We start from the raw sequence: 57671 nt of genomic DNA, 5'->3' as shown, positions 1-57671 counted from the left end.
CAGCCTCTCCTTTATCCGCCAAAAAGAAAACGCCGTTTTCGTGGGTACCCCAGGAACTGGTAAGACGCATTTAGCTTGTGCTCTTGGCCAAATGGCCACGCATGCTGGTGTTGAAACACGCTTCTGGCGAGTCTCTGAATTGGTGGGAGAATTGGAACGTCAATGGAAGAACAACACGTTGGAGACCTTCAAGCACCGCTTTGACAAGGTGAAGTTGGTTATCCTAGATGAGATGGGCTATGTGCCGTTCACTAAGGAAGGTGCCGAGTTGCTCTTCCAGCTGATCAGTGATTGGTATGAAACGAAAAGTATCATCATCACCAGTAATTTGGAGTTCAGCCAATGGAATAAGGTGTTTATCGATACACGTTTGACGGCGGCATTGGTGGACCGCTTAATTCATCACGCACACATTTTAAGCTTCACCGGAGAGAGCTTCCGGCTCAAAAACGCTCTATCAAGACCAAAATAATCAGAGAAAAATTTCAGGCGCAAAGGTGTGTACTTTTTCTTTGCAATATTGTGTAGGAAGGTCTTGCAAAACACAATAGGAATGTTATACCCATCCATTGGCAACGTAATGGATGAAATAATTAAATCAACATCATCCAATTTTTGATTAGACAACTCATAATACCCAATAACAGAAGTAATCATAATTTTCGAACTGAATTCATGTTCTAAGCGAATTTTCAACATTTGCGAACTTCCTAATCCCGTCGCACAAATGACTAACACTCGCACTTTTTGATTATTGAAAAAACGTTCAACTGCAGCAGTCAAATGAATTGTCACATACGCCCATTCTTCTTCAGTAACTTGGTATTTTTTAAATACCGGCATCTCTGAAAAATACTGAATTGTTCTATCAAATAACTGCGAATATTTTTGTTTAATCTCACCTAACAATGGATTTTTAATACTCGTATCATTTTGTAGTCGTAACAATAACGGTGTAAAGTGCATCATTAAACCATTAATTAACGTCGCATCCTGTTGAAATTGAAAGCCTGTTTTTTTATCTAATTTTGCTAACGTGTCAATTAATTGATGTTTAATTTCAGATTCGCTGTAATCTGTTTTTTTCAAAACTTTGCTTGTGGATAAACGATTGCGTAAGTGCATTGAAATATAGGTAGCTTCTTCTTTAGGAAATTCAATACCCATGCTTTGCTTGATTCGTTGAATGATATTCAGTGCTGTTTGATATTCCTTAGAGTTTTCTGAAATCAAAAGATGGCTTTGTTCAATCTGAAAACCCGTTTGTAGTCGTTTGATAGCTAAGCCGATATGCAATACAATGTTATAAATAATAAAATCCGATAGTTTCAACTGTGACTCTCGACATTCATCGAGCACGATAATTACGATTTCTTCAATGCTAATTCCCTCAAGTAAATCTGTATACATCGAAAATGTATATAAATTATCGTGCAGGTGATTCATGAAAAAATAACTCATAATAAAATGTCGTTTGTTTTGCTCATCGCCCACAATATAAATGCCTACACCTGCTTTACTTTTGACTTCAAGTTTATAAGGTTTTAACATTTTTTTCATTTCCACAATATCATTAGAAATTGTGGAACGAGAGACAAACAACTCACTCGCTAGGTCATCTACACGTGCTTCATTTTGCTCAAAAAATAACCGCTGTAAGATGAAATATTGTCGATCTTCCGATTCATGGATAGTAGTGGCATCGCGTACCAATGATACATCTTGAACTTCTTGATGATAGAATTGTTGAAACTGTTGATCGTCAGTTACCAACAACCGATACCCTTGTCCTTGTTTCGCCTCTAGATGAGCGCCATTTTTTTCTAATATATCCCCAACTAAATGTAAATATTTCCTAGCAGTTCGATCAGATATATAAAGTTCGGAAGCAACTTCCTGACTGGTGGTGTACACGTGACGATTGGCAAAAAGTAATTTGATTATTGATAGTTCCTTTTGATTCAACATTTTCTCGCGACCTTTAACTGTTAAATATTTTCTTCAACCACAGCAGCAAGTTTTTGAATCCCCATTGGAATTGGAACATATGCTTGTGGTGGAATATTTACAATCGGTTTATTGGTTTTATCAGCAGCCTTTTTCAAATTATCAAAATACATTTTGGTTTGTGGGCTAACTAAATATAAATCATATTCATCTTTCGCAATTGTGCTTGCACCTTGTGAAGCCGAAGTTGCATTCAATTCAATTTCTGTTCCTTTACTTGCAAAAAACTCTGTTGTTTTTTTAGCAATTACTGAAGAAGACATGCCTCCAGCACAGATGATTAACGCTTTTTTCATACTCTTTTCCTCCTAAAAGTTCATTTGTTTTTTACTTTTATACAGCCATCGTCTCCACATATCATACCATTTATAAAAAATGATTTAACTAATGGTTGTGATTAGACACCTTTGACTACTTTTGTATCATAACATAAAACGCTTTCATTTTAGAATAGAGGTTATTTCCGTATCGATACGGAAATAAGATACAAAAAAACTCTCCAAACTATAAATAGTTTGGAGAGTTTGGAAAGTATTTATCAAATTAAGCTTTGATTTCGCTAACAACGCCTGAACCAACAGTACGTCCGCCTTCACGAATAGAGAAACGAGTTCCGTCTTCGATAGCGATTGGGTGGATTAATTCAACGTCGATAGTTACGTTGTCACCAGGCATTACCATTTCAGTACCTTCACGTAATTCTACAACACCAGTTACGTCAGTTGTACGGAAGTAGAATTGAGGACGGTAGTTAGTGAAGAATGGAGTATGACGTCCACCTTCTTCTTTAGTTAAAACGTAAACTTCAGCTACGAATTTTGTATGAGGAGTGATTGTTCCTGGTTTAGCTAATACTTGTCCACGTTGGATGTCTTCACGAGCAACCCCACGTAATAAAGCACCGATGTTATCGCCTGCTTCAGCGTAGTCTAATAATTTACGGAACATTTCAACACCTGTTACAGTAGTTTGAGCTGTTTCTTCGTCGATACCAACGATTTCTACAACGTCACCAACGCGAACTTGTCCACGTTCAACACGACCTGTAGCAACAGTACCACGACCAGTGATTGAGAATACGTCCTCAACTGGCATCATGAATGGTTTTTCAGTATCACGTTCTGGAGTTGGGATATATTCGTCAACTGCAGCCATTAATTCGAAGATTTTTTCTTCGTAAACTGGATCGCCTTCTAAAGCTTTCAAAGCAGAACCTGCAATAACTGGAGTGTCATCGCCTGGGAAATCGTATTCTGATAATAAGTCACGAACTTCCATTTCTACTAATTCTAATAATTCTTCATCATCAACCATATCCATTTTGTTTAAGAATACAACGATGTAAGGAACACCTACGTTACGAGATAATAAGATGTGTTCACGAGTTTGAGGCATAGGACCATCAGCAGCAGATACTACTAAGATCGCGCCGTCCATTTGAGCAGCACCAGTGATCATGTTTTTAACATAGTCCGCGTGTCCTGGGCAGTCCACGTGAGCATAGTGACGAGTTTCAGTTTCATACTCAACGTGTGCAGTTGAGATAGTGATTCCGCGTTCGCGCTCTTCTGGAGCACCATCGATTTGGTCGTAAGCAGAAGCTTGTGCCAAACCTTTTTTAGCTAAAACAGTTGTAATTGCAGCTGTTAATGTAGTTTTACCATGGTCAACGTGTCCGATAGTACCAATGTTTACATGGGCTTTAGAACGGTCAAATTTTTCTTTTGCCATTTTAAATGTTCCTCCTAAAAATGCGTTTTTATTTTATATTTGATAGGTAAGGAATCCATAAGATTCCTTGCCCATATCATCGTAATACATTGTACACGAAATGCTCCAAAAAATATAGTTATTTGGATAAATTCATCGAATCAATTAAGATTATCCAGCGTTTCCGCCATTTTTCTTAATAATTTCTTCTTGAATTGATTTCGGTACATCTTCATAGTGGTCAAATACCATCATGAATGTTCCACGTCCTTGAGTTGAAGAACGTAGAGTTGTTGCGTAACCAAACATTTCAGATAACGGCACCATTGCGTTAACGATCTGTGAGTTACCATGTGCTTCCATACCTTCTACACGTCCACGACGAGCAGTAACGTGACCCATCACATCTCCTAAATAATCTTCAGGAACTGTGATTGTTACTTTCATCATAGGTTCTAGAATTGCAGGTTGTGCTTTTTTAGCAGCAGCGCGCAATGCCATAGAAGCAGCAACACGGAAGGCAGTTTCATTTGAATCGACATCATGGTAAGAACCATCATAAAGTTTAGCTTTGATATCAACTAATGGATAACCAGCTAATACACCGTTTTCCATTGATTCTTCTAAACCTTTTTCAACTGCAGGAATGTATTCACGAGGAACCACACCACCGACAATTGCGTTTTCGAATTCAAAACCTGCTCCTTCTTCGTTAGGTGTAAATTCAATCCATACGTGACCGTATTGACCTTTACCACCTGATTGACGTACAAATTTACCTTCAGCTTGAGTGCCTGCGCGGAATGTTTCGCGGTATGATACTTGTGGTGCACCCACGTTCGCATCAACTTTGAATTCACGACGCATACGGTCAACTAGGACGTCTAAGTGAAGTTCACCCATACCTGCGATAACTGTTTCACCAGTTTCAACGTTAGTTGTTACGCGGAATGATGGATCTTCTTCAGCAAGTTTTTGTAAAGCAACACCCATTTTATCTTGGTCAGCTTTTGATTTAGGCTCAACAGCAACTTCGATAACTGGTTCTGGGAATTCAATTGATTCTAAGATAACTGGATCTTTTTCATCACATAATGTATCCCCTGTAGTTGTATCTTTCAAACCAACAGCTGCAGCGATATCTCCAGAATAAACTGTTTGAATTTCTTCACGAGTATTCGCATGCATTTGTAGGATACGTCCGATACGTTCACGTTTGCCTTTTGATGCATTCAATACGTATGATCCAGAGTTAAGTACGCCAGAGTATACACGGAAGAATGTCAAACGACCTACGAATGGGTCAGTCATAACTTTAAATGCTAATGAAGCAAATGGTGCCTCATCAGATGATGGGCGTTCAGTTTCTTCATCAGTTTTAGGGTTAATCCCTTTGATTGCAGGTACATCAGTTGGTGCTGGCAAGTAGTCAATAACTGCATCCAACATCAATTGTACACCTTTATTTTTGAAGGCTGATCCACACATTACTGGGAAGAAATCAACCGTTAATGTCGCTTTACGAATACCAGCTTTTAATTCTTCTTCAGTGATTTCTTCACCGTCTAAGAATTTCATCATTAAATCTTCGTCTGTATCTGCTACAGCTTCGATTAATTTTTCGCGCCATTCTTCAGCTTGTTCAACGTACTCAGCAGGAATCTCAGTTTCTTCGATTTCTGTACCTAAGTCATTTGTATAGATTTCAGCTTTCATTTTCACAAGGTCAATAATTCCTGTGAAGTCGTCTTCTGCACCAATTGGTAATTGGATTGGATGTGCATTTGCTTGCAAGCGGTCATGCAATGTAGATACTGAATACAAGAAGTCAGCACCGATTTTATCCATTTTATTACAGAAAACAACACGTGGTACACGGTAATCAGTCGCTTGACGCCAAACTGTTTCTGTTTGTGGTTCTACACCTGATTGTGAGTCCAATACAGTTACAGCACCGTCAAGTACACGTAGAGAACGTTGTACTTCAATTGTGAAGTCCACGTGTCCTGGTGTATCGATGATATTTACACGGTTACCTTTCCATTGCGCAGTTGTCGCAGCAGAAGTAATCGTAATTCCACGTTCTTGCTCTTGTTCCATCCAGTCCATTTGTGAAGCTCCTTCATGAGTTTCACCAATTTTATGGATACGACCAGTGTAATACAAGATACGTTCAGTTGTCGTTGTTTTACCAGCATCAACGTGGGCCATGATACCAATATTACGAGTGTTTTCTAAAGAAAATTCTCTTGCCATTGTGGGATTGTTCTCCTCTCTAATTGTTGTCACAATACATACTACCTAAAAAAGTAGCTTGTATCTTACCAACGATAGTGTGCAAATGCACGGTTAGCTTCTGCCATTTTATGAGTGTCTTCACGTTTTTTAACTGAAGCACCAGTATTGTTAGCAGCATCCATGATTTCTTTAGCTAGACGTTCTTCCATTGTGTGTTCTCCACGCAAACGAGCGTAGTTAACAACCCAACGTAGACCTAAAGTTGTACGACGTTCAGGACGAACTTCAACTGGTACTTGATAGTTAGAACCCCCAACACGACGAGCTTTTACTTCTAATACAGGCATAATGTTTTTCATTGCTTGTTCGAAAACTTCCAATGGATCATTGCCTGTAGATTCTTTAATAATATCAAATGAGTTGTAGATGATATTCGCAGCAACTCCACGTTTACCGTCAACCATTACGCGGTTGATTAAACGAGTTACTAATTTTGAGTTATAAATAGGATCTGGTAATACATCACGTTTTGCAACAGGACCTTTACGAGGCATCCGTAACTCCTCCTTCCGAAATTGGTTTTATTTAAATAGTCGTTTTAGTTTGTAGAATAAAATTAAGCTTTTGGTCGTTTAGTACCGTATTTAGAACGAGATTGTTTACGGTCGTTTACACCAGCCGTATCCAAAGCACCACGAACGATATGATAACGTACCCCTGGTAAGTCTTTTACACGTCCACCGCGTAATAATACAACACTGTGTTCTTGTAAGTTATGTCCAATACCTGGGATATAAGCTGTAACTTCAATCAAGTTAGACAAACGAACACGCGCATATTTACGTAAAGCCGAGTTCGGTTTTTTAGGTGTCATTGTTCCGACACGAGTAGCTACCCCACGTTTTTGAGGTGAGCTCACGTTTGTTTGAGCTTTTTTGAAACTATTATATCCTTTGTTCAATGCAGGTGAATTTGATTTTTCAACCTTGGATTTACGAGGTTTACGTACTAATTGGTTAATTGTAGGCATTCCTTGTTTTCCTCCTTCCTTGATTCGCTGTTTAGTTCCACACATCCAGGTGGTTCTTTTTTGGCGATAAAAAATAATGCAATAACATGCATCTTTATCAGATTGTACTTTTACTACAGTCAGCACGTCTCTATCCAGAGACCTGTTCATAAAGCACCTTCGATAGAATATCATGGATTTTCTATAGTGTCAACGATATTCATTTAATTTTTTTCAATTAATTTTATTTTGTGTTACCTATCATTTTATGACTAAGAATTATATAATATATAGAAGAAATAATAATTTAAAGGTGGCGAATAGTTTGAATTTAAAACAAATGGTAGGCGTCGAAGCAGCAAATTATGTCAAAGACGGAATGGTCGTGGGACTGGGAACTGGTTCAACTGCTTATTACATGATTGAAGAATTAGGTCGACGCGTCAATGAAGAGCAATTATCAATTGTTGGGGTCCCTACTTCCTCTGCTTCTCGTAAACAAGCCTTAGAATTGGGTATTCCGGTAAAAACAATTGATGAAGTCACTTGCGTAGATGTAACAATTGATGGTGCGGATGAAATTAGTGCTGATTTTCAAGGAATTAAAGGTGGCGGTGCGGCACTTTTATTTGAAAAAGTGGTAGCTTCTTATTCTGATCAAGTCATTTGGATTGTTGACGAATCTAAAATGGTGGATAAATTAGGTAAATTTCCTTTACCTGTGGAAGTTGTCCCATATGGTGAAGAACAACTTTTTCGAATTTTTAAAGAAAAGGGCTATCGTCCAACATTTCGAATGGAAAACGAAACAGAGAAGAAAGTCACAGATTGCGGGCATTCAATTATCGATTTGCATTTAGATGTCATTGAAGATCCCTTTACTTTAAATGAAGAATTAAATCAATTGGTTGGCGTTGTGGAACATGGGTTATTTTTAAATATGGTTGATACAATAATTATTGGTGAAGAAAATGGTCCTAAGAAGGTAACAGTTGTTCGTTAGGCAAGAACGCTTTTTTGTGAAATTAGGGGTATCTATTTAACCTAGTTTATGATATTCTTCTTATTATTTATTTTCTAAAAAAAATGGGATGGGATGAAAAAATGAAAATATTTGGGTATATCCGTACAACAATTACGGATGAAGATCCTCAACCGCAAATGACGAGTTTACAAGAATTCGGCTGTTCAGAAATTTTCCATGAAGATTATTTGAACTCGGAATCTATTTCACTTGATGAAATACTCGATCAAATGGAACCTGGCGATGCCTTGGTTGTTGATCAGCTTTATCGTCTAGGAAAGTCTACAAGGCAATTAGCAGATTTAATGCTACGCTTCCAAACGAACCATTTTGATTTGGTCTGTTTAACAGATACGATCGATACTCGTGATTCTTCTGGGAAATTATATTTCCAATGGATGAATCAAATGGCCTCAATGGAACGCGCTTTGCTAAAAGAACGTACGCTACTCGGCTTAAGTCGCGCACGAGAAAAAGGAAAAATTGGTGGTCGACCAAAAATCGACGCTGAAACAGTTCACAAAATTCGATTCTTATTTTTCGAAAAGAAAGAATCAATCCAAACAATCGCTACAACCTGTCAAGTATCGATTGGAACCTGTTACAAATACATTCATTTATCTGAGAGTGAAATTGCAACTTTACTACAAAAATAAGCCAATTCAATTAAAATTCTATACAAAATTACGGGAAAACTTTGAAAAAGAATTTATTTCAAGGTTTTCCCGTAATTTTTTGTCTAGAAAAAACTAGACTCAAAAAAGAATCTTTTCAAGTCTAGTCCAACTAGGTTTATTTAACTAAGCTTCTACCAGTCATTTCAGCAGGCAAATCAATAGCTAACAAATCTAACATTGTTGGCGCTAAGTCTGCTAAACGACCATCTGTTCTTAATTCAGCGTTTTCTTTGGTTACGATAACTGGAACTGGTACCGTTGTATGAGCTGTATGCGGGTTACCATTTTCATCCATTAAAGTTTCAGAGTTTCCGTGGTCTGCTGTGATAATGGCGAAACCTTCTTTTCCTAAAATAGTTTCAACTACGCGACCTAAACATTCATCTACAGCTTCAATAGCTTTCACTGTTGGTTCAACCATTCCTGAATGTCCAACCATATCTGGATTAGCAAAGTTTAAGATGATTGCTTCAAATTTATCGTCGTTAATCGCATTTACCAACGCATCGGTTACTTCATAGATACTCATTTCTGGTTGCAAGTCATAGGTTGCAACTTTTGGTGAGTCAATCAAAATACGTTCTTCTGTGCCAAATACAGTATTTGATCCACCATTAAAGAAGAAAGTAACGTGTGGATATTTTTCTGTTTCTGCAATACGTAATTGGTTGATATTGTTTTTATCCAACACTTCGCCTAAGACGTTATCTAATGAAATTGGAGCAAAAACAACTTCTGTATCCAGTTTATCTGAATATTGAGTCATAGTCACTAATTTCACGTTTTGTGGTGTTTCTCCACGGTCAAAGAATTCCCATTCTTTTTCAGTTAATGCTTGTGACATTTGTAATGCACGGTCTGGACGGAAGTTAAAGAATAATACACCGTCATTATCGTTAATTGCTGCGACTGGTTGGTCATTTTCAACAATCACTGTTGGTAATAAGAATTCATCCGTTACGCCAGCTGCATAGCTTTTTTCAACAACATCCACTGCATCTGTTGATTTTTCACCTTCACCATGAATCACAACATCATAGTATTTTTGTACTCGTTCCCAGCGTTTATCGCGGTCCATTGCATAATATCTTCCTGAGATTGAAGCAATTTTTCCATGACCTAATTCGTCAAGTTTAGCTTGCAATTGTTTTACATAATTGATACCTGATGTTGGTGATACATCACGACCATCCAAGATTACGTCAACAAAAGCCGGGATGTCATGTTTTTTAGCTTCTTCTAATAAGGCAAATAGATGGTTAATATGACTGTGAACGCCGCCATCAGAAACTAAGCCCATCAAATGTAAGTTAGAGTTATTTTTTTTCACGAAATCAAATAAGTCTAACAAAGCTTTTTCTTGTGCAAACTCGCCATCAAGGATTGACTTATCAATACGAGTTAGACTTTGATAAACAATTCGTCCAGCACCAATGTTGGTATGTCCTACTTCAGAGTTTCCCATTTGTCCTTCTGGAAGACCTACATCTAAACCAGAAGCTTTTAATGTGCTATGAGGATATTTACTCCAATACTTATCGAAATTCGGTGTATCAGCCAATGCCACAGCGTTACCGACTGTTTCATCTCTTAGGCCAAATCCATCTAAAATCATTAAAATTACAGGTTTCTTGTCCATTCTGTTATTCCTACTTTCCATTACTAATTCAAAAACTTTACTAATAGACACGCGTCAATCTATCATAACGATGATGCCGTTACCAAATAGATAGTTACTGAGAGCAAACAATGTTTTATCTTACACAAAGTTCATTCAGCCCTATCATAATAACATTAAATAGTTTTTTAGTAAAACCCAATATGAATATCTTTAGACCAATGATTTACAGTATTATTGGAAATTTAACTCACAACGGGTGTATAATAAATATGGAATGGAAATTTCAGAAATCATATGAATAAAGGAGAGGGTTTTATGCCAAAATTAGTTTTTTCACGTCATGGATTAAGTGAATGGAACAAGTTAGACCAGTTCACTGGTTGGGAAGATGTTGATTTGGCTCCTGAGGGTGTCGAAGAAGCAATAGAAGGTGGCCGTAAAATCAAGGAAGCTGGAATCGAATTTGATATTGCCTATACTTCTGTTTTAACACGTGCCATCAAAACTTGTAACTACATCCTAGAATACTCAGATCAATTATGGGTACCGACAATCAAATCATGGCGCTTAAACGAACGTCACTATGGTGCACTACAAGGTTTAAATAAACAAGCCACTCGTGATAAGTACGGAGACGAGCAAGTTCTTATTTGGCGTCGTTCTTACGATACTTTGCCTCCATTATCAGATGCAAAACCAGACCGTCGCTATGCACATTTAGATCCTCGCACCGTTCCTGGTGGCGAAAATCTAAAAGTCACTTTAGAACGTGCCTTACCATTTTGGGAAGATGAGATTGCTCCTGCATTATTAGATGGTAAAACCGTTTTAGTTGCTGCCCACGGGAACTCATTACGCGCATTAGCAAAACACATTGAAGGTATTTCTGATGACGATATTATGGGACTTGAAATTCCAACAGGTAAACCACTTGTTTATGAACTAAATGATGATTTATCTGTAATCGAAAAATATTATCTATAAGAAAAAACAATCCGAGCTAGAAACGATTCTCTTGCAGTTCAGCAAGTTTTCGTCCTAGCTCGGATCGTTTTTTTAGATGAACGTTGAAGGTTTACGTGCTGCTTGATAGATTTGGACAACGTCTGCTTGTTGTAACGGAACAAAGGCTGCTTTGCTGATGGTGCTATGAGCCACTGCTTGTTGTGCCATCTGTTCAAAGTCCTTTTCTGTTTCAATACCCACTTCTGGCAACGTCATCGGCACCCCATTTGCTAAGAAAAAGTCATACAAAGCCTGCATCCCTTTTTTCGCTGCTACTTCTTGATTCGTTTCTTGAATTCCCCAAACCTCTTTTGCAAAACGTGCAAATTTAGGAAGTGTGGTTTCATTCAAAATATGTGCCATCCAGCGCGGTGTTAAAATTGCTAAGCCAATTCCATGCGTAATATCATAAAATGCACTTAGTTCATGTTCCATCGCATGACAAGACCACGTCCCAGTTTTGCCACTTCCCGTTAAACCATTTAATGCTAACGTACTTGCCCACATTAAATTCGCTCGAGCATCGTAATTATCAGGTTCTTTCAATGCAATTGGCAAATTATGAATAACTGTTTTCATCAAACCTTCTGCAACACCGTCTTGCACATCTGTTCCAGGAGTTGCATTAAAATAATTTTCCATTAAATGACTAAAAATATCCGCTGAACCGGCAGCTGTTTGATACGCATTCACTGTAAATGTATTGGTTGGATCTAAGAAAGAAACTTTCGGTAAAAGATTTTTGCCGCCCATTCCTAACTTTTGTTGCGTTTGCATATTGGAAATGACACCACCACGATTCATCTCACTACCTGTTGCTGCTAAAGTTAAAATGGTGATAATCGGAATGGCTGGTCCATTATATTGACGTTGCAATACAAGATTTTCCCACAAATCACCTTCAACAAACGCTCCAGCTGCGATTGCTTTACTACAGTCAATCACCGAACCACCACCAACAGCTAAAATAACATCAATTTGGTGCTCTCTACATAATTGCGCACCTTTTGTAACAGTTTCGATGCGTGGGTTCGGTTCCACCCCTGCTAATTCAATCACTGTATAACCATCTAGTGTATTCATCACTTTTTCATACAAGCCATTTTTCTTAATACTTCCTCCACCATAGACCAACAGAACATTTTTACCAAAAGAATGTAACACTTCTGGTAGTTCTCCTAAACGTTCTTTGCCAAAGCGAATATCTGTCTCTACATGAAAATTAAAATTTTCCATTACGATTCCTCCAATAGTTTAAATAACAATTAACCAAAAAAGATTGAAGTGAATCACCTCAATCTTTTTTTATTTAATGAATAGCCGTTTCTAAACCAACTTTAATCATATCATCAAATGTGGTTTGACGCTCTTCTGGTGTTGTTTCTTCACCTGTAATAATATGATCGCTAACTGTACAGATAGCTAAGGTTTGGACATGGAATTTCGCTCCAAGATAATACAAAGCTGCAGCTTCCATTTCAACACCCATCACACCTAGTTCTGCTAATTTCAATGTTTCAGTCATATCATCTTTATAAAAACTATCTTCAGATAAGATATTACCGACATGCGTAGTAAAGCCATTTTCTTGTGCAATTTCATATGCCGTTTTTAATAATTGAAAATCAGCAATCGGTGCAAAATGGAATTGATTAAAGTTTTTTTGAATAATTGAGGAACTGGTTACTGCTCCTTGCGCAATCACTAAATCACGTACATGAACATCTGTGGAAATCGCTCCACAAGTTCCGACACGAATCAATTTTTTAACATCGTAGGAATTAATTAGCTCATGTGCATAAATAGTTGCGGAAGGCATTCCCATTCCTGTTCCTTGTACAGAAACACGTTCGCCTTTATAAATACCTGTATAACCTAACATCCCACGTACATTGTTATAACAAATCGGATCTTCTAAAAATGTTTCTGCAATATATTTGGCACGTAAGGGATCACCAGGAAGTAAAATTTTATCAGCAATTTCACCTGGTTTTGCTTCGATATGAACGCTCATTTTTTTCGCTCCTTTTTATAAAACTGCTAATGTTTCTTTGATTAATTCTTTAAATTCAGCTTTGACACGTTCTGTTGTTTCCACTACTTCTGCATGATTTAAAGTCGCTTGCATGCCGGCTGCTAAGTTCGTAATACATGAAATACCTAAAACTTTTAAGCCACTGTGTGTCGCAACAATCACTTCTGGTACTGTTGACATTCCTACAGCATCGGCACCGATGACACGAGACATCCGAATTTCAGCTGGTGTTTCATAAGTTGGACCTGACCATCCCATGTAAACACCTTCTTTTAGATGTAGACCTTTTTTCGTACCAACTTCTTTGGCAAGCTCACGGTATGCTGGTGTATACGCATTACTCATATCAGGGAAACGTGGACCCATTTCGTCCGCATTTTCACCGATTAATGGATTGTCACCTGTGTAATTGATGTGATCTGTAATTAACATCAAATCACCTGGTTCAAAGGTTTCATTCACACCGCCGCATGCATTCGTTACAATCATTGAATGAGCTTTTAAGGCTGCCATCACACGTACAGGATAAGTCACTGTTTGCATTGAATGACCTTCATAGTAATGGAAACGTCCTTGCATCGCTAAGACTTTTTTACCAGCTAGCGTACCATAAACTAATTGTCCCGCATGACCCACAACTGTTGATACTGGGAAATATGGAATTTCAGCATACGGAATGACAACTGCTTCTTCAATTTCATCCGCTAGTTCGCCTAAACCTGACCCTAAAATTAACCCAAATTCTACATCTTTTACCCCTTTTTCTTGAAGAAAAGCTGTTGTCTCTGTTAATTGTTCTTGTAATTTTGTCATATTGTCACTCCTATTTTAAGTTGTTTAAGAAACTTTCACCATTTTCAGTGGCTGGTACGCCAAAATTCTCAGCAATTGTAGCTGAAATATCTGCATAAAATCCTTGTGGTAATTTTCCTTGTCCAGCAAATTTTTTACTAAATACAAGCAATGGCACATATTCTCTTGTATGGTCAGTTCCCGCAAAAGTTGGATCATTGCCATGGTCAGCAGTAATCATTAACAAATCATCTTCTGCCATTGCATCTAAAATTTCTGGAATACGTCCATCGAAATCTTCAATAGCACGTGCGTAGCCTTCCACATCACGACGATGGCCATACAATGCGTCAAAGTCTACAAGGTTGGTAAAGCTTAAACCTGTAAAGTCTTTTTGCATCACTTCCAATAATTTATCCACACCATCCATGTTGTCTTTTGTCCGAACAAATTCCGTAATTCCTTGACCATTGAAAATGTCATTAATTTTACCAACAGCAATGACATCTTTGTCATTATCTTTCAATGAATCTAAAACAGTCTTACCAAATGGATCTAACGCATAATCATGACGATTACTGGTGCGTTGGAAGTTACCTGGTTCTCCTAGGTAAGGACGTGCAATAATTCGGCCGATCATGTAGGGTTCATCTTTGGTAATTTCACGGGTGTATTCACAAATACGATACAACTCTTCTAATGGAATAATCTCTTCATGCGCTGCAATTTGCAAGACTGGATCGGCAGATGTATAGACAATTAAATCGCCAGTTTCCATTTGATGTTTTCCGTAGTCATCGATAACAGCAGTACCCGAATAAGGTAAATTACACACAATTTTGCGACCAGAAAAATCTTCAATTTGTTTTAATAATTCTTCTGGAAATCCTTCTGGAAATACACGGAATGGTTTTTGAATATTTAAGCCCATAATTTCCCAATGACCGGTCATGGTATCTTTACCGACTGAAATTTCTTCTAGTTTTGTTGCATAGCCTTGATGGTCTTCAACATTTTTGACACCTTCTAAAGGGCGAATGGTTCCTAGACCTAATTGCTCTAAGTGCGGAATTGTTAGTCCAGCTTCTTTGGCAATATGACCTAAAGTATCGGCTCCTTTGTCATTGAATTTGTCTGCATCGGGCGCTTCGCCAATTCCAACAGAATCCATCACGATTAAATGTACTCGTTTAAACATTTTTTCAACCTGCTTTCCTCAAACTAATTTCATTTCTATCATATACTACTTTTCTATTTATTTTAACCAAGAAGGGCAGAACGAAGCCATTTACGCCCTTCGCCCCACCCTTCTTGATGAAAAGTTATTTTGATTTGATATAATTCTTTCCGCCTGCTTTTGGTCCAGATGCTTTTCCTAAGAAAAGTACTAAAACAATTACAGTTAATAAATATGGCGCAATTTGTAATAAGACTGGAGGAATAGATGAAATCACCGGTAATTGAGCACCAATAATACTTAAACTTTGGGCAAAACCAAAGAATAACGCTGCTCCCATTGCACCAAGTGGATTCCATTTACCAAAAATCATGGCCGCCATTGAGATAAACCCTTGCCCTACAATTGTTCCTGCTGAGAAGTTTCCTGAGATTGATTGGGCAAAGATTGCGCCACCCATACCACCTAACAAACCAGAAATTAATACGCCAGCATAACGGAACTTGTACACGTTAATTCCTAAGGTATCAGCTGCTTGAGGATTTTCCCCAACTGAACGCAAACGCAAACCAAAACGTGTTTTATAAATAATGTACCAAGCTAATACAGCAACTAAAATAGCTAGATAAGCGGGTAAAAAGGTGTTTTTAAAGAAAATCGTCCCAATGATTGGGATATCTTTTAAAATCGGGAATGAGAAATATCCTAAATTGTAACTGATATTGTCTGTTTGTCCTTTTTGATAAAGCACTTTAATCAAGAAGACGCCTAACGCTGGAGCCATCAAGTTAACTACCGTACCACTAATAATATGGTCTGCACGAAAACTAATCGTTGCGACTGCATGTAATAGTGAAAAAAGAACGCCGACACCACCACCGACTAAAATAGCGACCCATGGTGTCCATGCACCTAACTGATCTGCCATTGAAAGGTTAAAGACGACGGCACTAAACGCACCCATAACCATAATTCCTTCTAAACCTACATTGACAATCCCACTACGCTCTGAAAAAGTACCACCTAATGCAGTCAAAATCAAAGGCGTTGAATAAACCAAGGTAGATGTTAAGATTAATGCAATTAAACCTACTGTTGACATTATAATTCGCCCCCTTCTTGACTTTGATCATTTGGTGCCGTTTCAATTGTTTTTACGATTTCTTCTTGTTTTTTATCTGGTAAAATTTTCGCCATCGCTAAACGAATAACAAAGTTAATACCTACAAAGAAAATAATCAAGGCAATCGATACATTTACAATTTCAAATGGAATTTCAGCAATTGTTTGCATTCCTAAACCACCAATTTTCAAAATACTGAATAAAATTGCTGATAAGAAAATACCTATCGCAGAGCCAGCACCTAATAAGGAAACCGCCATTCCATCAAATCCGATTGCTAATGAAGTTGTTTGTACGAAGAAGTTTTGATAAGTTCCTAAACCTTCCACAACCCCACCTAAACCAGCTAATCCACCAGAAATAATCATTGATAAAATGATTGTTCGTTTACTACTCATTCCAGCATATTCTGAAGCAAATGGATTTAAACCTACAGAACGAATTTCAAAACCAAGCGTTGTTTTCTTCATTAGGAACCATACAAGAACTAACATAATCAACGCAAGGAACAACCCACCACTAACACGCGAACCTCCAAAGAACTGGGTTAACCAAGGAATACGTAAACTTGCATTTTGTGTAATTGCATTTGTTGAATCCAAGCTTGAACGGAAACTTTCTGGCATGACATCTTGTAATAAGAAGGTACTTGTATACAACAAAATATAGTTCATCATGATCGTTACGATAACTTCACTTGTGCCAAAGAATGCACGTAAGATACCAGGAATAGCTGCTGCAACTGCTCCTGCTGCTGCTCCTAAGATCACGCATAATGGTAATAAAACCATTTTTGGTAGGTCTGGGAATGCTAAAGCTGTCCAAACGCTGACAATCCAACCACATAATGCTTGTCCAGATAACCCGATGTTGAAAAAGCCGGCTGAGTTTGCCACAGAAAACCCTAAGGCTGTAAAAATTAATGGTGTTGCTTGACGTAATGTTTCACCAATTCCACGCTGTGTACCTAATGCAGCATTTAACATTGAACGGTAACCGACAATTGGATTATATCCAAAGGCAGCCATAATAATCGCGCCTAAAACTAAGCCCATTACAACTGATAAAATTGGCACTAATAAATTACGAATTTTTTCATTGCGATCATTCATTTGTTGCCACCTCCTGTTGCGCTAATTCTGCTCTTGCTTTTTCAAGTGAATAGCCAGCCATCAGTAGCCCTAATTCTTGCTCACTTGTTTCTTCTGGTTTCACCACACCCACGATTTGACCATCGTGAATCACGGCAATTTTATCTGAAACATTCATGATTTCTTCTAATTCAAAACTAATTAGCAAGACTGCTTTAAAGCGATCGCGTTGTTCAATCAAACGTTTATGAATAAATTCAATCGCACCAACGTCTAATCCACGTGTCGGGTTTGCTACAATTAATAAATCAGGATCACGTGTAATTTCGCGTGCAATAATTGCTTTTTGTTGATTCCCACCAGATAATGCTTTGGCTGGTACGACTTCGTTTACCGTACGGACGTCAAATTCTTTAATCAAATCTTCTGCATGATAATTAATTTCAGAATAATTCAAAACACCCATTTTGCTAAATGGTTCTTGATAATACGTTTGTAAAGCGATATTTTCAGCTAAAGTCATATCTAAAACCAAGCCATATTTGTGACGGTCTTCTGGTACGTGACCTAAACCCGATTCAGTAATTTTACGTGGACGTAAATTGGTAATATCTTTATCTGATAAAATGACTTTACCACTTTCCACTTTACGTAATCCGGTGATGGCTTGAATTAGCTCTGACTGACCATTTCCATCAATCCCAGCGATCCCAACGACTTCACCTGCGCGAACTTCTAGATTTAAGTTTTTAACTGCTTCCACGCCACGATTTTCTTTAACGACTAAACCTTGGACTGATAATACTAATTCTTGTGGATCAGCAGGTTTTTTCTCTGTTTTAAAGGATACAGAACGCCCAACCATCATGTCAGCTAATTGTTGTGAAGACACATCTTTCACATCGACCGTGCCAATTCCTTGTCCTCGACGAATAACTGTACAGCGATCAGCAACTGATTTAATTTCATCTAGTTTATGTGTAATTAAGATGATTGATTTTCCTTCACGAACTAACCCACGCATAATTTCAATTAACTCATCAATTTCTTGCGGAGTTAATACCGCAGTAGGTTCGTCAAAGATTAAAATATCTGCCCCGCGGTACAACGTTTTTAGAATTTCTACACGTTGCTGCATTCCAACTGAAATATCTCGAATATACGCATCTGGATCAACGGATAAACCATATTGTTCAGAAACTTTTTTAATTTCTTCACGGGCTTTTTTACGATCCAATTTCCCTAAACGGCTAGGCTCATTTCCTAGAATAATATTTTCTGTCACCGTAAAGGCATCGACTAACATAAAGTGCTGATGAACCATTCCGATTCCTAATTGATTGGCTTTTGTCGGACTAGAAATACTCACGACATTCCCGTTCATTAAGATTTCGCCAGAAGTTGGCTCTAATAAACCTGATAAGACATTCATTAACGTGGACTTTCCAGCCCCATTTTCGCCAAGTAATGCATGAATTTCACCTTTTCGAATCTGCAAATTGATTTGATCATTTGCTTTAAACGTTCCAAAACTTTTGGTGATATTGCGCATTTCTATGGCAAATTTTTCTTCTGTCACAATTCTCACATCCCTTTTCAAGTAACCTGGTACAATAACAATCAATAATCGCTAATAAAATTAGAGAGTTTGTTCTCTCAAAAGAACTTTTTACTAAAAAAAGCTCTTTTGAAAGAAAAAACAGAAGACAATCACCCCCTACGTTTAAAGGCGATGATCGATTCTTCATGATTTTTAAGGTTTTTCTGGTACGTCAATTTCGCCAGAAACAATTTTTTCCTTCGCTTGTTCAACCGCAGTTTTTGCTTCATCCGATAAGTTGCCTTCTGTTAAGTCAACACCATCTTCTTTCAAGCCATACGCTTGATGTTCGCCACCAGGAAATTCACCGTCTAATGCTTTTTGAGCTAAATCATGAGCAACTGTGCCCACACCTTTTAAGGTAGAAGTTAGAGTGAAATTTTCTGTTTGCCCATCTTTTTGGTAGTCACCTTCACTTGACTGGTCACTATCTACTCCAATGACCCAAACCTTATCACTACCTGCTTCGTTACGTGCTTTAGCTTCTTGGAAAATCCCACTTCCAGTACCACCTGAGGCATGATAGATAACATCCGCGCCTTGACCATACATCCCTTGTGCAATTGAGCGTCCACGATCGGGTGCATCAAAATCACCAGCATATTGATTTTCAACAGTAATTTCTTTTCCTAAATCTTTTGCAGCTGCTTTTACGCCAGCATTGTAACCAGCCTCAAAACGACCGATTACTTCGCCTTTAATTCCACCAACAAAACCAACTTTATCTGTTTTTGTTGTATAGGCTGCTGCAACTCCTGCTAGATAGGCAGCTTCGTGATCTTTAAAGGTAACCGATGCTACATTAGGTAAGTCAATCACTTCATCAACCATGACAAAATTCGTCTCTGGATTCGCTGTTGCTTGCTCTTCAATCGCTGGTGCTAGACGGTAGCCAATTCCAAAAATAGTATTGAAACCAGCATTTAAGGCTTGATCAATATTTGGTACATAGTCTGCTTCATTGTTTGATTGGAAATATTGATAGCCATTATTTCCACGAGAAAAACCATTATCTTCTCCCCATGCTTCAAATCCTTCCCAAGCGGCTTGGTTAAATGAACGATCATCCACACCACCAGCATTCGTAATTAATGCGATTGTTGCTGCTGGTTTGTCTTTGTCCGCAGATGCTTCTGTTTTGTTATCACCACAAGCTCCTAATAACAAGCCACCGACTATTGCTAAAGCACTTAAACTAAATAATTTTGTTTTTCTCATTGTTTTGTATATCCCCCTGTAGACTTGAACATCAGTCATTCTTTGTTTTATAAAACAAAGAATGACTGAATGAATTTAAAATTAAGGTTTTTCTGGCACTTCAATTTCACCAGCAATAATTTGTTCTTTCGCTTTCTCAACAGCAGCTTTTGCTTCGTCAGATAATTGACCTTCTGTTAAGCCCACGCCATCTTCTTTCAAGCCATACACTTCATGTTCTCCACCAGGGAAGTTACCTTCAAGTGCTTTTTGCGCCAAGTCTTTTGATACTGATCCCACACCTTTTAATGTAGAAGTTAATGTAAAGTTCTCATCTTTTCCATCTTTTTTGTAATCACCATCAGCTGTTTGGTCACGGTCTACTCCGATTACCCAAACTTTTTCATCACCAGATTCGTTACGAGCTTTTGCTTCTTGGAAGACACCGTTTCCTGTACCACCTGACGCATGGAAGATAATATCTGCACCTTGTGCATACATCCCTTGTGCAATTGAACGACCTTTATCTGGCGCAGCAAAATCACCAGCATATTGGTTTTTCACTTCGACTTCTTTATTTAATTCTTTAGCAGCAGCTTCCACACCAGCATTAAAACCAGCTTCAAAACGGTCGATAACTTCCCCTTCAACACCACCAATAAAACCAACTGTTCCAGTTTCTGTTGTGTATGCAGCAGCGATTCCGGCTAAGTAAGAAGCTTCATGATCTTTAAATGTTGCTGAAGCAACGTTTGGTAAATCAATAACTTCATCGACAATAACAAAGTTTGTATCTGGGTTTAATTCTGCTTGTTCTTTAATCGCAGGTTGTAGTTTATAACCAATACCAAAAATTGTATTGAAACCAGCATTTAAGGCTTGGTCAATATTTGGTACATAATCAGATTCATTTGCAGATTGGAAATATTGGTAGCCATTCGCACCACGAGAGAAACCATTTTCATCGCCCCACTCTTTGAAACCTTCCCAAGCTGATTGGTTAAATGAACGGTCATCTACCCCACCTGTATCGGTAATTAACGCAATTGTAGCTGCGGGTTTGTCTCCTGAATTCCCTCCGTCAGACCCATCTGTACCTGCACTATTTCCTCCGTTACCACATGCACCTAACAACAAAGCGCTCGCCATTGCTACAGCACCAAAACTAAATAATTTTGCTTTTTTCATCTGTATAAAGCCCCCTACTAAAATAGTTTTATTTTCAACAGTCACTGACTGTTAATTCTTATAAATCTTTGTTCGTGAAAGAATACGGTAATAACTCTCCCACAGTTGTTTCTTTGGTTACACCATCATCACCGACCAACGTTACGGGCATATCCGATTGGCAAAACTCAGCAATTACTTGACGACAAGCGCCACATGGTGCAATTGGTTCTGGTGTATGTCCGGCTACCACTAAATGTTGAAATTCTCGTTCACCTTCAGAAATAGCTTTAAAAATTGCTGTCCGTTCCGCACAGTTGCTTAATCCATACGACGCATTTTCAATGTTTAGCCCTTGATAAACTTTCCCATCTTTTGTGACTAAGCAGGCACCCACTGGAAAGTGTGAATACGGTACATACGCTTTATCTAACGCATCGATGGCCGTTTGAATCCAATCTTCTTTTGCTTTCATTTGCCACCTCTTAATAGCCTGTGCCATTTGCTCCTGAAATAATTGCCACACTAGCACTTGTTCCCAGACGGCTTGCGCCCGCTTCTACCATTGCTAAGGCTTGCGCTTCGTTGTGGATACCGCCTGAAGCTTTGACACCCATTTCTGGTCCCACTGTTTCACGCATTAAACGAACATCATTCACATCCGCTCCACCAGTCGAAAAGCCGGTAGATGTTTTAACAAAATCTGCTCCTGCTGCTTTAGCTAATTCACAAGCTCTGACAATCTCTTCATCTGTTAAAAGACATGTTTCAAGAATAACTTTCACTAACGCACGATCTTTTGCAGCAGTAACTACGCCAGCAATATCATTTTGTACCGCTTCGTAATCTCCTGATTTTAATTGACCGACAGAGATAACCATATCGACTTCATCAGCGCCATTTTTAATCGCATCTTCTGTTTCAAAAACTTTGGTTGCGGTAGTCGATGCTCCTAATGGAAAGCCAATAACTGTGCAAACAGAAACAGGTTCGCCTTTTAATTCCTCTGCTGCTAATGAAACCCATACTGGATTCACACAAACAGAATAAAAATGATATTTTTTCGCTTCTTCAATAATGCGTAATACTTCTGATTTTGGAGTATCTGCTTTTAAGATAGTGTGGTCCATCATTCGGTTTAATTCCATCTTTTTACACGTCCTATTCTGTAATAATTTCATGAATTAACGGAGGTTCTTCTCCGGTTTCACCAATTTCAATATATTGCTCTAATAATGCTGTTACTTCTTCAATATCTTCGGTGTTACTATAAATTGTTAACAATGCTTCGCCTTCTTGAATTTCTTCGCCAACTTTTTTATGCAGTTTTAAACCAACCGCATAATCAATTGCATCTTCTTTTGTCCGACGACCAGCACCTAACATCATTGCTGCAATCCCTAACTCATTAGCAACTAATTTAGTGACTACCCCGGTTTTCTTCGCTGGGAAAGCAATTTCATATTTTGCTGTTAATAAACGTTCTGGTTTATCAATAACTGATACATCGCCACCTTGATTGTGAATCATCTCTTTGAATTTTTCTAACGCAGCACCAGAATCCAAAGCTTTTTCTAATAATTGACGAGCTTCTGCCAACGTTTCAGCTTTTTTCGCTAAAACAACCATTTGGCTTCCTAAGGCATAACACATTTCCACTAAATCTTCTGGACCTTTTCCTTGCAGCGTTTCGATTGCCTCAACTACTTCTAAACTATTACCAATGGCTTCTCCCAAAGGTTGTGACATATCAGAAATCACAGCCATCGTCTGACGATTGGCTAATTTTCCAATGCGAACCATTGTGTGTGCTAAGCGACGTGCGTCATCTAAGTTTTTCATAAAGGCACCATCACCAGTTGTTACATCTAAAACAATTGCGTCAGCACCTGCCGCAATCTTTTTACTCATAATCGAACTTGCAATTAACGGAATCGAATTTACTGTAGCAGTCACATCACGTAACGCATATAACTTCTTATCTGCAGGTGCTAAATTACCAGATTGTCCGATGACCGCCACTTGGCTTTCGTTGACGAGTTCAATAAATCGTTCTTCTGATAATTCAATTTGGAAACCTGGAATTGCTTCCAATTTATCCAAGGTGCCTCCTGTATAACCTAATCCACGTCCAGACATTTTTGCTACTGGCACGCCTACACTTGCAACAAGCGGTGCTAAGATTAACGTCGTAGTGTCTCCAACGCCACCTGTTGAATGTTTGTCCACTTTAATACCATCAATTGATGACAAGTCAATTACTTCACCGGAATTAGCCATGGCTAACGTCAATGCCGTAATCTCTTCATCCGTCATGTCCTCATAAAAAATCGCCATGAGCAAGGCACTCACTTGGTAGTCAGGTATTCGATTCTCGGTATATTCAGTCACAATATATTGAATCTCTTCTTCTGACAATGTGCCCCCATCGCGTTTTTTTTCTATCAAATCCACCATTCGCATAGACTTGAACCTCACTTCCTGCATCTCATCTATTATACAATACTTTTTCATCAGGTAAAACACTTTAGTAAACTGTTTTACTTGATACTAACATTTTTTGAAACCCTTTTCAAAAACAAGAATACATGACTACAAATGAATTGTCAAACGTAAACTTAAGCCTTTTCTTTTTCCTTTAGTTTACGCTTGAAATATCCTTCACGCTCTCACGAATTATTAATTTTGTATCAAAAATTTTATTAGGAATTCGTCTTTCTGGAAACTCAATTGCATCCACCAAGAATTTCGCTGCTGTAAACCCAATCTCAAAGGTTGGTTGCATCACAGTAGTTAACGGTGGTGTCGTGTATGCCGATAGCTTCAAACCATCGAAACCGACTACCGAAATATCGTCAGGCACCTTTTTTCCTTGTTCATAAATTGCTTGATAACAGCCAATCGCCATTGCATCATTGCCACAGAAAATGGCCGTGATATCTTTTGAACGTAGTAATTCCTTCGCGGCTAAGTAACCACCTGCAACCGTTAATTCGCCATCCACAACCCATTGACGTTTAAACATGATCTCAGCATCCTTCAACGCATGGCGATAACCATTATAACGTTCTTCTAACTGATAATAGCCCGTCTTTTCTTTCAATAAACCGATATTACGATGGCCTTGCGAAATCAAATAATTAACAGCTTGATACGCACCTTCGTATTCTTTTACAATCAAACGGCCAGCTTCACGTTGGTTAATTCCACGATCAATCAAAATCATGGGCATCTTATTATAAAAAGAATGTTGCACGCCAACTTCTTCTGGTAATTGATTTGGTGTTGCTAAGAGAATACCATCTACTGCGCGATGTGCTAATTGTTTTAACAGTTGTTGTTCCTTTTCCAAACTGTGATGCGAATTGCACAAAATTAGCATGTAGCCTAAGGGATTCATATAGCTTTCAGCGCCTTCTACAACTTTTGAAAAGAAAAAATCCGTGACATCAGGAACAATCATGCCTATCGTTTTGGAGTGACGTGTGATTAAATTCGAAGCAAAAAAATCTGGTTTGTATTGATGTTCATTCACAATATCTAAGACTTTTTTTCGCGTAGCGTCACTAAAGCGACTTCCTTTGTTATTCAAGATTTGTGAGACAGTGGTAACCGAAACACCCGCCATTTCTGCAATTTGTCGAATCGTTAGCTTCATGTTCTACTCCTTTCATTCATATTCTCAAGCTCAGTTTAGCAAAATTTTCAAAAAAAAACGACAATCAATTGCGATTGCCGTTATATTTTTTACTCTTCTTTCACACTTTGAATAATGTAATAACCTTTATCTTTTTTGATAATCGTAGCATTGCCAAAGGTATCTTCCATTTTCTTTTGTGCACTTGGCGCGCCTTGTTTCTTCTGAATCACAATTGTTAACGTTCCGCCCATATGCAAACGAGGATGGGCTTCGGTTAGAATTTCATGAACGACTTGTTTGCCCGCACGAATTGGTGGATTGCTTAAAATGGCAGCATATTTTTCATGATGTAATGTTTCATAGATATATGACGTATGAATGTCAACAGTCTCAATATGATTACGCGTTGCATTGCGTTGTGCTAACTCAACTGCCCGTTCATTTACGTCAACCATTTCAACTAGGCGTCCACTGGCATACGCCAAAGACAAGCCAATGGGTCCATAGCCACAGCCTAAATCTAAAATAGATCCCTCTGGCAATTCATCCCATTCAAATGCATCAATTAATACACGTGAACCATAGTCAACGGTATCTCTGGAAAAAACACCACTGTCCGTTACAAAATGAAATTTTTTTCCTTTTAATTCAAAATACCATTCTTCAAAATCATGTGCCGTATCTGGTTTTTGACTATAATAATGATTACTCATGTTTTCCCTCTTTTATCGTCTGTTTTCTTCCATCATACCGAAAAAATCTTTCTTGTAAACTATCTTTTCTTTTCTGCAAGAGAATTTTTTCTTTTTCATGACTTCTTCTGTAAGACCTTCTCTTTTTATGTTACACTATTTTCGAGTGATTGAAGGAGGTTTCTGATGAAGGAACAGATGAATTACTATCAAATTCCTCGTGAAGAATGGCAAGGTTTTTATACTAGAGAACATATGCCCTTAACGCAAGAAGAATTAGATAATATCAAAAGTTTAAATGACCGCATCTCCATGCAAGATGTAGAAGATGTTTATATTCCTTTATGCCACATGATTCATCTATATATGAAAGAATTTGAGTCGTTGACGTTAAGTAAGGGACTTTTTTTACATCGCTATGTCAAAGTTCCGCCATTTATTATTGGTATTGCTGGGAGCGTTGCGGTAGGAAAAAGCACGACCGCACGTTTGGTGCAAACATTATTAGCCCGTTTATTTCCACGACACAGCGTTCAATTAATCACAACAGATGGTTTCTTGTATCCTAATCGTATCTTGTCTGAACGTGGCTTGATGGAGCGCAAAGGGTTCCCTGAAAGTTATGATATGGAGCGTTTGATTCAATTTTTAAATAGTGTAAAATCGGGAGAAAATAATTTACAAATTCCCACTTACTCTCATCAAGTATATGATATTGTAGAGGGTGAATTTGAAACGATTTCGCAACCAGATATTCTGATTGTTGAAGGAATTAATGTCTTGCAGTTACCCGCAAATCAACAGATTTATGTCAGTGACTTCTTTGACTTTTCAATTTTTGTGGACGCTGCGCCAAAATTAATCGAAACGTGGTACTTAGAACGTTTCGAATCACTCTTAGACACTGCTTTTCAAGAACCAAATAATTATTATTACAAGTTCGCGATTGGTGACCGACAGGATGCTTTGAAAATGGCACAGTCGGTTTGGAAAAATGTCAATCTCAAAAACTTAACAGAATATATTTTACCGACGCGTAGTCGTGCCGATATCATTCTTCATAAAACCGCAAACCATCAGATTGACCAAGTCTTTTTAAGAAAATATTGAAAATCAATCCGTTGTTTTTGCAAATTTCATACGCCTCATTTATCATAAAGGCAGTTCATTTTAGTTTGAAAATTTATTTTTCATAAATCAAATAGAATAGAGGTAATTTATAGTGACAAACGTTGACAACTTGCCAAACGTTGAAAAGATTATCGTCTTGGATTACGGCAGTCAGTATAACCAACTGATTACACGTCGTATCCGCGAATTCGGTGTCTTTTCTGAATTATTGAGCCATCGTATCACTGCTGAAGAAGTGAAAGCAATCAATCCAAAAGGAATCATCTTATCAGGTGGACCAAATAGTGTCTACGACGAAGGTTCTTTTGGTATTGATGAAGAAATTTTTGAGTTAGGGATTCCAGTATTAGGTATTTGCTATGGAATGCAACTAATCACCTACAAATTAGGCGGTAAAGTTGAACCAGCAAAAAATAAAGAATACGGAAAAGCAGAATTAGAAATTATTGATGATGCTGCTCATTTATTCGCTAGCACTCCTGAAAAACAAACCGTTTGGATGAGTCATGGTGACTTAGTAACACAAGCACCTGCAGGCTTTGAAACAGTGGCAACAAGTAAAGATTGCCCAATCGCTTCAATCCAAAATAGCGAACGCCAAATGTACGGCGTGCAATTTCATCCAGAAGTCCGTCATTCTGAATACGGCAATGATTTACTAAAACACTTTGCATTAGATGTTTGTCAATGTACAGGCGACTGGAGCATGGAAAACTTCATCGATATGAAAATTGAAGAAATCCGTCAAACTGTTGGCGATAAAAAAGTATTGCTAGGTTTATCTGGCGGTGTTGATTCTTCTGTTGTGGGTGTATTACTTCAAAAAGCTATCGGCGACCAATTAACTTGTATCTTTGTTGACCACGGGTTATTGCGTAAAGGCGAAGCAGAACAAGTCATGGAAATGTTAGGTGGCAAATTTGGCTTAAACATCGTAAAAGTCGATGCACATGATCGTTTCTTATCAAAATTAGCTGGCGTTTCTGATCCAGAAGAAAAACGTAAAATCATTGGTAACGAATTTGTGTACGTCTTTGACGACGAAGCAACAAAAATTGCCAGCGACGGCAGTGTTGCTTTCTTAGCACAAGGTACGTTGTATACAGACATCATTGAATCTGGTACTGAAACAGCACAAACAATTAAATCTCACCATAATGTAGGTGGATTACCAGAAGACATGCAATTTGCTTTAATTGAACCTCTTGATACATTATTTAAAGACGAAGTTCGTGCATTAGGTACTGAATTAGGTATGCCAGACTCTATCGTATGGCGCCAACCATTCCCGGGTCCTGGTTTAGGTATCCGTGTATTGGGCGAAATCACGGAAGAAAAATTAGAAATCGTACGTGACTCGGACGCTATCTTGCGTGAAGAAATTGCCGCAGCCGGCTTAGACCGTGACATCTGGCAATACTTCACAGTCTTACCAGGTATCCGTTCAGTTGGTGTAATGGGCGATGGCCGTACCTACGACTACACAGTTGGTATCCGTGCCGTAACGTCAATCGATGGGATGACCGCTGACTTTGCTCGTGTCCCTTGGGATGTCTTGCAAAAAATCTCTGTCCGTATCGTAAACGAAGTCGCACACGTAAACCGCATCGTGTATGATATTACGAGCAAACCACCTTCAACAGTGGAGTGGGAATAATTCATAAACATAAATTGAACGATATATCTTACTTTAACAGCTTTTCAGTTAGTGTAAAAAGATAACTATCAATCAAAAATAAAATAGATTCCCGCAAAGAAAATTGTACCGACCCCCAAAAGTTAGACCAAAAATCTAACTTTTGGAGGTCGGTGTTTTTATGGCAAAATATCGTTTTGAATTTAAGTTGAAGGTTGTTCAAGAATATCTTGACAAGGAAGGTAGCTATTTATTTCTAACGAAGAAATATGGGCTAAAGGACACAAAGCAACTACGAACCTGGGTCAATTCTTACCAAGAATTTGGTGAAGAAGGGCTGCTTCGAAAAAGGCAAAATAATTCTTATCCTGTTCAATTAAAGCTAGATGCGATAAAGTTATATCAAACAAGTGAGTTGTCCTATCGAGAAATTGCCAATCAATTTGGGATAAACAATCCTGCGCTGATTGCCAACTGGATGCGGAAATTTCGGGATCAAGGAATCGATGGACTCTCAAATACGAAGGGACGGCTATCTACCTTGCCTAAAAAAGATCAGAATAAGGCTAAACCTGTTACTAATCCTACAGTTGAAGAACAAGATCGAATGAAAGTGCTCGAAAAACGCATTCGGACTCTCGAAATCGAGAATGCCTTTTTAAAAGAATTGAGGAAGCTGCGAAAACAGGAAGCCCAACAAAGACGAAGGAATCAATCGCACGAATCATCGACAGCCTCCGAGGATCATTCAAATTAGTGGAGCTTCTTGACACATTGAAATTTCCGAAAGCTACTTTTATGTATTGGCAAAAACGGTTTAACCGTATGAATCCTAACCAAGAAATCGAGGACGAAATGTTGGAGATTCGAAAAGACCATAAGGATTACGGATGCCTACGCATGACAGAAGAACTGAAGAAGCGTGGCTTCCTTGTTAATAAAAAGAAAATTCAAAGGCTGATTAAAAAGTTGGGCATCGAAGTGACGTCCTATACCCGCAAATCTCGACGCTATAATTCTTATCGAGGAAAAGTCGGCACAGTCGCTAAAAATCGCATTCATCGTCGTTTCTATACCAGTGTTTGTCATCAAAAAATTACCACTGATACAACTGAATTCAAATACTTTGAAATAGATATAGCTGGTGTCGTTCGTCAGAAAAAACTTTATTTAGATCCATTTATGGATTTGTACAACAGTGAAATTCTGTCTTATCGGGTTTCAAAGAAACCCAATGCGGTAGCCGTGATGGATGGATTAGAAGAAGCAATTCAGGTTACCAACGACTGCTCTGTTCGTAGAACCTTCCACTCAGATCAAGGTTGGGCTTACCAAATGAAGGCTTACCGTCATAAACTGAACCAACATAAAATCTTTCAAAGTATGTCTCGAAAAGGAAATTGTTTAGATAATTCGCCTATGGAAAACTTCTTTAGTATTTTGAAACAAGAAATCTTTCATGGAGAGATTTATCAGAGCTTCGATGAACTAAAAATAGCGATTGATCAGTATATTTACTATTACAATAATGAACGAATGAAAAAGAAGTTGAACTGGCAAAGCCCTGTTCAATTTCGAAAGGCAACACAACTCACTGCCTAACAAGCAAACAATAAATATGAAAAAAGGAGTGGATTTCTCCACTCCATAAAAGTCTAACTTTTTGGGGTCACTACAAATTCTTAGCGGGGATTTTTTTATTTTCTTTGTTTAATTGATTGGAATATTTTAGGCTTATAGGAGGTATAAGTATGGGAACACATACCATAATTACAGAAAGATTGATTTTAAGGAAATTTGAATTGAATGACGCTATTCAGATGTATAATAACTGGGCTTCAAATAAAAAAGTAACTCATTTCCTTACTTGGGAACCACATTCAAATATTGCTTCAGTCGAAAAAAGCATCTCCAAAAGATTGCTAAAATATTCTGATCCTAATTTTTTTGACTGGGGTATCGAACTTTCTGTTAGCAAGACATTGATTGGATCTATCACAGTTACACACTACAATAAAGAAGAAAATATCATGGAAATTGGGTATGTAATTGGTGAACAGTGGTGGTCTAACGGGTATACGACAGAAGCACTTACAGCAGTTGTTACATATCTATTTGAGAATACGGTTGTAAAAAAAATAGAAGGATTTCATGATCCAATGAATCCACAGTCTGGGCGAGTATTAAAAAAAAGTGGTTTCGAATATGAGGGAATTGTATACAAAGAATTTTCAGATAATTTAAACTGTAAAAAATGCCAGTATTCGATATATAAAAATATTTAAGCTCCAATACAAAGATTGGCTAACAACTTGCACTAGTAATTCATGTACTATGCAGTAGATTCTTGACCTCGTTATTTTTGAATGAATCTAAAGTTTTATCTTCATTCAAAAACTAATTATGGATTAAAAATGATGTTCTGATAATCCCCTAATAAGGGTGTTGTTCTTATCCTTAAAATAACAGAACCGATAGTCATATTATTTCTCTTTGAAATGGTTATTCATGATTTTGTCCTCCCATTAGCGCTAGTTTGGATGCCAATTATAGCGTAAAAAGAGAGACTGAGAAACTTTGTAACACAACCAAAAAACGTGATGTTCTATGGTGTTTTTTGAAATTTACAATAATTCAATCTGAGTTTCTGCATTTTCATTACTAAAGCCCTTCTGATTTCATTTATTCAAAGTCTATTTCATATCTGAGTAGCTCATTTATTCAGAATCTATTTGTGACAAATGCGATTATATTCTGATTTTTCACGCTTGCTTTTTCTTTTTATTTGTCAATTTTAAACGTATATCTTGTTTGATAATTTACTACTTCCTCTTTTTTCAACAAAGGTGTTTTAAATTGTGATTCATTGACTGCATTAGGGAAATATTGCGTTTCTAAACAAAGGCCTTCTCGGAAACGATAAACCGCTGCTTCTTTGCCTAAAGTATGTGACATAAAGTTGCCTGTGTAAAATTGGACTCCTGGTAGATTTGTCGTTGCTTCCATCACAATCCCACTTTGATCTCCTGTCAAGCGAGCAAAGTCTTTCGTAAGATTATCTAACACAAAATTATGATCGTATCCTTTCGCATAAACGAGTTGACTATATGCTTGATCAATCTCTTCTCCAATTGTTTTTTCTACTCTAAAGTCCATTGGGGTCTGTTCAACTGAAAGAATTTCACCTGTCGGAATTGCTTGGCTGTCTTTCATTGGTGTAAAGTGGCTCGCCTGTAACTGCAGACGATGATTTATAATTGTTCCGCTATTGTGTCCATTCAAATTAAAATAACTATGATTGGTTGGATTCAATATTGTATCCTTAGAAGAACTTCCTTGATACGTAATCACTATTGAATTTTCTGTTAATTGGTAGCTCACATCTAAAGTCAACTCCCCTGGATAGCCTTGATCGCCATCTGGACTAATCAGGCTAAATGTAATCTTATTATTGATTTCATCTACTGTTTTAACATCCCAAACTCTTAATTGATACCCAGCTTTTCCACTATGCAGATTGTTTTCTCCATCATTTTTAGCCAATTGATACATTACTCCATCTAATTCAAAACAAGCATTTGCAATTCGATTCGCATTGCGGCCAATCGTTGAACCTAAATACAAATCATCGTTTGCCTCATATCCTTCAACAGTATCAAAGCCTAAAACGACATCTCTCACTGTGCCTTCTTTATCTGGAACCCATAGATTGGTTAAGACGGCCCCGATATTACTAACGGTCATTTTTAATCCATTTTCATTTTCAAACGTATATAAAAAAACAGCTTCTCCTGTTTTTGTTACACCAAATTTTTCCTGATTCACTTGCTTTGTCCTCTTTTCTTTCAATTTAAAAGTAAAAAATCTAGGAGTACTTAGTTAAGTACTCCTATTTTTTATTTAATTACAACACTTTACTACCCTACCACTTATTCTACAGTAATAGTCATTTCTGGTGTCAAAGATAGCTTGCCTAAATTTTCGATTCCTGCAGGTAAGCTAACTTCACCTTTAATAACCATCTTTCCTGATGATACGTCTTCTGGCAGTTGCCAATAAACAGCAACTTTCACGTTTTCTTCTGGTACACTTTTTGACGTAATTATCCCAATCTCTTCAGGTAAAGACCATTCAGTTGATTTTTGATCTTTTTTAACCGTTTTGTCAACTAAATCTTCTGACGCAAAACCGATAAAGTTATCAACATCCACTGCTCCTGATGGTACTGGTTGTGGCGTAACAGTTGGTCCATGAACCTCTAGAACTGTCTCTCCCTTTTCATTTTCAGTAAATCTCATACGATCAATCGCAAAATCTCTGGGATCAGTGTTCCAAATTGATTCGTGTCGGTGATAGATCATGAACATTTCTTCGCCATCTGGTGACGTTGCCACTGCATGATGTCCTGCTCCAGGAACAAATGAATTAGATTGCATAATTGGATTTTGTTCATATTTTTCAAATGGTCCTAGTGGGTTAGTGCTTGTTGCATACCCTGCTCCATACATCGGGCTTTCAAAATGAGAACCTGAGTAAGTTAAATAATAGATACTATCTTTCTTTAACATATAAGGACCTTCATTAATACTAGCCATATCTAATTCCCATGGTTGTGAAGGAACTAAAATTTCTGTAAGTGTACTCTCATCAATTGACATCATATCATCATTTAATTTAGCACCCCAAATAACATTTCCCTCATTAAAACGAACAACGTACAAATAATATTGTCCATCATCATCTTTAAATGCATGTGCATCAATTTCATTGATATCTTCATGCATCGGACTGATTTTGGTTTGTTTAAAAGGCCCCAATGGTGAATCAGCAACTGCTACACAAAGATGCTCATTTGCTGTATAGTACATATAATATTTCCCATCACGCTCAATCATATCCGGTGCCCAGAAACCAGTTGTTCCCCAGTTATCTTTCCCCATACTCATTGCCATGCCTTTGTCTGTCCAATTAACCATATCTGTGGAAGTAAATACTTTGATTCCACCAACATTTCTACCGGCTGTAGTCGGATATAAATAATACGTTCCATCCACAAATAAAATATCTGGATCTGCTACTTCGGATAAGAGAGCATTAGTGTATGTAGCTCCCTCATGTTCTGATTCCTGATATGAAACAATTGACATTTTGTCAAAAATTGCTTGACTGACGTGATTATAAACACCGATTTGGCCATTAGAGTAATCTTCATTGATGATATCTATCTGAGGATAACTATCCTCTGTTTCATTTACAAAGCCTTGAATATGATTTCCTACTACTTTTATGGTTAATTTATAGACATTATCATATTCAAAATACATTTTCTTTGTAGCAATTTCAATCCAAGAATCTTCTTCAGTATTTGATTTACCTAGAACAACCTGTTGTTTTTCGACATCAATTCCAAAGTAGTAGCCATCATAACCATCGCCATTATCTTTAAGATTTTGGATACGAAACAACACTCCTGCTTCTGCATTAGTATTTTCTTTTTGTTTTTCTGACTTGCTGACTTTTACTTCTAAATCAAATTGAAAATCATCATATTCTTCTTTTTTCAAGATTGCTTTATTCTCAATGTCGTTCAACGTTATCACTCCTTCCTTTACAAATCCGTCATTATCCCCTTCACTCTGATAAAATGTCCAATTTTTAGAGTTAGTGATATTTGTATTTTTTCCTGACGAAACTAGAGTAGTCACTACGAAAAGAGCAATTCCAGCAGTTAATAAGAGACCGCCCCAAATTATAATTTTCTTCACATCCACCATCCTTTCTATACAAAATAGGATGTATCTTTGACTATATAACGATAAGACAAGCTGTATAGATAATTTCTCTGTTATTAAGTTATTAATCACCCTGAATGATTAACTTTTTTCCACATTCATTATTCAGAATAATCTACAGACACTTCTCCACTTTCTTACTCTACAGTACGAACATGAAATTGATCGTTAATTTCTTTAATTTTACTTAAATCACATTTAGGTTGGCGATTATAAGTCAACAAGCCATTAATCTCTTGCTCCACATCTGTGATTTGAGTATAACAATAACCCCAAAGCGCTTTAGAAGCGTACACAGCATGCATAATTCGACCATATTCAGATAGAAACTCTTCTTTTGACGTCGCTGAAGTATAGCCCCATCCTGGTTGTCCAGAAACATCAAAACCAATTCCTCCAAACTCAGTCAATAAGATTGGTTGTCCTTTATAAGAGAAACCATCCGCAAAAATTGGCCAAGCAGTTGATCGATTATGAAGTAATGCTTCTTTACTATGCAAACTTTCTTTAAAGTATTCATATTTTGCTTTCTCATTTTCTTGACCATGAGCATAGTTATGAATAGCGACGATATCAGTATCTGTTGCTGCCCATCCATCATTAGAAATAACTAAACGTGTTGTATCCAATGAATGAATGTAATGGAAAATCGCTTGAGAGAAATGTTGTTGTTGACGATCAAACGATATATTTGGAACGCCCCAGCTTTCATTAACTGGCACCCAAGTAATGATTGATGGGTGATTGTAGTCACGATTAATTGAATCTGTCCACTCAATCATCAAACGTTCAACTGCTTTATTTGTATAAACAGCTGGTGCTGCACACTCTCCCCACACAATGAAACCAAGTTTGTCTGCCCAGTATAAGAAACGTGGATCCTCCATCTTTTGATGTTTACGACAGCCATTAAAGCCCATTTCTTTTGATAGTTGAATATCTTTAATAAAGTCTTCATCAGAAGGCGCTGTTAATAATCCTGTTGGCCAATATCCTTGATCCAAAACTAGTTTTTGATAGTACGGCTTATTATTTAAAAAGATCATTCCGTCGATAGCATGTACTTTTCTCATACCAAAATAAGAAGCTACACTATCCTTACTTTGCTCTTCTTCTTTCAATTCTAACTTAAGGTCAAACAAATTAGGTGTTTCTGGTGTCCATGAATATCCTTCATGATGGTAGTTTTGCCTAAAGATATGATCTTGATATAATTCAACCTCAAAAATCACTTTATTAGCAGTCAAATTTACTTGTCCGCTTGCAATCAATTGATCTTTAAAATTAATAGTATAAGCCAATGCACTTTGATTAGTAAATTGACTAATTTCTGCTTCAATTTCGATCTTTCCTTCATCAAAATGTGGTGTCAGTTTAACATTTTGGATATGTTGTTCATTCACTACCTCACACCAAACTGTCTGCCAAATACCCGTAGAATTTGTATACCAGATACCTGCAGATTCATCTTCCCAAAATTGTTTTCCACGAGGAATTGTTTCATCACAATGGGAATCAAATGCTCGAACACTTACCTGTTGTTGTCCTGAAGGATTCAAAAATGGTGTAATGTCCATTTCAAAAGAAGTATGTCCACCAATATGGTGACAAACGTGTTGACCATTCAAATAGATATCTGACTCATAATCCACAGCCCCAAAATGAAGTAAGATACGTTCATTTTCTTTTGCTGAAACTTCAAAATCACGTTGATACCAAACAATATCATGTGGTGTTCTGTCTTCGATACCACTTTCTTTACTTTGATAAACATAAGGAACTACAATTGTTTGGTCATACGGTTCTGAAGTTGCAAACCAGCCTTCAGTCATTCCTTCATTTTTATCATCAAAAGCAAATTTCCATTGTCCATTTAAATTAATCCATTGTTTACGCTCAAATTGAGGTCTTGGGTATTCATTTCTTGCCATGTGCTTAACTCCTACTCTCTTATTCAGTTTACTTTCAAACTTTTATTTTTAGCTAATAAAATAATTGTAGCTGTCATTCCTATAGCAACACTTACAAAATCTAAAATAATATACGATAGAATTGATTCGAAGAGTAGAAAAAAGCCAACCTGCCAATGAACTTGATTATCTTTAATATAACGTTTACTTAACAATAAATTAATGATTCCAAGTGCCATCAAAAGACTTCCAAATCCTGTAATAATTAGCATATACCCACTAGGATATACTGCTGGCTTCAAGCCAAGCAGACCACTTCCACTTTGGAAAATTCCATAATAAATAATGGTAATCAATCCATCAATAATTTGCCAAATTCCCATGATTTTAATTAAAAGACGCTCTTGTTTTCTACTCAATCTTTATCAACCTTTCACGCCACCTGATAATGACATTGATTCTAAGAAATATTTTTGTGCAAATAAATAAATAATAAATGTTGGAATAATCGCAATCAAAGCACCTGCCATCAAGAGTGTTGGTTTCGATTGATACATTCCTTGTAATAATTGTAAGCCGGAAGTAATCGGCATTTTTTCGATATCGTTAAAAATAATAGATGGCCATAAGAAATCATTCCATGAACCAGTAAAGGTAAATAAAGTGATAACTGTTAAAATTGGTTTGATTAAAGGTAAAATAATTTTCCGGAAAATTATTAGTTCACTAGCACCATCTATTTGGGCTGCTTCATCATAATCTTTAGGAATATTGTCCATAAATTGTTTAACTAAAAAGATATTCATTGCTCCAGCTGCCCCTGGAACAATCATTGCCCAAGGCGTATTAACCCATCCAAGCATATCCACAATTTTGTAAAGCGGAATTAAGTTTACAACACCTGGAAACATCATCGTTGCCAATAAAAAAGTAAAAATTTTATCTCTACCTTTAAATTGCAAACGACTATAGGCAAAAGCAGATAAAGAAACAACAAATAACACTAATAAAGTATTCATTGTTGCAATAAACAATGAATTGAAGAACCAACGAACTAAAGGTGTACTTGTGTTATCCATCAATAGTTCTTGATAATTGGCTAATACCCAATCAATAGGTAATAAACGTGCACCTTCTCTTAATAACTCTGATTGTGACTTAAAGGATGTAAAGATACCATATAATAAGGGAACGATCCAAACTACGGCCATTACTAATAAGAAAACAGAAGCAACAATTTTTGATGTTTGTCTTTTTTTCATCGTTTTCCCTCCTAATTTTTCGTTCTCAAAAATTTAAATTGAATAGCTGATACAATCATGATGCAAATTCCTAAAACAATTGCCATTGCTGAAGCAATGCCTGCAATTGATTGTCCAGACCCAAATGCATTTTGTTGGATGTACATTAAAAGAACTCGAGTACCATCACTTGGACCGCCACCTGTTAGCATAAGTGGTTGTCCATATACATTAAATTGAGCAATTGTTGTCACTACCAGAGTGTACAAAATTTGTCCTTTTATAGACGGTAAAGTAATTTTAAAGAATTTTTGTAACGAAGAAGCACCATCAATATCTGCCGCTTCATAGTAATCTTGAGGAATTCCATTTAAAGCAGCCTGATAAATAATCATATTTCCTCCGATTGTCCACCAAATGGTTACTACAACTAGTGTAACCCAAGCATAAGGCATTGTACTTGTTAATGGGATAGAGGTACCCAACAACTTATTGACTGGTCCGTAAGTAACATTAAACATCAATGTCCAAATAATAACTACAGCAGAGATAGCAAATAAACTTGGCATATAAAAAAGAGATTGAAAAAATTTCCCTAATTTAGGCTTTGTATTCAAAGCTACGGCAATTAATAACGGGACCATGATACAAAATGGAACAACAAAAATAACAAATTTAAATGTATTTGTTAAACCAGTTCTTAGTTGTGTATAAAAAATAGAATCTTGATTAGTAAAAATTTCTTGATAGTTTGCCAATCCAACAAAATTAGGACTTGAAACAAGATCCCAATCTGTAAACGAAATATAGATTCCAAAAACAACAGGAATCAAAAAAAATATTGAAAAAATAACCAAGTGTGGCGCAATAAACAGCCATGGAAAAACTTTGCTTTGAGCTTGATTTCCTTTTTTCTTTTTTTGTGATAGAGACATGTATTCTCAATCCTTCCCATTTATATGAGAGAGGAGCTCTAAAAAACTTCCTCTCTCATGAGTAGATTTATTTATTAGAATTATCTTTTGCAACTTTATCTGCTACTTCTTTTTGCATAGATGGAGCAAAATCACTCACTTCTGCTTTACCAAAAATAACATCTAAAGCATGTGCATCCATATATTCAGACACATAACCATTATATTTATAGTCGAAGATTGTTAAAGTTTCTTGCATAGCTGGATCATTGATAAACATCGATTGTGGCATTTCTAAATATTCATCGTTGTTTAACAAATCAAGTGTTGCTGGATTTTGTCCTGCTTTTGCCCATTCTAGTGAGTTCGTTCGTACCCACTCTAAGAAATCCATAATTCCTTTGGTTTTTTCGTCTGAACGATTTTCGTTTTTGAACATTACAAATTGATGTGAAGAAGACCAGTTGACTGCTTTGCTTAAATCATCGGAAATTTGTGGTGCATTTGTCAATCCCCAATCAAATTGCGCTTCATTTACATCATTTCTCATCCAAATTCCTTCTGGATAAAACATTACTTTACCAGCTACAAACAATTGATAAGGATCTTCTCCATCTTTTGTAGTGATTCCGCTATCATATAGTTCTTTCCATAATGCAATAGAATCTTCCATCGCTGAATTATCAAGTGTTGGGTCGATTCCATCTGAACTTAATTCGCCACCATGTTGTTTATATAAAGAAAGAAGAATTGGTTTCATCCATGTAACACCCAAAGCTGAAACATCATCTTTTTGAGCTTTTTCTCCTGCTTCTTTAATTTCGTCATAAGTAATAATATTGTCATCAAGAGCATTAGGAGTATACTTTTCAACTAATTCCTTGTTGTAATAAGTACCTGATGTATGAATATCAAGTGGAACTGAATAACGTGATCCATCAAGATCTCCAATATTCCACGACTCTGGTACATAGTTTTCTGCTTTAATTTCTGGATAATCAGTCAAAGCATCATCGTACGCTTGTAGCATATCATTATCTTTGTATTGCTTGATTCGTTCAGCATGAATAATATTTAAGTCTGGTATATTTTTACCAGAGTTAACAACTGTAGGGATTTTAGTATACATATCCCCTTCTTTCATAGAAACATTTTTCACTTTAAATTCTGGATTGGTTTTATTATACTCATCAACCATCGCTTTGATATTTGATCCATCTGGTCCAGTAAAAGGATTCCAAAAAACAATTTCATTACTTCCGCCTTTTGATGAACCTGATGATTTTGAATCATCTGATGAATTCCCACATCCGGCAAGTATACTCACACATACTCCTACCATCAAAACAATACTTGCAAATTTTTTTACACGCATTTCCAGTCCCCCTATTATTACTTTTTAGTTAACGACAACATAATATATTTTTAACTAAATAGTAATTTGTTTTTTATTTATTAATTCCACATATAAATTAACACCCGGTGTAAGCGATGTCAATATTGTTTTGTAGCTAAAAAGCAAAAACAACTTTACAGTTAAACCTTTTTTCGTTATAATCCAATTGTGCCTTTTATATAAACTAAAAAGTTAACGGAGGTTTTGACATGGAACTTGATTTGAGTAAAGAATCTAGACTAGTTTTCCAAGCCTTAGCTAGTGAAACAAGATTAAAAATTATTCGGTTTCTCGGAAATCAAAAAAAAAGCATCGGGGACATTGCAGATTATTTAAAAATTAGTAAAGCAATTACCACTCGTCATATACAACAAATGGAAGATTGTGGACTCTTAGGTTCAGAACGCGGCATAAATGAACATAGAAATAAAAAAATAGTTTATCTAAAAGTCGATAATATTCATATTAAATTTCCCAAAAAAGTCTACTCAGAATTTCAATTGCATTCTACTGATTTAAAAATTGGTCACTTTACAGATTTTTCAGTTAAGCCAACTTGCGGATTAGCAACTGTAAAAGAGATTGTTGGAAAATCAGATGAACCAAAATATTTCTTAGATACAAATCGTGTGGATGCTGCCTTATTGTGGTTTAGTGAAGGTTTTGTAGAATACAAAATTCCTAATTTGCTTCGCGATAACGAAGTACCTGAGATGCTTGAAATCAGTTTTGAAATCGCTTCAGAATTTCCGATTTCAAATAATATTTGGCCTAGTGACATTTCAATTTTCATCAATGATATCAAAGTAGCTACATATACTGTACCAGGAAATTTTTCTGATACGCGCGGACGCTATACGCCAAGATGGTGGAACGATCATTTTAGTCAATACGGCTTGTTAAAACATATTCGTATTAATAAATTAGATACAGGCATCGATGGAGAAAAATACTCCACCGTTACGATTGACAGTCTAAAATTACACGATCATCCTTTAATGAAATTACGTTTTGAAATTGAAGAAGATGCAAAAAACAAGGGTGGTCTTACTTTATTCGGTCAAGGATTTGGTAATCATGATCAAAATATTTTAATTAATACCTACTATTCAAGCTAAACGGACAAACAAACTTTATTTGCTAACACAAAACAATTGATTTCTTCACTTAACCGTGTATCCTTCTAACTATAAAAAGGATACACGGTTAAGTTGAGCTTTTATTTATGGATTTGAGTCAGCATCTTGGATACATTTTAGTAGAGATAGTTAAGCCATTTTTCTACCTCAATCGCTTTATACTGACTGCCTAAACCAACATGTAGAATCATCCCTTCAGGAATGTTACAACGTTGTTTTGTTTGATTGGCTCTATTTTTTTACTTTTCAAACCAATCATAGGAATTGTCATTCCTTTTTTAGCATATAATTCCATCAATGAAGGACACCTAGATTGGAAAACAACTATTAGTTCTTCTCCACCAAAAAAAGCAGAGATGGATTTATGAGGCAATAGTTCAGAAAGTATAGGAATGAGCGCTTCTGTCTTCTCATATATGGTATCCTCTGAATCTTTATTTGACTGAACTTTTTTTGCACCATTTTTAAAATCCATTTATCGCCATATTTCAGGCATTTAGTTTTCCATTTTCTCCTATCTATAATTGAATGCTCCTCGTACAAATACCAACAATACATTCTCTCTTACGTTGGCAAAAATAAAAAGAACCCTTTTACGAGTTCTAAAAATTTCTTTTGTTTCCGTAATCAACTCTTCAAACAAATAGTTCTCTAAAATATCAGTCACAACACTTTCAACTATTACAGTATTTTTATGTTGAATTTCATAAAGTGTTTGACGTAAAACAAATTTAATCGTTGCTTCAACTATCTACCAATCAACACTCCCATTGATATTTTTTCAAATCCACATACCCTGTGTCTTTCAAAAAAACACCTTCATTATGTAGTAACTCGGCTTGTTCAGTCCATCCTGGAACCAATCGGCCGGCATGATTCACTACCCGATGGCAAGGGTATTTCCCATAATATTCAGCCATGCTAAGGACTCTGCCGACAAGTCTGGCATTTTTGTCTCTACCAATCAAACTAGCTATTTGCCCGTATGTAGCAACACAGCCCTTGGGTATTTCTTCTACAGCAGAAAGAACTTCATAAATTAAGTCTTCATTTAAGACACTCTTCATAGATATGCCCCCTTTTAGTGTACTAAGAATCTGTTTGACATTTATTGTAAACTTTTATATTATCTATGCGACCTAACACATACAACAATGGATAGGATTCTAATTTATAAAGATAATAGAAACCTATCCATTTTTTAATATACACTCTCATTTAATTCTTTCTATATTTTTTTACAACTCATCATATTTTGAATTACTTCCAAAGCTTTTATTTACTGGATACTTTTGATTATTCTTCTCTAATTTTTTAGCAATGATATCATCTAAATCCATATTTAAATTATCTGCTAGCATGTACGAATAAATTAAGACATCTGCTAATTCCTCTTCGATTCGTTCTCTTTTACTATCTATGACCTCTTCTGATGATTTCCATTGAAAAAGCTCTAATAATTCGGAGGCTTCCAGTGAAATAGAAATCGCTAAGTCTTTTTCATTATGAAATTGACGCCAATTACGGTCATCGCGAAATTGATTAATTTTCTTCAAACTTGATTCTTTCATATTTTTCCGGCTCCATTCTTTGCTTCCATTAACTTTGCCTGTAACGCTTCATCTACCGCATACAAATACAAACCGTTTACTCCTCTCGTTAATAGGACGTTCAATTCATTTTTAAGTAATGTATCGGATAAATAAATTTTTTCATCTTTTAGCGTTCTTTGTTGTGTTGCCTTTTTATTCTTGCTTGCGGAACGATCAAAAACAATTTTTCCATCACGATACTTAACAGATGGTCCAATGATGACACCTGCATAATTCAAATCAAAACCTTGAATGGTGAATGTAGAACCTACCTCACCAATAGTCTGTTCTTGCTCTGCCCAAGCTAGTTTTCTATTTTTTCGTTTTAATTTCTTAGATGGTGGTAATTGCAAATTCCATGGTAACGAAAAATCACCAATCGAAACATCCCAATAATCTCTATCATTAGGCTTTTTCTTATCGATATATTCCCAATCAAACGTCGCTAACATACGTGAAATACCGAAACTTTGATTCTTTGCTTTTCTTTTAATTGCTTGAAACATTTTTTCTGGAGAATCAAATACTCTTAGTTCATAATTTTCATCTTCTGGAATATTTTTTATCTCTTGTTGGTCTATTAAATGACGAATCCAATCCACAGTTTGTTCATTCCCATTTATTCGCATTTGATTTTCTAAATGTATATAGTTACCATAAAGATTCGCTTGATTCACAATATAGCCCAATTCCTCTTCAGCCCAATACTGTTCTCTTGAAAGAACTTGATTATTGTCAAAAACAGCTACTACAACTTTGGCACGTGCTAACAAATCGTTTAATTGATTTTGACCTCGATAAGACTGTTTTCCTTGTGTCCAAAGTAAATGTGCTTCATCAACAATAATAACATCTGCTTTTTCTTCTTCAGAATACTTATTAATAAACGAGGTCGGTTTGCCAACTTTATTTGATTGTTTTGATGAAATACCTAATTTTTCAGCTATTTGCTGATAAACTTTTAATTGTTGTTCATGATTAACAAGCAAATACTGTGAACTGCCTTTTAAGATAAGATTGTCACTCTTTTCATCAGCTAACTGAAACAAATCATAAAATAAGCTACTCATTAATACCGTCTTACCTGAACCTGCTTCTCCCCCAACTAATATTAATTGTCCAGTTCTGTTACGATTCAATGCTTCTTCAATTTTTAAAATGATTTGATCTTTAGCTTCAAATTGTTCTTTAGATAATTTATGAAAAGGAGAAGCTTTAAATAAAGCAGAATCTTGGATTACACGTTCTAGAGGAAAAAGCTCTTTATTATTTTGCTGCAATTTCCGCCAAATTTTCGAGAAAATTTCTTCCATTTTATCAGAAGAAAAATATTCTTGTTGCTGGTTTGTTCTACGATTGTGTATATATTGTACAGCGTCTACACTTGATAAATATTGCATTAGTTTGTTTTCAATATCTAAGGTCAAAGATTTATTAAAATGATCATGTCCAATAACAAACATCCTTGCAATTTTGGAAGAAGCAAATTTTTGCCAATCCTCTCTTGTCTGTAAATCATTTGATAGATGTTCCAACGTTCGACGTTTAATGTTGGTCGTTTCTCCTATGTAGATAGAGTAATTATTTTTTTGTTCTAGATCATTTACAATATACACAGTTGGATAACGCAAAAGGTATTTTTCATGCTCTTCATTTAAAATTTTTGTTTCTAAATTCAATATTTCATCTTTTGTATATTCAAAATCATAGATAATCGGTGAAGATACACTTTTCAAGAGACCACTTCCTTTCCCAAACTTGATTAATTTAATCATACACTTGTACAGACTCAGTTTAAAGTGCATAATAAAAAAACTCTAGAAACCTTTGAATTTAAGGATTTCTAGAGTTTTTTTCTAGCATTATGAATCATACAGCCTATCGTTAATTTATCTCTCGATTATACAAAATACCTTCATCAGATAAATCGATAATTTTTAGGCGTTCTGTTCGTTTGACAAATATGCTTTTATAACGTTTTTGTCCAGTATCTGTTGAAAAAAAGAGTACTCTTTTATTGGGATTATCTGTTTCTATGTTTAGTTGTAAATCTGATACGTCTATTGTTTTCTCTATGATGGGTGCTTCTTCAAACTCTTCTAGGGCATTTTGTTGTGATGAGGTTGAAGATTCAGTAGTTGCGGTAGATTCTTCAATAAGGGAAGTTGCTTCAATATTTGTTGAAGCTGTTGTTTCTACAGATTGCGCATCTTCTGAAACTTCGGAACGTTGACACCCCGCCAAAATTAATAATGTAGCAAAGCCAAATACAACTATTCTTATTTTTTTCATTTATTCTCCTCCTCTTTCTTTTCTAGGCTAACATATTCATTGAGGCTCTCCAATGTTTTCCTTTTAGAATGAGAATTTCGTAAAAAAGTTATGAATAGCTTTCGCCCTTTAATTATTTTTTAAGTCTGATTAGGTAATGTTTGGATATGTTTTTTGATTTTCTTAATTGCCCAATCGTAATGACTAGAAGTTACCGAAACGCAATAGCTACCTAGAGAAGTATTACCTGTCCATTTTAAAGCTTCTTTAGCAAACAATTCGTCATTTGAAAAAGAGTGTATTACTTTCATGATATCTACGTGGCTTTGTTCAAGTAGTTCTTTTGCATGATGGTAAGAAGTCTGTTGATGTTTCTCCAAAAATTCAATATTCATCTTCGGATATGTTCGCCAATTATAAGGCTCAGGTAAAAATGATACGCCTTGTCCTTGTTTATTATTCGCCACCCAGTTGAGGAGCAGTTGGTGCCATTCATACAAATGAATCAGAACATCTCGCAAATTTTTATCACGTTGCCAATGCGTTGCTTGTTGTTTTTCTAAAAATGCCTTATCAAAGTTGAATGTTCGCTCCAATTCTAGCTCTGTCATAGAATGTAGTAATTTTTCTAATTCAGAAAATTTCTGATTAGATCCTGTTACTAAATCAACTTTAGTTGTTGGTCTACTCATCTTAGCACTCTCTTTCATTGAATTTTTTGGCTAATCAATGCCAATGATTAAGCTTGGGTAATGATTCATCCAACCATGCCTGCACATCTGCCTCCTCTAAATGATAGTGAGTTGCCATAGTTGGTACTAGAAAATCCATTAAATTCTGCATGGAATCGTAGACAAATTCTCCCTTGCTGTAACACCATTTACAATATTCCTCATTAAAATAACCGTCAGCGTCTTTTCCAATAATAGCGTCTTCATATAAAGGCATGCCACAACACTGACAAATCAACTTTCTTGGAGACCCCAGCAATGTATTAATCGAAACATCAAATTCCTTTGAAATAATTTTTAATGTTTCAGTATTTGGCACGGTCTCTCCAGTTTCCCAACGGCTAACCGCTTGACGCGTAATCATTAAACGGTCTGCCATTTCTTTTTGCGATAGATTATGCTGTGTTCGTATTTTAAGTAAAATTTCTTTAATTTCCATCATATCGTCTCCACGTATTGGTTATTAATAGTATTGTATAGCAAATCTGCTAAACATAAAAGCAACTGGAAATTGCTTTAAATTTCAATATGCCATCTCATATATCCCGCAATATTTAACTCGTTCTACTTTCGTAAATACTCTAATCACTTCTGCATGTGTCACGCAAGCAATGCACGTATACCCTGCATTTTTATAGTGCTGAAAGACGCTGGCAACACGTTGGTAGACTTCTTCTTTGGTTTCAAATTCTAAATCAGACGTCTTTGTTCCCTTTAAATAATCGTGATAAGCTACTTTCATTTGCTCTGGATTTTCAAATTTATAACCGGTTTTATCAGGTAACCATTCATGGAGTAATAATTCCACGCAGACGGGAATTTCTTTGAATCGAGTGATTTCTAGTGCGGTTTGCATAGTCCTTGTATATGGTGAAACTAATAAAAGTTCACTCTCATCAAAAATGGCATGATTAGCAATCGCTTGTGCTTGCTGTATGCCGTCGCTAGTTAATCGAGATAAATCCCGTCCAAATCCTTTATATTTTGCCTCGGTAACTTGCCCATAATCTGGTTCGCCATGGCGAATTAAATATATTTTCATGACACTCACTCCCTTTAACTAGTATACCAAACTTCACTTCTCAATTTACCTAGTCATTCTTCTAGCATCGTGTTACTCTAAAAGAAAAAAGGAGGTTTTTCTTTTGAAAATTATTATGGCAAGCGATCATGCAGGTGTTGATTTAAAATTGGAAATTATTGATTTATTGAAAAACATGGGACATGAGGTTGAAGATATGGGTCCATATACGAAAGAGGCAGCAGATTTATCTGATTATGTGTATCCTGCAGCATTAGCTGTGGCGGAAGGGAAAGGCGAACGTGGCATTTTTGTTGATGGGGTAGGTTATGGTAGTGCCTTAATCGCCAATCGGATTTATGGTATTGATGCGGTTGTATGCCAAGATCCGTTTTGTGCGCAGTTAGCACGTGAACATACGGATAGTAATGTCCTTTGTTTGGGTGGAAAAATTATCGGTTCAGCAATTGCGTTAGAAATCGTTCGTGTCTGGATGACAACGGACTTCCTCACAGAAGAAAAATATATTCGTCGTGTAAATAAAGTGAAAGAAATCTCTGAAAGACACTTAAAACCTTTAGATGAATGCAATTAAAAAATAAGCAGAAAAACGTGACGTTTTTCTGCTTATTTTTTTAGTTAATTTCTTTATATTCAGCTTCCAATGCGCGTTTGACAGCTGGACGTTTAGCAATTTTATCTGCCCAAGCTTTCAGATGAGTGTATTCTTCAGCCTGTAAAAATTCAGCTGCATCGCCATATAGTTCGCCTTGAACTAAACGACCATACCAAGGCCAAATTGCCATATCAGCGATGGTGTATTCATCGCCATTAATATAGGCATTATCTGCCAAGTGTTTATCTAATAAATCTAGTTGACGTTTCGTTTCCATCGTATAACGGTCAATCGGATACTCTTGTGGGAAAGGCGCATAATGATAGAAGTGACCAAAACCACCGCCAACAAATGGAGCTGCACCCGTTTGCCAAAACAGCCAGTTCATTAATTCTGTTCTTTCAGCAAGTGTAGTTGGCATAAATTTGCCAAATTTTTCTGCTAAGTATAACAAAATAGACACCGATTCAAAGACACGAATGGGTTCATTCTCTGAATAATCCATCATCGCTGGAATTTTAGAGTTAGGATTAATTTTGACAAAATCGCTGCCGAATTGATCGCCTGCGCCAATGTTAATTTTATACAAATCGTATTGTGCACCTGCCACATCGGCTTCTTTTAATTCCTCTAATAAAATTGTGACTTTCATCCCATTAGGTGTTCCTAATGAATAAACTTGCAACGGTTTATCTCCGACTGGAAGTTTTTGTTCAAAACGGCTCCCTGCTACTGGTTGGTTACCAGACACGCTTTTTTCTTCTTGATTCCATTCCCAAACTTTCGGGATTTGATATTCTGACATAGTAATTCCTCCTTTTATCTACTTATTATAGTATAGCGATTTATAATTTTTAAGACAAGAAATCGCTTTACAAATTTCGCCAATCATACGGCAATAGCTCTTTCAACAAAACCACCTTGTTATCGCCCACCATTACTTCTGTATCTAGATTGTTTTCACTAATTTGACTCAAAAATTCACGATAACGACCACATGGAGATAAAATATCCCCTTGATGATTGACCGCAATCAGTTTTTTTATATGGTTTTCTCCAGCCAACAACATTGAGGCAACTGCCGCATGTTCTGCACAAAATCCCATCGAACATGCGGTATCGATACAGATTCCCACATACACATTGCCTGTGTCGGTTAATAACGCAGCTCCTACTGTGCCGCATTGAGCAGTTTCCGATAATTTTCTAGGATTCGTCGCTTTTTTTGCTTGTAAATAAAGTTCTGCAAACTCCAATGTTATTCCTCCAGTCAATTCATTTGCTGCCTGATTTTATCAGGAATCATCACTAATTCAGTGGTCAATTTTACTGGTTTAAACACCGGATCAATACAGGCTCTCCAATATTCTAAATGTTTTTGATCAATCCAATGTGTGGACGCTTCCACTTCTTGTCCCCCTTCGCCTTGTATTGAATACCAATAAAGAAATTTTTGTCCATTCAGCACTTCTCTAAAAATTGTTTCGACGTACATTTTTTCATTTTCTAAAGTAAGTAAGACTTCTATTGAGAAAGGCTAACCATTCATCTACTTGCTTCGTCTGTCCATCGAGAACTTTAAAGCGCATAATTTCTACGTTCATTCGGAATACCTTCTTTCTAATCAAAAACTGTTTTCTTTATACTAAATGTTAAAGGAGTGATGGCATGATTCATCATATTGAATTATATGTTCGTGATTTAGCTGAAACCAAAGAATTTTATGATTTTTTATTATCTGAATTGAATTATTCTATTTATCAGCAATGGGATAATGGCATTAGCTATAAATTTGAAGATACTTATATTGTTTTTGTACAAGTAACAGCAACTTATAAGAATAATGGCTATCATAGAAAAAATATCGGTTTAAACCATTTAGCTTTTCAAGTAAATAGCACGTCTCAAGTCAATCATTTACGAAAAAAATTGCTTGCGCGAGGTACCCAGGAACTTTATGCTGAGCTATATCCTTTTGCTGGTGGCCCTACGCATTATGCGTTTTACTTTGAAGATCCCGACCGGCTTAAACTTGAAATTGTCGCAGAACCAAAGTGATTAGGATTCATCCATTCGTTTTCGCTTAATTTGAATTTGAACCCAAGAATCAAAGGAACTTTCGGGAAGTTGATACGTATACCTAAATGTCCTTTTGTGAAAGAGATTTAGATGGGTTTGTAACCAGTATAAAAATTTGTCGTGAAGAAGATTTAATAGTAATTTTTCTTTCCAACCAAGAAATTATTCCTGTCACAACTATCACTGAAAAAATAGTTGAACATGTATTTGGAAAAGTATTTTATTAAGAGTGGTTAATAGATATCACTTTTATGACTCTATGAATTCGAAAAAAATGGATTTGGAAGTAACTGTAGTAGGTGAACAATTGTTTTTGTGTTGCACTAAACGATACGACATTCAATATAAATTCAGGTTAAATTGTTTTTATGATGAACATATGAATATTGTTTTGAAATCTGAAAAAATAAATAAAAAACCAACATATATGATGTTGAATGGTGAGAAGTTCATCTTAAATCCATATTAGTAATAAGCCGATACAAAATAACTTCAACCAAATAAAAACAATGTTTTTCATCAGTCCTACAACATGGTGTTAGTATCAAATCTTAGATAACTTTTCGTAGAGACAGAACTAATTCAAATATTAGTTGATGATTTTTGAACGAACTATTCTTCAATATAGAAAACAATGGTAAAATTCTTAGCGACAAGGAAACAATATCTGACCTTAAAAATCAACTTATAGATAAAAATTTGGTTCAGTTTCCAACTAGTGTAGAAATGGCAAAAGATATTTATTTATATTCAGATGATGCAAATGGAGTCGCTATATACTTGACTTTTATTCACGATGAGGACGGCAATTGTTTTATATTTGACCAAACAACAGATAATACTTGGCTTATCGATCATAAATTTATTGAAAAAATATAAAGAAATGGGGAAAAATAAATGAAAAAGATTAAATTTGGTTTAGGTGTCATTTTAGCTATAGGATGTGCGAATATCATATCCCCTATAACTAATGTTTTAGGGGATGAGAGTAATATAAACGATGAAGAGGTTAAAGTTTTTGCACAAATTGAATTTACTAATGATGAAATGATACTATATAAGGAAAGTATGATTGCAGCTTTTGAAGAGACAAAAGAAGACTTGGAACAGAATTTAGCTACACAGGAAGATGAATTAAAAGAGGAAATTTTACAAGAGGAGTTATATGATTTAAATAAATTAGATGTTGAATCTATTTTCACTTATGATATTGAGCAGGATAAATATATTATAGAAGTTCCTATTAAGAATACTGAAATGATTATAAATGACGAGCCAGTATCAATCAATCAACAAGGAAATCTAGATACTAGTAATCTAACATCAGATGATCTACTTGATATAAGTACAAAGGCGAATCTATCTAGTAACGAAACTACTGTTGAATTTGATAATGATGTATATATAAAACAGAGTTTTGAAACATTTGCCGAAGGTATACAGTCCATGGAAGATAATATGTCAGAAACACAAGGGCAAGCACAGCAGGTTTTTTATGCAAAAAAAGCGGTAGGTGAATATTTAGGTAACGGCGCAGGTAGAAGTAAAGTCTTTTTTAATACAAATATAGTCGGATGTAACAAGCACGATAAGAATACAAACTCCATAAATACTGCGCAATTTGCTATTCAAAATTCAGACTACTCTAAGTCTGTTAAATTAGGCTTAGCTTAGCTTTCTAATACTTTACTATCTTCATACAAAATGAGTGCTAACTGTGTATCTGAAGCTGTATTCAGCGCTGACGGAAAAGGGAATGCATACTGTGATGGTAAAAAGAAAAGCGGGAAAGTAACTTGTTCATGGTTTAACGGAATAAAACATAGTGAAAGTTTTCATACACATAAATAATTCATTTAAAGGAGTAATCATGAAAAAATTTATCTTTGCCCTGATCGGCGGGGCTGTTGTATGTACAATAGCTTTTTATGCATATAGTAATTATATTAATACAAATATGATAATTAGTAGTTACTCTAACGAAAAAATTCAATTTAATCATGCTGACTATTATCCTGTTATAAATGCAGACAATATAAAAAAAGGTGATTTTTTGGGGTATATGCCAAATAGTGAAGGTCGTGTAACTTTTTTTAGTACAAAAGAAAAATTATACGAATTGGATATTAGGGATAAAAGTGATTACATTATCTACAAAAGTTCTTCGGTTATGGAAAAAATAGAAATCTTGTATGTTTCAAATAATGTCAGAGAAATACCGATAAAATTTTTTAATAGTTTACCTATAGATAATAAAACCGATATTAGCTATGCTGATCGTAAATATCATCAGTACTTGGAAGTAGATAAAGAAATTATTAATGGCTTGATTAGTATAGATGAAGATGCCGAGTTTAAATTCTATGGTTTAAAAATGTACCATCAAATCAATGGTTGATTGCGCAAAAAAAAGATTCAAAATCTTATTATGCCTTCTTTTCAGATTTTAAGGTGTTGGAAACAATTCCTAGCGATATATATATCTTTAGTATTTAGATTTTGCAATTCTGTTAAAAAATTTGAACATGAATAGGGCTTCTATACTATGATTACGGACAAGTTGTTCGCTATAATCCAGTGTAGGGGCCTTATTTAGTTGCACAAAATAACTGAAACTAAAATAGATATTCGGTTTTCAATCGCTATTTCCTGCATAGATGTTCCGTTGAGACCATATCTCAACGGTTTTTATTGAAGCTAAAGTAAAATCTCACTATGGTATAATCTTTTTGCGATTGATACGTATCAATCAACGAAACTGCTTCATCAAAAACCATGTCTGGTGTCTTACCGGCAATATCAATCACACGTTCATTGGGTAATAAAGCACGCTGCATAATTTTCTCAGTTCCACGTATCAAAGTTTCTAAATGTGTTAATCCTGGTGGTTCACGATGCAGCATTTGTTGCTTATTTTGTTCAAAATCGCTCGAAATTAATTTCAAACAAATAAACGCCTTTCCTTTAAAACACCTGGGGATTTCTCGTGCACGAAGATCGTCATAGTCTAGGATAATAATATGTTTAAACCCTAAATCATGAAATTGTTCCACCATTGCTAACATTGCTTCCCAACAAACTTGTTCTTCCAACAATGCAGCTTCATCGGCATCTTTCAAATAATTGTAGAAATCGGGAATCATATGTTGTTCAATGTATACGCCTTGATAATGTTGATGTAGTTTTTTGGCAAGGGTTGTCTTCCCCACACCAGTTGGACCATTAATAAAAATAAATTCTTGCATGTCACTCCTCCTCGCAAATTCTCTCTACTAAAATAGTACCCTAGATAACTAGAATTGCAATGACATAAAAAAGAAAAGTAGCTTACGTCCATTCTAGGATGTAGGCTACTTGTCGTACAAATGCTATTTTCTCAGTCGGTTATAATTCTCTAAATATAGCTAAGACATGGCTTACTCTAGTGGTTCTAACTACTTTTCAACTTATGCTATTAGCTATATCCGTGAAAATCACTCCTAAAGCAAAGGCGCCTGCATCAGGATATCCGATACTTCGCTCCCCTACCGTACCTGCTCGCCCCATTTTTGCAGAAAACTCTGCTGTTTTTGCTGCTCCTGCTACTGCACTGTCCGCTCCTTTTTTAAAAGCTTCCTTGAATGAAAGATTTTCTTTGGCAGAAACTAGCCAACTGTCTGCGCAAGGAGACAAGGCATCAATCAATGTTTTATCTCCTACGACTGCTCCGCGACCAAAAGAACGTTCTCCAGTATCTTGGATTGCTTTGACAACTGCATGAAGCATCTCTGCCACATCAGTTATAGAGAGTTCAGATTTTGCTACTGTACTTTTACTAGCTGCTCTGAAAGCCGAACCCCATATAGGACCAGACGCACCTCCACAATGCTCCATAATAATAAGGGAACATTCATCAAGAAATTCACTAATACCAAGATTTTCTTTCAACAAGATTTCCTGCCATTGGTCTTTCAATACACGAAATCCTTTGGCAACACTCATCCCAAAATCGCCATCTCCCGCATGCGCATCCAGTTCACAAAATGGAATTTCATTCTTGATAATTGATTCTGCCATTTTGTCTACGATAAAAATGATGTTGTCTACTGTCATCGAATGACCAATCTTTCCTGCAGTCAATGGGGTTTCCAGTTGATAATTTCCCTGAAGTTGCTTTTGCTGATTTTTCAAAGGTACATACATTGAAGGAAACGTTGAAGGAATAACAGTGAACCCTGGAGCATAGGAAGGTTCATTCAACAGTGCCTCCAGTTCATTTGTCAGTGTCAAAAGTGTAACCGAAGCTCCTGCCATATCGATACTGGTCATATAATTACCAACAAAGGTTTTTTGTACCTTGATCCCTTTTTGGTGTAGTCTTTCGGCAAGACTATGATTCAAAATATACAACTCCATTAGTGGCGTAGCACCAAAACCATTAATCATCACAGCAATTTTTTTTGTTGTTTCCTGTTCAGGTAACTGTTGGAGCAAAGCTACCAACAGTTTGTCAGCCAATTGTTCGGCAGTAACTGATTTAATTCGTTCGATTCCCGGTTCACCATGGATACCCACACCAAATTCTAGTTCATCTTCTGCCAACTTAAAGGTCGGTGTCCCTTTTGAAGGAACAGTACAGGAAGTCAAAGCCACACCTATACTTTTTACATTATCTACTACTAGCTGCGCCAGCATTTTTAATTCTCCCAATTGTTTACCTGATTCTGCTGCCGCTCCGACGATTTTTTCGACTAAAACAGTTCCCGCCACTCCACGATTTCCAATAGTGTAAAGACTATCCTGTACCGCAATATCATCATCGATTTTCACATAATCCACTAAAATGCCGTCTTCTTGTGCCAAATGGATTGCATTCTTGAAATTCATCATATCCCCACTATAATTCTTGATCAAAACAAGAACACCCTTGTCTGAGGCGACACGTCGAATAGCTTGATAAACTTGTACTTGAGAAGGAGAAGCAAAAATATCTCCACAAACGGCAGCATCCAACATACCAAAACCAACAAAACCTGCATGGGCTGGCTCATGCCCGGAACCGCCCCCCGAAATGATTGCCACCTTGTTTGGATTTCGATCTTTGCGATAAACAATCTTATATTTTTCATCCCAAGCCAACTCCGGATGAGCCAATACCAGACCATGACACATTTCCAAAACAATGTCATTGACGTTGTTGATGATTTTCTTCATTGTTCCACCTCTCTCATTTTTTAGTTATAGCTCATACATTATGAAACAAACCTTACTTTGAACAATCAAAATAAAGTCATTTCATTTTATCTTGGTTCCAGAATGCCTTCTTTAGGTGTAAAGCCAAAGCGCTCAGACAATAACCATAGTTGTTCATCCGTAATATCCTGCCATGTATCCGTCTTACTTTGTTGTGCCAGTAGATAAATATGGGCAGCTTTTTCGGCAGTTTCAATCAATCCGTAGGCATCATCCATACTACGACCTGCACTCATGATTCCGTGTTGTGGCCACACAACAATACGAGATGTTTTCATTTTCTCTGATGAGGCCATACCCAAATCGTTGGTACCAGCAACCATCCAAGGTAAGACTGATACACCGTCAGGAAACGTCATGACACATTCTGTAATCATTTTCCACAAAGTCTTTGTAAATGCATCTTCTTCCAAAGTATGAATGAACGTCATAGCTGTGATAGCAACTGCATGCGTGTGTAAAATAACGCGATGTTCAGGATCTGCTTTTAAACGTACATCGTGACACATCAAATGAGAAGCGAATTCGCTAGTTGGCTCTCCACCGCTACCTAATCCCCATAAAAGTCTATATTTTTCACCTGTTTCATCAATTTTAATGATTGCCAAAGCATCAGATGGATCTTTAGAGACATTTCTAAAGAATTTTCCTGCTCCAGTGACTAGAAATATTTTCCCATTCAAGTTAGGCACTGAAAAACCAATCTCTTTTTCCCATTTATATTTTGAACAATCTAAATACAAACCAACTTCTTCTTCATCCAATAAATAGCTGATATTTCCCGCATGATTTTCGGCCCAGCCATTTCTCCATAAATTATCAGTAATCTCCGCTACTTCTTTGATAAATGGTGCAGTGTAAATATGATGATAACTCATAATAACCTCCTATTTATTTGCAGCTTCTTTGATGATTTTAATAATCTCCTTGCCATCTTGTGCTTTTTCCAGCTTATACATTTCTTCCTGATCTGAAAATATACTAATCAGTTTTGGTAACAAACTCAACTGCGTTTTACTCCCTTTTACTGCTAACAAAAAGACTAGATTTACTTCTACTTGCTGATCAAAACTCCCCATTTCCATAAATAAAATCGGATGTGCTAATTTAGCAATTACGATTGAGGGAATGAGCACATTTCTGCTATTCTCGGCATGCGGAATCGCTACTTGCATTACTTTAGTAGGTAATGCTGTAGGATATTTTTTCTCTCGCTCAATCACATCTAGGGCATAATCTGTGGTCACATATCCTCTCTTTTCAATAATTTGACTTAATTTGTGAATCAAATCTTCCATATCTGTAGCATCAAATGCCGTAAAAACTAAATCCTCGTAAAGTAAATCTTCAAAATCGAATTTTTCCATATTTTTACCACCCTAATTTGTATATAGAATACAATTTTTAATCACATCTCCTGCTGCGTGCTCAAGGATTGCGTGCTCAATTTCTTCAATCTTATATTCATTTTGTACAAAATCATCGGCTTGGATTGCATTCATTTTCAACAATTCAAATGCTTGATTGACATGCTCAGGAGTCGTATGGAAAACACCTTTTAAAGTGATTTGACCATAGTGCAAGCGTGTCGTATCAATTGGTACCTTCACATCCTTCTTGGTTCCGCCAAAACAAAGAACGAATCCGCCATTACGAACCATATCGATCGACAATTCCCAGACTTCAGGCAATCCAACTGCTTCAATGACTGCATCAACTCCACGTTGATCTTCTGTCAAATTCCTTACTGCCTCTACTTGATCCTCAGTTTCCGTAATATTGACCGTTTCAACTGCACCTAACTTTCTCGCTACTTCCAAACGTTTTTCAGATAAATCGCAGGCAATAACTCGAGCACCACGTAAATAAGCGAGTCGGATAAACATTAAACCGATTGGTCCGCAACCATTGACACAGACTGTATCTCCTAATTTGATTGGCACATTGGCGGTTCCATAAACAGCACACGCCAATGGTTCTAACAATGCAGCTTGTTTATAACTCATCCCTTCTGGAATTAAAAACATGTTTTGTTCTACGATTGGTTGAGGAATCAGTTGATATTCTGCATACCCGCCATTTTCGAACTGATTCTGTATCAAATCTTCACACAATGAATGTAACCCATTTTTACAATAGTAACAGTGATTACAAGGAGCTGAATTGTGTGGTACAACACGATCCCCTACTTTAAATTTTGTGACTCCTTCACCTACCTTATAAACGACACCAGATGTCTCATGTCCCATAGAAAAAGGTGGGTCATAACGATATCCTCTCATGTAGGTTTTTACATCTGTTCCGCAAGTCAGTGTCAATTCATTTTTAACGACAACTTCTCCGTATCCAGGTTTTGGAATTTCTGCCTCTTCTACTCGAATATCTTTTGGCGCATAGAACATTACTCTTTTCATAAATTTTGTCCTTCCTTCTGTTAAAATAGTTATTTAAACATTCTATTGGATACACCCATTTTTTTATAAATATTGGGGATATCTACTGTCTGGCTTGTTTTTTTCAGATAAATACACAAAGCAACACAAATGGCCGTAGCAGTCGCACTCTTTAATAAAATTCCTAGACCAAGCATCAATGTTGCCAGTATTACTGTTCCATACCACAAAATCGCTCTCATTTATTTCACACCTTTTGTTATTCTTCTATTGATCCCATACGAACACCAGCTTCATATTCTTCTTGTTTTTGACATTTAAAATAGAAGACAGATAGTAAAGCAATGACTGCAACAGCAAGGTAACCAAATATATTCCCTTGCAATGCCTCAACGATACTCCAGCGAATCTCTGCAATGTCCATTCCCCACCATGCCATCAATTGACCTTCTGGTAAAGAAGTGCCATTCTCGATTGCCAACTGTGTCAACATTGGTGCAAAAGAGCTTGCTGACCACAGCAAAATCGGTACCATAATCCAACTGATGAACAACATTTTTTTCAAGTTTCCTTTACAACTGATAAATGCTGCTGCACAAACACAAACATTCATCAAGTTTCCAAAAGGTAAGACAATATTTCCCGGTAGAATCAATGAAATGCCTAAAGCAACAGGAATCGTCAAAATAATCGCTACCCAGATTTCTGAATTTCCTGCTAGTATTGGCCAGTCCAAGCCAATAACCAAATCTCTCCCTGGAAATTGTTTTTT

The 57671-nt window shown here is 36.4% G+C and carries 60 protein-coding genes and 1 pseudogene (2 of these 61 only partly in view); 15 read left to right on the top strand and 46 right to left on the bottom strand.

What is annotated here, in order from left to right; genetic code table 11:
- On the top strand, window positions 1–472 hold the 3' portion of the coding sequence (istB, locus tag AC4BC7_RS13585) for an IS21-like element helper ATPase IstB (protein ID WP_490502869.1). 257 nt of this gene lie to the left of the window's left edge; the window shows 472 of its 729 coding nt (coding positions 258–729); its start codon lies beyond the left edge, outside the window; its stop codon occupies window positions 470–472.
- Here the strand turns inward: istB and AC4BC7_RS13580 are convergent.
- From AC4BC7_RS13580 to rpsL, 6 genes are all read right to left on the bottom strand, one after another.
- Window positions 403–1968 (bottom strand): BglG family transcription antiterminator, encoded by a 1566-nt coding sequence (locus AC4BC7_RS13580; protein WP_490503100.1) that lies wholly within the window; start codon window positions 1966–1968, stop codon window positions 403–405. The genes istB and AC4BC7_RS13580 overlap by 70 nt on opposite strands.
- A gap of 20 nt (window positions 1969–1988) precedes the next feature.
- Window positions 1989–2303: a PTS cellobiose transporter subunit IIB gene (locus AC4BC7_RS13575; protein WP_490503099.1), complete on the bottom strand. Its 315-nt coding sequence runs from the start codon at window positions 2301–2303 to the stop codon at window positions 1989–1991.
- A 247-nt stretch (window positions 2304–2550) separates the two neighbouring features.
- Complete coding sequence (gene tuf / locus AC4BC7_RS13570; RefSeq protein ID WP_207942221.1) at window positions 2551–3738, bottom strand: elongation factor Tu; 1188 nt, start codon at window positions 3736–3738, stop codon at window positions 2551–2553.
- Window positions 3739–3888: 150 nt separating this feature from the next.
- The gene (gene fusA / locus AC4BC7_RS13565) at window positions 3889–5973 is read right to left on the bottom strand and encodes an elongation factor G (RefSeq protein ID WP_490503098.1); all 2085 of its coding nucleotides are present in this window, start codon (window positions 5971–5973) and stop codon (window positions 3889–3891) included.
- Between the two features lie 65 nt (window positions 5974–6038).
- Window positions 6039–6509, bottom strand: coding sequence for a 30S ribosomal protein S7 (gene rpsG, locus AC4BC7_RS13560; RefSeq protein ID WP_016176308.1), 471 nt, complete (start codon window positions 6507–6509; stop codon window positions 6039–6041).
- Window positions 6510–6571: 62 nt separating this feature from the next.
- Window positions 6572–6985: a 30S ribosomal protein S12 gene (gene rpsL, locus AC4BC7_RS13555; protein ID WP_016176309.1), complete on the bottom strand. Its 414-nt coding sequence runs from the start codon at window positions 6983–6985 to the stop codon at window positions 6572–6574.
- Between the two features lie 304 nt (window positions 6986–7289).
- On the opposite strand from rpsL, the gene rpiA reads away from it, so the two are divergent.
- Both rpiA and AC4BC7_RS13545 read left to right on the top strand, forming a co-directional pair.
- On the top strand, window positions 7290–7967 hold the full coding sequence (gene rpiA / locus AC4BC7_RS13550; RefSeq protein ID WP_490503097.1) for a ribose-5-phosphate isomerase RpiA: 678 nt from the start codon (window positions 7290–7292) through the stop codon (window positions 7965–7967).
- A 101-nt stretch (window positions 7968–8068) separates the two neighbouring features.
- Window positions 8069–8644 carry a recombinase family protein gene (locus AC4BC7_RS13545; RefSeq protein WP_207942224.1) on the top strand — a complete coding sequence of 192 codons (576 nt, stop codon included), beginning with the start codon at window positions 8069–8071 and terminating at the stop codon, window positions 8642–8644.
- A gap of 136 nt (window positions 8645–8780) precedes the next feature.
- Here the strand turns inward: AC4BC7_RS13545 and gpmI are convergent, their stop codons facing one another.
- Window positions 8781–10304: a 2,3-bisphosphoglycerate-independent phosphoglycerate mutase gene (gpmI, locus tag AC4BC7_RS13540; RefSeq protein WP_490503096.1), complete on the bottom strand. Its 1524-nt coding sequence runs from the start codon at window positions 10302–10304 to the stop codon at window positions 8781–8783.
- Window positions 10305–10601: 297 nt separating this feature from the next.
- Between gpmI and gpmA the strand changes: the two genes are divergently transcribed.
- Window positions 10602–11270 (top strand): 2,3-diphosphoglycerate-dependent phosphoglycerate mutase, encoded by a 669-nt coding sequence (gene gpmA / locus AC4BC7_RS13535; RefSeq protein ID WP_016176313.1) that lies wholly within the window; start codon window positions 10602–10604, stop codon window positions 11268–11270.
- Window positions 11271–11342: 72 nt separating this feature from the next.
- On the opposite strand, the gene AC4BC7_RS13530 is transcribed toward gpmA, so the two are convergent.
- The 14 genes from AC4BC7_RS13530 to AC4BC7_RS13465 all read right to left on the bottom strand — a co-directional run bounded on the left by AC4BC7_RS13530 (window position 11343) and on the right by AC4BC7_RS13465 (window position 25826).
- Complete coding sequence (locus AC4BC7_RS13530; RefSeq protein ID WP_490503095.1) at window positions 11343–12527, bottom strand: iron-containing alcohol dehydrogenase; 1185 nt, start codon at window positions 12525–12527, stop codon at window positions 11343–11345.
- 73 nt (window positions 12528–12600) lie between these two features.
- Window positions 12601–13305, bottom strand: a complete 705-nt coding sequence (deoD, locus tag AC4BC7_RS13525) for a purine-nucleoside phosphorylase (protein ID WP_490503094.1) — start codon at window positions 13303–13305, stop codon at window positions 12601–12603.
- A 15-nt stretch (window positions 13306–13320) separates the two neighbouring features.
- Window positions 13321–14139, bottom strand: a complete 819-nt coding sequence (locus AC4BC7_RS13520) for a purine-nucleoside phosphorylase (RefSeq protein ID WP_207942228.1) — start codon at window positions 14137–14139, stop codon at window positions 13321–13323.
- Between the two features lie 10 nt (window positions 14140–14149).
- A complete protein-coding gene (gene deoB, locus AC4BC7_RS13515; RefSeq protein WP_207942229.1) occupies window positions 14150–15316 on the bottom strand; it encodes a phosphopentomutase in 1167 nt (388 codons plus the stop codon).
- Between the two features lie 124 nt (window positions 15317–15440).
- Window positions 15441–16397 carry an ABC transporter permease gene (locus AC4BC7_RS13510; protein WP_207942230.1) on the bottom strand — a complete coding sequence of 319 codons (957 nt, stop codon included), beginning with the start codon at window positions 16395–16397 and terminating at the stop codon, window positions 15441–15443.
- Window positions 16397–17530 carry an ABC transporter permease gene (locus AC4BC7_RS13505; RefSeq protein WP_207942231.1) on the bottom strand — a complete coding sequence of 378 codons (1134 nt, stop codon included), beginning with the start codon at window positions 17528–17530 and terminating at the stop codon, window positions 16397–16399. The genes AC4BC7_RS13510 and AC4BC7_RS13505 overlap by 1 nt, the downstream gene beginning before the upstream one ends.
- The gene (locus AC4BC7_RS13500; RefSeq protein ID WP_207942311.1) at window positions 17523–19061 is read right to left on the bottom strand and encodes an ABC transporter ATP-binding protein; all 1539 of its coding nucleotides are present in this window, start codon (window positions 19059–19061) and stop codon (window positions 17523–17525) included. The genes AC4BC7_RS13505 and AC4BC7_RS13500 overlap by 8 nt, the downstream gene beginning before the upstream one ends.
- Window positions 19062–19262: 201 nt before the next feature.
- Window positions 19263–20327 carry a BMP family lipoprotein gene (locus AC4BC7_RS13495; RefSeq protein WP_207942232.1) on the bottom strand — a complete coding sequence of 355 codons (1065 nt, stop codon included), beginning with the start codon at window positions 20325–20327 and terminating at the stop codon, window positions 19263–19265.
- Window positions 20328–20408: 81 nt separating this feature from the next.
- Complete coding sequence (locus AC4BC7_RS13490; RefSeq protein WP_016176322.1) at window positions 20409–21494, bottom strand: BMP family lipoprotein; 1086 nt, start codon at window positions 21492–21494, stop codon at window positions 20409–20411.
- A gap of 58 nt (window positions 21495–21552) precedes the next feature.
- Entirely contained in the window at window positions 21553–21948 is a 396-nt protein-coding gene (locus AC4BC7_RS13485) for a cytidine deaminase (RefSeq protein ID WP_207942233.1), read from the bottom strand.
- Window positions 21949–21958: 10 nt separating this feature from the next.
- A complete protein-coding gene (gene deoC / locus AC4BC7_RS13480) occupies window positions 21959–22621 on the bottom strand; it encodes a deoxyribose-phosphate aldolase (protein ID WP_207942234.1) in 663 nt (220 codons plus the stop codon).
- 13 nt (window positions 22622–22634) lie between these two features.
- Entirely contained in the window at window positions 22635–23936 is a 1302-nt protein-coding gene (locus AC4BC7_RS13475) for a pyrimidine-nucleoside phosphorylase (protein WP_207942235.1), read from the bottom strand.
- Between the two features lie 175 nt (window positions 23937–24111).
- Window positions 24112–25131 (bottom strand): LacI family DNA-binding transcriptional regulator, encoded by a 1020-nt coding sequence (locus tag AC4BC7_RS13470; protein WP_490503093.1) that lies wholly within the window; start codon window positions 25129–25131, stop codon window positions 24112–24114.
- An 89-nt stretch (window positions 25132–25220) separates the two neighbouring features.
- On the bottom strand, window positions 25221–25826 hold the full coding sequence (locus tag AC4BC7_RS13465; RefSeq protein WP_207942237.1) for a class I SAM-dependent methyltransferase: 606 nt from the start codon (window positions 25824–25826) through the stop codon (window positions 25221–25223).
- Between the two features lie 165 nt (window positions 25827–25991).
- Here AC4BC7_RS13465 and coaA point away from each other — a divergent pair, with 165 nt between their 5' ends.
- From coaA to AC4BC7_RS13440, 5 genes are all read left to right on the top strand, one after another.
- The gene (gene coaA, locus AC4BC7_RS13460; protein WP_207942238.1) at window positions 25992–26915 is read left to right on the top strand and encodes a type I pantothenate kinase; all 924 of its coding nucleotides are present in this window, start codon (window positions 25992–25994) and stop codon (window positions 26913–26915) included.
- Between the two features lie 112 nt (window positions 26916–27027).
- On the top strand, window positions 27028–28593 hold the full coding sequence (gene guaA / locus AC4BC7_RS13455) for a glutamine-hydrolyzing GMP synthase (RefSeq protein WP_207942239.1): 1566 nt from the start codon (window positions 27028–27030) through the stop codon (window positions 28591–28593).
- A 160-nt stretch (window positions 28594–28753) separates the two neighbouring features.
- On the top strand, window positions 28754–29329 hold the full coding sequence (locus tag AC4BC7_RS13450; RefSeq protein WP_490503092.1) for a transposase: 576 nt from the start codon (window positions 28754–28756) through the stop codon (window positions 29327–29329).
- Window positions 29239–30174 carry an IS3 family transposase gene (locus tag AC4BC7_RS13445; RefSeq protein WP_490504418.1) on the top strand — a complete coding sequence of 312 codons (936 nt, stop codon included), beginning with the start codon at window positions 29239–29241 and terminating at the stop codon, window positions 30172–30174. The genes AC4BC7_RS13450 and AC4BC7_RS13445 overlap by 91 nt, the downstream gene beginning before the upstream one ends.
- Before the next feature lie 149 nt (window positions 30175–30323).
- Window positions 30324–30857 (top strand): GNAT family N-acetyltransferase, encoded by a 534-nt coding sequence (locus tag AC4BC7_RS13440; RefSeq protein WP_490503091.1) that lies wholly within the window; start codon window positions 30324–30326, stop codon window positions 30855–30857.
- A 496-nt stretch (window positions 30858–31353) separates the two neighbouring features.
- On the opposite strand, the gene AC4BC7_RS13435 is transcribed toward AC4BC7_RS13440, so the two are convergent.
- The 7 genes from AC4BC7_RS13435 to AC4BC7_RS13405 form a co-directional block, all read right to left on the bottom strand.
- The gene (locus tag AC4BC7_RS13435) at window positions 31354–32397 is read right to left on the bottom strand and encodes an aldose epimerase family protein (protein ID WP_490503090.1); all 1044 of its coding nucleotides are present in this window, start codon (window positions 32395–32397) and stop codon (window positions 31354–31356) included.
- A 104-nt stretch (window positions 32398–32501) separates the two neighbouring features.
- A complete protein-coding gene (locus tag AC4BC7_RS13430) occupies window positions 32502–34337 on the bottom strand; it encodes a family 43 glycosylhydrolase (RefSeq protein WP_490503089.1) in 1836 nt (611 codons plus the stop codon).
- 164 nt (window positions 34338–34501) lie between these two features.
- Window positions 34502–36295 (bottom strand): glycoside hydrolase family 2 protein, encoded by a 1794-nt coding sequence (locus AC4BC7_RS13425; RefSeq protein WP_207942243.1) that lies wholly within the window; start codon window positions 36293–36295, stop codon window positions 34502–34504.
- A 23-nt stretch (window positions 36296–36318) separates the two neighbouring features.
- On the bottom strand, window positions 36319–36693 hold the full coding sequence (locus AC4BC7_RS13420; RefSeq protein WP_207942244.1) for a hypothetical protein: 375 nt from the start codon (window positions 36691–36693) through the stop codon (window positions 36319–36321).
- A 6-nt stretch (window positions 36694–36699) separates the two neighbouring features.
- Entirely contained in the window at window positions 36700–37536 is an 837-nt protein-coding gene (locus AC4BC7_RS13415; protein WP_207942245.1) for a carbohydrate ABC transporter permease, read from the bottom strand.
- Between the two features lie 11 nt (window positions 37537–37547).
- The gene (locus tag AC4BC7_RS13410) at window positions 37548–38450 is read right to left on the bottom strand and encodes a carbohydrate ABC transporter permease (RefSeq protein ID WP_207942246.1); all 903 of its coding nucleotides are present in this window, start codon (window positions 38448–38450) and stop codon (window positions 37548–37550) included.
- 67 nt (window positions 38451–38517) lie between these two features.
- Window positions 38518–39804 carry an extracellular solute-binding protein gene (locus AC4BC7_RS13405; protein ID WP_207942247.1) on the bottom strand — a complete coding sequence of 429 codons (1287 nt, stop codon included), beginning with the start codon at window positions 39802–39804 and terminating at the stop codon, window positions 38518–38520.
- Between the two features lie 230 nt (window positions 39805–40034).
- Here AC4BC7_RS13405 and AC4BC7_RS13400 point away from each other — a divergent pair, with 230 nt between their 5' ends.
- Window positions 40035–40943 (top strand): ArsR/SmtB family transcription factor, encoded by a 909-nt coding sequence (locus AC4BC7_RS13400; protein ID WP_207942248.1) that lies wholly within the window; start codon window positions 40035–40037, stop codon window positions 40941–40943.
- Window positions 40944–41151: 208 nt separating this feature from the next.
- Here AC4BC7_RS13400 and AC4BC7_RS13395 read toward each other — a convergent pair whose 3' ends face one another.
- The 8 genes from AC4BC7_RS13395 to AC4BC7_RS13360 all read right to left on the bottom strand — a co-directional run bounded on the left by AC4BC7_RS13395 (window position 41152) and on the right by AC4BC7_RS13360 (window position 46600).
- Window positions 41152–41439: a hypothetical protein gene (locus AC4BC7_RS13395; protein WP_490503088.1), complete on the bottom strand. Its 288-nt coding sequence runs from the start codon at window positions 41437–41439 to the stop codon at window positions 41152–41154.
- 283 nt (window positions 41440–41722) lie between these two features.
- The gene (locus tag AC4BC7_RS13390) at window positions 41723–42031 is read right to left on the bottom strand and encodes an MGMT family protein (protein WP_207942250.1); all 309 of its coding nucleotides are present in this window, start codon (window positions 42029–42031) and stop codon (window positions 41723–41725) included.
- 171 nt (window positions 42032–42202) lie between these two features.
- On the bottom strand, window positions 42203–42535 hold the full coding sequence (locus tag AC4BC7_RS13385) for a nucleotide pyrophosphohydrolase (protein WP_207942251.1): 333 nt from the start codon (window positions 42533–42535) through the stop codon (window positions 42203–42205).
- Entirely contained in the window at window positions 42532–44331 is a 1800-nt protein-coding gene (locus AC4BC7_RS13380) for a DUF2075 domain-containing protein (protein WP_490503087.1), read from the bottom strand. Before AC4BC7_RS13380 ends, AC4BC7_RS13385 begins: the two co-directional genes overlap by 4 nt.
- A gap of 109 nt (window positions 44332–44440) precedes the next feature.
- Entirely contained in the window at window positions 44441–44848 is a 408-nt protein-coding gene (locus AC4BC7_RS13375) for a hypothetical protein (protein ID WP_490503086.1), read from the bottom strand.
- 119 nt (window positions 44849–44967) lie between these two features.
- Entirely contained in the window at window positions 44968–45519 is a 552-nt protein-coding gene (locus AC4BC7_RS13370; protein ID WP_490503085.1) for a ClbS/DfsB family four-helix bundle protein, read from the bottom strand.
- A gap of 34 nt (window positions 45520–45553) precedes the next feature.
- Window positions 45554–45997 carry a zinc ribbon domain-containing protein gene (locus AC4BC7_RS13365; RefSeq protein WP_207942312.1) on the bottom strand — a complete coding sequence of 148 codons (444 nt, stop codon included), beginning with the start codon at window positions 45995–45997 and terminating at the stop codon, window positions 45554–45556.
- Between the two features lie 84 nt (window positions 45998–46081).
- Window positions 46082–46600, bottom strand: a complete 519-nt coding sequence (locus tag AC4BC7_RS13360) for a histidine phosphatase family protein (RefSeq protein ID WP_207942255.1) — start codon at window positions 46598–46600, stop codon at window positions 46082–46084.
- Window positions 46601–46703: 103 nt separating this feature from the next.
- Here AC4BC7_RS13360 and AC4BC7_RS13355 point away from each other — a divergent pair, with 103 nt between their 5' ends.
- Window positions 46704–47174 (top strand): RpiB/LacA/LacB family sugar-phosphate isomerase, encoded by a 471-nt coding sequence (locus tag AC4BC7_RS13355; protein ID WP_207942256.1) that lies wholly within the window; start codon window positions 46704–46706, stop codon window positions 47172–47174.
- Window positions 47175–47214: 40 nt separating this feature from the next.
- On the opposite strand, the gene yghU is transcribed toward AC4BC7_RS13355, so the two are convergent.
- The 3 genes and pseudogenes from yghU to AC4BC7_RS13340 form a co-directional block, all read right to left on the bottom strand.
- Window positions 47215–48000 (bottom strand): glutathione-dependent disulfide-bond oxidoreductase, encoded by a 786-nt coding sequence (gene yghU / locus AC4BC7_RS13350; protein ID WP_490503084.1) that lies wholly within the window; start codon window positions 47998–48000, stop codon window positions 47215–47217.
- 67 nt (window positions 48001–48067) lie between these two features.
- Window positions 48068–48451, bottom strand: coding sequence for a cytidine deaminase family protein (locus AC4BC7_RS13345; protein WP_490503083.1), 384 nt, complete (start codon window positions 48449–48451; stop codon window positions 48068–48070).
- 14 nt (window positions 48452–48465) lie between these two features.
- Window positions 48466–48799: pseudogene (locus AC4BC7_RS13340) on the bottom strand (DUF6176 family protein).
- A 64-nt stretch (window positions 48800–48863) separates the two neighbouring features.
- Between AC4BC7_RS13340 and AC4BC7_RS13335 the strand changes: the two are divergent.
- The 4 genes from AC4BC7_RS13335 (at window position 48864) to AC4BC7_RS13320 (ending at window position 51672) form a co-directional block, all read left to right on the top strand.
- On the top strand, window positions 48864–49253 hold the full coding sequence (locus AC4BC7_RS13335) for a VOC family protein (protein ID WP_490503082.1): 390 nt from the start codon (window positions 48864–48866) through the stop codon (window positions 49251–49253).
- A 624-nt stretch (window positions 49254–49877) separates the two neighbouring features.
- The gene (locus AC4BC7_RS13330; RefSeq protein ID WP_490503081.1) at window positions 49878–50153 is read left to right on the top strand and encodes a hypothetical protein; all 276 of its coding nucleotides are present in this window, start codon (window positions 49878–49880) and stop codon (window positions 50151–50153) included.
- A gap of 18 nt (window positions 50154–50171) precedes the next feature.
- Window positions 50172–50948, top strand: coding sequence for a hypothetical protein (locus AC4BC7_RS13325; protein ID WP_490503080.1), 777 nt, complete (start codon window positions 50172–50174; stop codon window positions 50946–50948).
- A 196-nt stretch (window positions 50949–51144) separates the two neighbouring features.
- Window positions 51145–51672 carry a hypothetical protein gene (locus AC4BC7_RS13320; protein WP_490503079.1) on the top strand — a complete coding sequence of 176 codons (528 nt, stop codon included), beginning with the start codon at window positions 51145–51147 and terminating at the stop codon, window positions 51670–51672.
- Between the two features lie 280 nt (window positions 51673–51952).
- On the opposite strand, the gene AC4BC7_RS13315 is transcribed toward AC4BC7_RS13320, so the two are convergent.
- The 7 genes from AC4BC7_RS13315 to AC4BC7_RS13285 all read right to left on the bottom strand — a co-directional run.
- Entirely contained in the window at window positions 51953–52519 is a 567-nt protein-coding gene (locus AC4BC7_RS13315; protein ID WP_490503078.1) for an AAA family ATPase, read from the bottom strand.
- A 196-nt stretch (window positions 52520–52715) separates the two neighbouring features.
- Window positions 52716–54467, bottom strand: a complete 1752-nt coding sequence (dhaK, locus tag AC4BC7_RS13310) for a dihydroxyacetone kinase subunit DhaK (RefSeq protein ID WP_490503077.1) — start codon at window positions 54465–54467, stop codon at window positions 52716–52718.
- A gap of 86 nt (window positions 54468–54553) precedes the next feature.
- Window positions 54554–55384, bottom strand: coding sequence for a rhamnulose-1-phosphate aldolase (gene rhaD / locus AC4BC7_RS13305; RefSeq protein ID WP_490503076.1), 831 nt, complete (start codon window positions 55382–55384; stop codon window positions 54554–54556).
- Window positions 55385–55393: 9 nt separating this feature from the next.
- Window positions 55394–55873, bottom strand: coding sequence for a PTS sugar transporter subunit IIA (locus AC4BC7_RS13300; protein ID WP_490503075.1), 480 nt, complete (start codon window positions 55871–55873; stop codon window positions 55394–55396).
- A 12-nt stretch (window positions 55874–55885) separates the two neighbouring features.
- Window positions 55886–56920: a zinc-binding dehydrogenase gene (locus tag AC4BC7_RS13295; RefSeq protein WP_490503074.1), complete on the bottom strand. Its 1035-nt coding sequence runs from the start codon at window positions 56918–56920 to the stop codon at window positions 55886–55888.
- Between the two features lie 29 nt (window positions 56921–56949).
- The gene (locus tag AC4BC7_RS13290; protein WP_490503073.1) at window positions 56950–57141 is read right to left on the bottom strand and encodes a hypothetical protein; all 192 of its coding nucleotides are present in this window, start codon (window positions 57139–57141) and stop codon (window positions 56950–56952) included.
- Between the two features lie 17 nt (window positions 57142–57158).
- Window positions 57159–57671 carry the 3' end of a PTS galactitol transporter subunit IIC gene (locus tag AC4BC7_RS13285; protein WP_490503072.1) on the bottom strand. 843 nt of this gene lie beyond the right edge of the window, so only the last 513 of its 1356 coding nucleotides appear in the window; its start codon lies beyond the right edge, outside the window — the gene reads right to left on this strand; it ends in the stop codon at window positions 57159–57161.

Source organism: Enterococcus sp. AMC1623, from assembly GCF_058216495.1.
The sequence above is the reverse complement of the archived record's forward strand: the minus strand, read 5'-3'. Positions and strand labels throughout refer to the sequence as shown.

Bases quoted from the DNA above. Each gene is read 5' to 3' on its own strand.
- deoB (WP_207942229.1), bottom strand. From the start codon at position 15,316: ATGTTTAAACGAGTACATTTAATCGTGATGGATTCTGTTGGAATTGGC.
- AC4BC7_RS13405 (WP_207942247.1), bottom strand. From the start codon at position 39,804: ATGCGTGTAAAAAAATTTGCAAGTATTGTTTTGATGGTAGGAGTATGT.
- yghU (WP_490503084.1), bottom strand. From the start codon at position 48,000: ATGTCAGAATATCAAATCCCGAAAGTTTGGGAATGGAATCAAGAAGAA.
- gpmI (WP_490503096.1), bottom strand. From the start codon at position 10,304: ATGGACAAGAAACCTGTAATTTTAATGATTTTAGATGGATTTGGCCTA.
- rhaD (WP_490503076.1), bottom strand. From the start codon at position 55,384: ATGAGTTATCATCATATTTACACTGCACCATTTATCAAAGAAGTAGCG.
- AC4BC7_RS13490 (WP_016176322.1), bottom strand. From the start codon at position 21,494: ATGAAAAAAGCAAAATTATTTAGTTTTGGTGCTGTAGCAATGGCGAGC.
- AC4BC7_RS13475 (WP_207942235.1), bottom strand. From the start codon at position 23,936: ATGCGAATGGTGGATTTGATAGAAAAAAAACGCGATGGGGGCACATTG.
- AC4BC7_RS13370 (WP_490503085.1), bottom strand. From the start codon at position 45,519: ATGAGTAGACCAACAACTAAAGTTGATTTAGTAACAGGATCTAATCAG.
- AC4BC7_RS13415 (WP_207942245.1), bottom strand. From the start codon at position 37,536: ATGAAAAAAAGACAAACATCAAAAATTGTTGCTTCTGTTTTCTTATTA.
- deoD (WP_490503094.1), bottom strand. From the start codon at position 13,305: ATGAGCGTTCATATCGAAGCAAAACCAGGTGAAATTGCTGATAAAATT.
- AC4BC7_RS13545 (WP_207942224.1), top strand. From the start codon at position 8,069: ATGAAAATATTTGGGTATATCCGTACAACAATTACGGATGAAGATCCT.
- AC4BC7_RS13440 (WP_490503091.1), top strand. From the start codon at position 30,324: ATGGGAACACATACCATAATTACAGAAAGATTGATTTTAAGGAAATTT.
- AC4BC7_RS13520 (WP_207942228.1), bottom strand. From the start codon at position 14,139: ATGACAAAATTACAAGAACAATTAACAGAGACAACAGCTTTTCTTCAA.
- AC4BC7_RS13495 (WP_207942232.1), bottom strand. From the start codon at position 20,327: ATGAGAAAAACAAAATTATTTAGTTTAAGTGCTTTAGCAATAGTCGGT.
- AC4BC7_RS13395 (WP_490503088.1), bottom strand. From the start codon at position 41,439: ATGGATTTTAAAAATGGTGCAAAAAAAGTTCAGTCAAATAAAGATTCA.
- coaA (WP_207942238.1), top strand. From the start codon at position 25,992: ATGAAGGAACAGATGAATTACTATCAAATTCCTCGTGAAGAATGGCAA.
- AC4BC7_RS13400 (WP_207942248.1), top strand. From the start codon at position 40,035: ATGGAACTTGATTTGAGTAAAGAATCTAGACTAGTTTTCCAAGCCTTA.
- deoC (WP_207942234.1), bottom strand. From the start codon at position 22,621: ATGGAATTAAACCGAATGATGGACCACACTATCTTAAAAGCAGATACT.
- AC4BC7_RS13485 (WP_207942233.1), bottom strand. From the start codon at position 21,948: ATGAAAGCAAAAGAAGATTGGATTCAAACGGCCATCGATGCGTTAGAT.
- AC4BC7_RS13295 (WP_490503074.1), bottom strand. From the start codon at position 56,920: ATGAAAAGAGTAATGTTCTATGCGCCAAAAGATATTCGAGTAGAAGAG.
- AC4BC7_RS13510 (WP_207942230.1), bottom strand. From the start codon at position 16,397: ATGTCAACAGTAGGTTTAATTGCATTAATCTTAACATCTACCTTGGTT.
- AC4BC7_RS13500 (WP_207942311.1), bottom strand. From the start codon at position 19,061: ATGCGCAATATCACCAAAAGTTTTGGAACGTTTAAAGCAAATGATCAA.
- AC4BC7_RS13360 (WP_207942255.1), bottom strand. From the start codon at position 46,600: ATGAAAATATATTTAATTCGCCATGGCGAACCAGATTATGGGCAAGTT.
- AC4BC7_RS13300 (WP_490503075.1), bottom strand. From the start codon at position 55,873: ATGGAAAAATTCGATTTTGAAGATTTACTTTACGAGGATTTAGTTTTT.
- AC4BC7_RS13375 (WP_490503086.1), bottom strand. From the start codon at position 44,848: ATGAAAAAAATAAGAATAGTTGTATTTGGCTTTGCTACATTATTAATT.
- AC4BC7_RS13465 (WP_207942237.1), bottom strand. From the start codon at position 25,826: ATGAGTAATCATTATTATAGTCAAAAACCAGATACGGCACATGATTTT.
- AC4BC7_RS13575 (WP_490503099.1), bottom strand. From the start codon at position 2,303: ATGAAAAAAGCGTTAATCATCTGTGCTGGAGGCATGTCTTCTTCAGTA.
- fusA (WP_490503098.1), bottom strand. From the start codon at position 5,973: ATGGCAAGAGAATTTTCTTTAGAAAACACTCGTAATATTGGTATCATG.
- dhaK (WP_490503077.1), bottom strand. From the start codon at position 54,467: ATGAAGAAAATCATCAACAACGTCAATGACATTGTTTTGGAAATGTGT.
- AC4BC7_RS13325 (WP_490503080.1), top strand. From the start codon at position 50,172: ATGAAAAAGATTAAATTTGGTTTAGGTGTCATTTTAGCTATAGGATGT.
- rpsL (WP_016176309.1), bottom strand. From the start codon at position 6,985: ATGCCTACAATTAACCAATTAGTACGTAAACCTCGTAAATCCAAGGTT.
- AC4BC7_RS13470 (WP_490503093.1), bottom strand. From the start codon at position 25,131: ATGAAGCTAACGATTCGACAAATTGCAGAAATGGCGGGTGTTTCGGTT.
- AC4BC7_RS13380 (WP_490503087.1), bottom strand. From the start codon at position 44,331: ATGATTAAATTAATCAAGTTTGGGAAAGGAAGTGGTCTCTTGAAAAGT.
- AC4BC7_RS13385 (WP_207942251.1), bottom strand. From the start codon at position 42,535: ATGAAAGAATCAAGTTTGAAGAAAATTAATCAATTTCGCGATGACCGT.
- AC4BC7_RS13450 (WP_490503092.1), top strand. From the start codon at position 28,754: ATGGCAAAATATCGTTTTGAATTTAAGTTGAAGGTTGTTCAAGAATAT.
- AC4BC7_RS13320 (WP_490503079.1), top strand. From the start codon at position 51,145: ATGAAAAAATTTATCTTTGCCCTGATCGGCGGGGCTGTTGTATGTACA.
- AC4BC7_RS13315 (WP_490503078.1), bottom strand. From the start codon at position 52,519: ATGCAAGAATTTATTTTTATTAATGGTCCAACTGGTGTGGGGAAGACA.
- AC4BC7_RS13335 (WP_490503082.1), top strand. From the start codon at position 48,864: ATGATTCATCATATTGAATTATATGTTCGTGATTTAGCTGAAACCAAA.
- AC4BC7_RS13425 (WP_207942243.1), bottom strand. From the start codon at position 36,295: ATGGCAAGAAATGAATACCCAAGACCTCAATTTGAGCGTAAACAATGG.
- AC4BC7_RS13390 (WP_207942250.1), bottom strand. From the start codon at position 42,031: ATGAAGAGTGTCTTAAATGAAGACTTAATTTATGAAGTTCTTTCTGCT.
- tuf (WP_207942221.1), bottom strand. From the start codon at position 3,738: ATGGCAAAAGAAAAATTTGACCGTTCTAAAGCCCATGTAAACATTGGT.
- gpmA (WP_016176313.1), top strand. From the start codon at position 10,602: ATGCCAAAATTAGTTTTTTCACGTCATGGATTAAGTGAATGGAACAAG.
- AC4BC7_RS13410 (WP_207942246.1), bottom strand. From the start codon at position 38,450: ATGTCTCTATCACAAAAAAAGAAAAAAGGAAATCAAGCTCAAAGCAAA.
- AC4BC7_RS13290 (WP_490503073.1), bottom strand. From the start codon at position 57,141: ATGAGAGCGATTTTGTGGTATGGAACAGTAATACTGGCAACATTGATG.
- rpsG (WP_016176308.1), bottom strand. From the start codon at position 6,509: ATGCCTCGTAAAGGTCCTGTTGCAAAACGTGATGTATTACCAGATCCT.
- AC4BC7_RS13505 (WP_207942231.1), bottom strand. From the start codon at position 17,530: ATGAATGATCGCAATGAAAAAATTCGTAATTTATTAGTGCCAATTTTA.
- AC4BC7_RS13365 (WP_207942312.1), bottom strand. From the start codon at position 45,997: ATGGAAATTAAAGAAATTTTACTTAAAATACGAACACAGCATAATCTA.
- AC4BC7_RS13530 (WP_490503095.1), bottom strand. From the start codon at position 12,527: ATGGAAAATTTTAATTTTCATGTAGAGACAGATATTCGCTTTGGCAAA.
- AC4BC7_RS13580 (WP_490503100.1), bottom strand. From the start codon at position 1,968: ATGTTGAATCAAAAGGAACTATCAATAATCAAATTACTTTTTGCCAAT.